Raw genomic sequence first — 40,929 nt, 5'->3', positions numbered from 1 at the left:
CGCGCGCGGGTTGCGTCGCGAAAAGTCGTGCTCGCGGCCCCGCGAAAGCGACTTTTCGCGACGCAACGGGGGGTGGGTTAGGGGCGGGTGCGGCGGATGCGGATGGGGCCCTTGGCCGTGGAGGGGTCTACCACCGAGCCGCCCTGGGTGATCTGCACGTCGCCCGCGTCGACGAGGCGTCGGGCCGCCCGGCGGGCGGGCTCCATCAGGTCGCGCCACTCCTCGCCGCCGATCGCCCGCGCCGCGTCGGACGGGCAGATGGTGGAGGTGGCAGCGCGCTTCGCGAGCAGCTCGAGGATGGTGTGCTCGAGCTGCCGGTCGACCGCCGTGACACCGCGGGAGCGGCACGCGTCGGAGCAGTAGCGCACCTCGTTCCAGTCGCGGGCCCACTTCGCGCGCCACTCGATGCGGCGCCCGCACGAGGCGCACGTCTTGGAGTCGCCGGGGCCTCCGCTCGGTGCCGCGCCCGCGCCCGAACCCGCGGCCGGGTCGCTGCCCGACGACCGGGCGTCGCCCGCGCGCTGCCTGTGTGCCATGCGTCGAGTCTGCCCCCGACGCGCCCGCTCCGCATCGGGCCGCGGGCCTCGGGCGCCGGGCCGCGGGACTCGGGTCAGGCCGCGACCGCCGCCTGCAGCTCCCGGCCGGTGGCCGCCACGATCTCGGCGAGCGGGCGCGGGTCGCCGTCGAGCCAGCGGTCGAGCGAGGCGTCGAACACGGCCACCGCGACCGGTGCCAGCAACGCGGCCGTCGCATCCGGAACACCCCGGCCCCGCAACCCCTGCTCCACCGCTGCCGACAGCACCTGCCCCTTGAGCAGCTCGCGCTCCCGCAGCCCGTCGTCGGAACGGATGACGGCCCGCCGGGCCACGAGCTGCTCCCGCCACGGGTCGAACCGGGTGGCGGTGGCCGAGGCGAGGCCGTGCATCACGAGCTGCATCGGCGTGAGGCCGTCGGGCGCCGCCGCCGTCACCGACGCCACGTAGGCCGGCAGCTCGCGCTCGGCCACGAAGAGCACCTCGCGCTTGTCGACGAAGTGGCGGAAGAAAGTGCGGGTGGTCAACCCGGCCCGGGCCGTGATCTGCGGAACAGTGGTGGCCGCGAACCCCTGCTCGGCGAACAGCTCCAGGGCGGCTCGCTCGAGCCGGGCGGCGGCGTCAGGCTCCCAGCGACTCATCGGGCAACCCTATCCGATGACACGCAATGTCGTCGATCGGTGTACAGTGATGGCATTGCGTGTCATGACCGACGGATGCGCGCTCCACCAGAGAAGAGACCCCGTGCCCGAGAACTCCGCCGCCTGGCTCACCGAGAAGCGCGCCGACCTCGTGGTCGGCCCCGCCCCCTACCCGGTGGCCGGTGAGGGCCAGCTCGTCGTGCGCAACCGAGCCGTGGCCATGAACCCGCTCGACACCGTCAAACAGACCACCGGCGACCTGATGTACTCGTGGCTGCCCTACCCGGCGGTGCTGGGCGAGGACGTCGCGGGCGAGGTGGTGGAGGTCGGCGCCGGGGTCACCGGGTTCGCTGTCGGCGACCGCGTGCTCGGGTATGCCGTAGGCATGGAGAAGTCGCGCAACTCCGCGGCCGAGGGCGGATTCCAGCGGTACACCGTGGTGCTGGCGCGGCTCGCCGCCCTGATTCCGGATGAGCTGGCCTTCGAGCAGGCGGCCGTGCTGCCGCTCGCCCTGTCGACGGCGTCGTCGGCGCTGTTCCAGCGTGATCAGCTGGGGCTCGCGCATCCGTCGGCCGCGCCCGAACCCACGGGCACGACCGTGCTCGTCTGGGGCGGCTCCACCAGCGTGGGGTGCAATGCCATCCAGCTCGCCGTGGCGGCGGGGTACGACGTGATCACCACCGCGTCGCCGCGGAACCACGACCTCGTGCGCGGGCTCGGCGCGCGACTGGCCTTCGACTACTCCAGCCCCACCGTGGTCGCCGACATCCTCGCCGCTCTCGAGGGGCGAGAACTCGCGGGTTCGCTCGCCGTGGGAACGGGGTCGGCCGAGCCCGTGGTGGCGGTGGCCTCGCGGGCGACCGGCAGTCGGCGCGTGGTGATGGCCAGCCCCTCGGTGTCGCTCGACACGCTGCCACGGCGCGGCGGCCTCAGCTGGGATTTCGTGCGCACCATGTCGCGCCTGGTGTGGGCCAACGTGACCCTGCAGGCGCGCAGCCGGTTGCACGGAGTCAAGGCGGGGTACGTGTGGGGCAGCTCACTGATGGACAACGAGGTGGCGCCGGCGGTCTACCGCGACTTCCTGCCGCAGGCGCTGGCCGAGGGGCGGTACGTGGCGGCTCCCCGCGCCGAGGTGGTGGGCCACGGTCTCGAGGCGGTGCAGCCGGCCCTCGACGCGCTCCGCGCCGGGGTCTCGGCCCGGAAGCTCGTCGTCACCCTCTGAACACATCTCCGGTTCACAGGGCCAGCACCAGACGCATCCCCCGCTCCACATCGTCGAGCAGGTAGCCAGGGAGCTCCCCGGCGCGATGATCACACAGGTGGCCAGACCACTCCGATTGAAGGCGTCTGCCTGAACGACCAGTACCGGCCGGCGACGAGCGGGCGCGCTGCCGACCGCACGACCGAGCTCGGCCCACCAGATGGATCCACGAGCGATCACCATGACTCGTCGCCCCGCAGCGCCTCCGCGTCAGCCTGAGACCCGGCCGCGAAGTCGAGCGCCTCGCGCCGCCCCTCCGCCCCTGAGTACTGCAGCGCGGCGTCGATCCGCGCCGTGAGGTCACTCTCCTCCAGGGCCAGTGGGCATGTGACGTCCGATCTATGCGGTTAGGCAACAAAGTTACTAAGATGGTTAGCGAATTCGAGTCGCATCCGTTCGGGGCTGCGACGCGCGACGCAGAGGAGCCATCATGACCGACACCGCCACACGAGCCGATCGGGTGCGTCAGGCGGTGGTCGCGGTGAGCGCCGTGATCGCCGTGGTCGGGTCGTTCATCGGCTCGGGCGCGGTGGTCGGCACGCCCATCCAAGAGGCCGCGGGCGGCACCCTGAGCGCCGACTCCACCCTCATCGCCCCGGCGGGGCCCGCGTTCTCCATCTGGTCGGTGATCTACATCGGCCTCATCGCCTACGCCATCTGGCAGCTGCTGCCGAAACAGGCCGCGCGCGACCGCAACCGCCACCTCGGCTACCCCGTCGCGGTCACCCTGGTGCTCAACGCCGCCTGGATCCTCAGCGTGCAGGCCGGCCTGCTCTGGCTCAGCTGCATCGTGATCGTGGCGCTGCTCGTTGCGCTCCTGGTCGCCTTCGTGCTCGTGCTCCGCACCCGCGCGACCGACCAGGGCATCGTGGAGTCGATCGTGCTCGACGGCACCGTCGGCCTCTACCTCGGCTGGGTGTCGATAGCCACCGCCGCCAACCTCACCGCCGGCCTGCAGACCGCGGGCTTCACCGGCTTCGGCTGGGCCCCGGATGCGTGGGGCACCGTGATCGTGATCGTCGCCGGGCTCGCGGGGCTGGCCCTGGCCGTCTACGGCCGTGGCCGTCTCGCCCCCACGGCTTCTCTGGCCTGGGGCCTGGCCTGGGTGGCCGTGTCTCGCACCACGGGCGAGCTGATCTCGGCTCCCGTCGCGACCGCCGCCACGATCGTGGCCGCCGCCCTCGTGGTGGCGACCGTGATCCTCCGCCTCGCCACCGGCCGCCGCGCCGCCGACCGGCGCTGAACGGCACGACCGTGACCTCTACCACCACCACCGCACCCTCCTCCCGCGCCCGCTGGGCCGGCCTCGTGTTCATCAGCGTCGCCGTGGCGCTGATCATCGTCGATTCCACCATCGTGAACGTGGCCATCCCGTCGGTCATCGACGATCTGGGGATAACCTCCACCCAGGTGCAATGGGTGCAGGAGTCGTACACCCTCGTGTTCGCGGCCCTGCTGCTGGTGTTCGGCACCCTCGCCGACCGCTTCGGCCGCCGCCGACTGCTCGTGATCGGCGTGCTGGTGTTCGCCGCCGCCAGCGTCTTCGCGGCGACGGCCCAGAGCGGCGACCTCCTCATCCTCGCCCGCGTGGTGCAGGGCGTCGGCGGGGCGATGGTGCTGCCCACCACCCTGTCGCTCATCAACGCCACCTTCCGCGGCAAGGAGCGGGCCATCGCATTCGCCGTCTGGGGCTCCACCATCGGCGGCATGACCGCGGTGGGCCCGCTCCTCGGCGGCTGGCTCACCACCTATTTCTCCTGGCGCTGGGCCTTCGGCATCAACATCCCGCTGGGCGTCGTGATCATCGTGGGCGTTCTCGTGTTCGTGCGCGAGTCGAAGCAGCCGGTGAGCGCATCCGGAGCACCCGCCCGAGTCGACGTGGTGGGCGCGCTGCTGTCGGTGGTGGCGAGCGCCAGCCTGGTGTTCGGTCTGATCGAGGGCCGCACCTACGGCTGGTGGCTCACCGACGAGGCCCTTCAGATCGGTGACTGGACCTGGCCGTTCGCCCTCTCGCCCGTGCCCCTCGCCTTCGCCCTGGCCGTGCTCGCCGGCGTGGGCTTCGTGCTGTGGGGGCGCGCCCGGGAGCGAGCCGGCAGGAGCGCCATGCTCGCGTTCGACCTGTTCCGCATCCCGAGCTTTCGCAACGGCAACCTCGCCGCCATGATCGTGTCGCTCGGCGAGTTCGGCATCGTGCTGTCGCTGCCGCTGTGGCTGCAGAACGTGCTCGGCTTCGACGCACTGCAGACCGGCCTGGTGCTCGTGGCCCTGGCGGTGGGCTCGTTCGTGGCCTCCGGCTTCGCCGGCGCCTTCGGCAACCGCATCAGCGCCATCGTGATCGTGCGGGTGGGCCTCGCCGCCGAGATCGTGGGCGTGGCGGGGCTCGGTCTCGTGATCGGCCCCGACACCGCGTGGGCTCTGCTCATCCCGTTCCTGTTCGTCTACGGCTTCGGCGTGGGCCTCGCCACCGCGCAGCTCACCGGGGTGGTGCTGAAGGATGTGCCGGTCGAGCAGAGCGGCCAGGGCTCGGGCACGCAGAGCACCGCGCGTCAGATCGGCTCCGCGCTCGGCATCGCCGTGCTCGGAACGGTGCTCTTCACCACCGCCTCCCTGCAGCTCGACGCGAGCCTCGCCGCGAGCGGCGTGCCCGACTCCGAGCGTTCGCAGCTCGTGTCTCAGGTGGTCGACAGCTCCGGTGCGGCGATCGCGGGCCTCGCCGAGAACCCTGCGATGGCCGCCGTGGTGACGGATGCGAAGGCCGCCTTCTCCGACGGCACCCGCTACTCCGCGTTCGCCGCGGCGGGCTTTCTCAGCATCGGCTTCCTCGCCACACTGCGCCTCGGCTCCCGCGACGACCGCGCCGGCACGCGCACGCCCGATCGAACGCGCGCCCGGCGCTAACCCGAACGCGTCAGAGCCCGGGCAGTTTGGCGATGGCCTCGTCGGCCTTCTCCGGGCTGACGCCCAGATCGTCGACGAGCAGGATGCGCGCCGGGGCCGTGTCGCCGTTCGTGAGAGCGGCGTACGCGGCATCCGCCCTGCCGGCCACGGCCGGGGTGGGCTTCTTCGTGACGCCCAGCTGGTCGGCCAGCTGCTGGGCGGTGTCGACGCCGTAGGCGGTGGTGAGCAGGGCCGGCAGGCGGTAGCCGCCGAGGGGTCCGAGATCCATGGGTGATCCTTTCGTCGCAGGGTGCGGTGCGCTCGCGACCGCGTGCTGACCGACCGTACGCTCGCCGATCAGATGTGCCAGGGGGTTGCCGGAGACGGCGAAAGGGCCGGAGATCGCTCTCCGGCCCTTCCTGTACTGCTGCGGCGGGTTACGCCTTGACCGAGCGGCGGCTGCGCAGGGCGACGCCACCGACGACGGCGGCGGCACCGGCGACGAGTGCACCGAGGCCCAGGGCCACGGCAGCGCTGTTGTCAGCGGCACCGGTGTTGGCCAGCGTGGCGGCCGGACGCTGCACCGGGTTGTTCACCGGAGCGGCGATTCCGCCGTCGAGGGTGACCCAGAGGTTGATGCGGCCGAACTCGTCGAACGCGGCGATCTCGTGGGGGGCGTCGGTGTAGGCGACCGGAACCGTGAAGTCGACGGCTCCGCCGACGATCGAGGTCGACGAGAGGAACGTGGCGGCGCTGTAGCCGTAGAAGTCCACGGGGTGCGGCTCCTGCTCACCGACGCGCGTGCCGTCGATGCCCGAGACGATGTCGCGGAACTTCAGGGTGAACGACTTGCCCTTCTCGTAGCTGTCGGGCGTGAAGGTGTAGTCGGCGTAGGGGATCAGCCAGTCGAGCTCTTCGGAGTCGGGCGCCGGGCTGGAGGGCACGTCGCCGGGGGTGAACTCGCCGGTGGCCTCGTCGAGCGTGTACTCGATGGCCGCGTGACGGTAGATGGCGGCGTTGGCGTCGTAGCCGGGAGCAACCTCGACGGCCTCGGCGGCGACCTTGGAGCCGGCCTCGGAGCCGTTGACGACGCCGATGTACACCGGGCCGGCGAAGTTGTCGAGCTCGGCGAAGTAGCCGTCGGTGTCGGCCTCGGGCTGAACGGCGGCGCTGGTGACGCGCGGCTCGTCGCTGCCGGGCAGCGGTGCGGCCACGAAGACGGTGGCGTTGGCGTAGTCGTCGGGCAGGCGCACGATGACGGTTCCGCTGTTGGCCGCGACGACCTTCTCCAGCTCGGGATCGCTCGCCGCAGTGGCGGCCCCCGCGCCGATCAGGCTGGCCGAAGCCAAGGCAACGGCCACGCCGGTGCCGATGAGCGCTCGTCCGAGCGCGGTCGAGATGGTCGACTTCACGTGTTTCCCCCTAGTTCGAAGGACGGCGCGCGAGATAGCACTTCGTCGTCCTGGATTGCTGTAAGGATGCCCGACAGTTGTCGAGAGGTCAACCCCTTGTCTGAGTGTTACGGAAGAGTGCACACAGAAACCGGCTCCGCCGACGGCGCGGTTGCGGCTGCGGGCGACCCGGGAGCTGCCTCGGACGGCGTCGCCGGCTCGAAGACCGGAGCCGGAGCCGGAGCCTCGGCCTCGGCCCCCGCCCCAGCGTCGCCCTCCCCCTCGCCCCCCGCGAGCGCCTCCTCCACCGCCGAGCGAACCACCCCGAGATCGGGCTGCAGCGGCTCGACCAGCGGATGCGTGAGATCGACCCGCGCCACCGACTGCGTGCGGGCTCGCTCGGCCAGAGACGCCAGCACCCCGAGCGACTCCACCGGGATGTCGGTGCGGAGGCCCTCGGTGGTTCCCGCGAGCGACAGGAAGGCGCCCAGCGCGTCCGCGGGATCGAGCTGGGCCAGCAGGGCGTCTTCGATGCAGCCCTGCCGCTGCATCCGTTCGGAGTTCGAGCTGGCGAAGCGCGACCGGGCGAACCAGAGCGCGGTGTCGCCGTCCATGTGCTGCACGCCGGTGGCGATGGGCGGCCCGACGACGGTGAGCTGATCGCTGCCCACGTCGGGCACGCCGGTGCGCGGCACCTCGACGCCCACGTCGACCGTCACCCCGCCCACCGCGTCGATCAGCCGCACGAAGGCGTCGAGCTCCACGTACACGTAGCCGCTCACGGCGAGACCGGTGTAGCCCTCGACCGCCTCGGTCAGGGAGCTCATGCCCGGGTCGTCCGACTCCGGCCAGAGCTCGGGATGCTCGTTGCCGTAGGGGTAGGTGTGGTTGAGCTCGCACCCGGTGAGGCACCGGTTGCCGTCGGGGAACTGCGCGGCCAGCGCCGATCCGGCCGGGAAGTCGAAGTTCTGGCTGGTGCGGTCGACCCCCACGACGGCGGTGCGACCCGAGGCCACGTCGACGCTCACCACCGAGATGCTGTCGGGCATCACCACCGAGCGCCCGGGGGCGCGGTCGGCGCCCACCACGAGGATGTTGTAGCGGCCGTCGTGCGCCGTGAGCGCCGAGCCGCCCGAGAACACCGAGTCGACGATGCCGCGCCCGGTGAAGGCCGAGGCGGCCACGAGCGAGCACACCACGGCGGGCACGAGCAGCACCGCGACCGCCGCCGTCCGCCCGCGACGCGGCACCGGATGCACGCGCCGCACCAGGTCGCCCGTTGACGCCGCCACGAACACGATCCACCCGGCGGCCAGCACCCCCACCGCCCCGAGCACGTCGACCGCCCCGGCGAGCGCGACGGCGTCGAGCGGATGCAGGGCCAGGCGCAGGGTGACGGCCACGACGCTCAGCAGGGTGATCGTCGAGAGGGCGAGCAGGGGCATCCCCACCCGTCGCAGACCCAGCAGCAGATGGCCCGCGCCGGGCAGCACGGCCCCGAGCACGAGGGCGGCGGCGAAGCGCCGCGGAGCAGGATCGACCGACACGCCGCCCTCCCCTCTCACCGACGCACATCCTCGCACCGATGCGGCCCGGGGCGAAACGCCCCTCCCGGCGCGGCGACCGCAGGGCGGAGCGTCAGGGGCGGAGCGTCAGGAGCGGCGGGGCGTCAGCGGCGGAGCGCCCGGCGCAGCACCGCCCACACCGCTCCCCCGGCCAGCAGCCACGGGCCGGCCACGATGATCGGGTCGAGCCACTGGTGCCGCAGGTCGACGCGGCCACGACGCGAGGTGATGGGATGCAGGTGCGGCTCGGCCAGGATGCCCGTCTCGGTGACGGGGTTGTCGGGCCTGAGGGTGAACAGCGAGCGCAGGTGGGCACCGGTCGACTCCACCCGGTCGCCCGCGATGAGCAAGAGCCAGTGCGCCGTGCGCGCCTCGCTGAACCTGTCGTACGCCACGCGACGGATGACGCCGGAGAGCCCGTGGAGCGGCTGCGCCGTGCCGAACACCGGGGTCAGCTGTCCGTGCTCGATGCTCTTCTCGCGCCCCTCGCGGGGCTGCTGCTCGTCGGGATAGACCCAGTGCGCCCCGCTCGCCCCCGGGTCGAACCGCTCCTTGGGCCACGCCGGACGGTCGGCCGGGTCGAGGTCGACTCCCCACCCGGGGATCCGGGCGCGCAACTCGTCGGGTGACGGCGGCTGGATGGGCTTGTCTGCGGTGTACGGCATGGTCGCTCCTCCTCAGCCGGCGTTCGCGACGACGACGGTCTTGATGCAGCCGTCGAGCTTCGACGAGAACATGTGGTACCCCTCGGCGATGTGCTCGAGCGGGATGCGGTGCGTGATCATGCCGCTCGGCGAGATCAGCCCGTTCTGGATGTGTTCCAGGAGCCGTGGCCACTGTCGCTTCACGGGGGCCTGGTTGGTGCGGATGGTGAGGCCCTTGTTCATCGCGTCGCCGAACTTCACGGCGCTGAACAAGGGGCCGTAGGCCCCCATCACCGAGATGGTGCCGCCCTTGCGCACGCCGTCGATGGCCCAGTTCAGGGCCACGGGCGAGCCGCCCTGCAGCTTGAGCTTCGCCGAGGTGACGTGCTGCACGAGACTGCCGTCGGCTTCGGCGCCGACGGCGTCGATGACGACATCCGCCCCGAGCCACCCCGTGGTCTTCTTCAGCTCCAGAACCACGTCGTCGACCTCGCGGTAGTCGAGGGTCTCGGCGAAGGCGAACTCGCGCGCCTTCGCCAGGCGGTAGTCGAGCTGGTCGACCACGATCACCCGCCCGGCGCCCATCAACCACGACGATCGTGCGGCGGCGAGGCCCACCGGTCCGGCACCGAGCACCACCACGGTGTCACCCTCGACGATGTCCCCGAGCTGGGCGCCGAAGTAGCCGGTGGAGAAGGCGTCGGTGAGCATCAGGGCGTCCTCGTCGGCGAGCCACTCGGGGATGACCATCGGGCCCACGTCGGCGAACGGTACGCGCACGTACTCGGCCTGGCCCCCGTCGTAGCCGCCCGTGGAGTGCGAGTAGCCGTAGATGCCGCCGATGGCGGTGGCGTTCGGGTTCACGTTGTGGCAGTTGGAGTAGAGGCCACGGGTGCAGAAGAAGCACGAGCCGCAATAGATGTTGAAGGGCACCATGACCCGGTCGCCCACGCGGAGGTTCTGCACCGACGACCCCACCTCGTCGACCACGCCGATGAACTCGTGCCCGAACGTGTGCCCGATGCGGGTGTCGGGCATGAGGCCGTGGTACAGGTGCAGATCGGAGCCGCAGATCGAGGCGAGCGTCACCTTGATGATCGCATCGTTGGGATGCTCGATCCTCGGATGCGCCTTCTCCTCGACCCTGATCTTGTACGGACCGCGGTACACCATCGCCTGCATCTGCTGCCTCTCGCTCGGATGCCCACACTCACCCCGGCCCGTGGCCCCCGCGAGGGGCTTGACACCCGCCCTGCCACCGACCCGAAGCCCCGGCCCGACCGGCCTGTCAGGGCACGAAGACGACACGCTCGGGGGCGCCAGGGGCCGGCGCCCAGGCCTCGGCCACCTCGGCGAGCGGCACGGCGCGGGCGCTCACCCGCACGGCCCCCGAGGCCACGAACTCCGCGAGCGCCGGCAGCTCGGCGACGATGTCGCGGGTGCTCACCGATCCCTGCCCGCTGCCCACGATCGACAGGGCCGACGAGCGCAGTGCGGCCGAGGGGATCGGTGCGTCGGCTCCGGCGATCGAGCCGATCTGCACCCAGGTGAGCGGCCTGCCCCGGTCGGCCCGCTGCTGCACGATCGCCCCCATGGCCGTGGCCGCCGGCTCGCCCCAGACGTAGTCGAGCACCAGGTCGGCGTCGGATGCACGCCCCGCGTCGGCGAAGGTCAGCACCTCGTCGGCACCCAGGGCCCGCAACTCCGCGAAGCGCGAGGTGTCGCGGGCCACGGCCGTCACCCGGCCGGCCCCGAGGTGCCGGGCGATCTCGAGGGCCAGGCGGCCGGCGCTCCCGGCCGCTCCGAGCACGGCGACGTGGGCACCCGCCGGCAGCTCGGTGCGGCGGCGCAGCGCGATCCACGACGACATGGCCGGGTTCATGGCCGCCGCCACCACCACCGGGTCGAGCCCCTCGGGCAGCACCACACTGGCGCGGCGGTCGATCAGCACGCGTTCGGCCATGGCGCCCTCCTCCACCACGAAGTAGCGCAGGTGGCCGTCGGAGTCGCGGCCGACGCCGTCGACCCCCGGAACCATCGGCAGCGTGCCGGTGGCGGTGTAGTGGCCGCCGTCGGCCTGAGACCGCACGCGGGGATGGAGGGCCGAGGCCAGCACCTCCACGATGAGCTCGTCGGGCCCGGTGGCGACCGGGTCGGTGAAAGGGGCGAAGCGGGGTGCGTGGGCGAAGTCGGTGACGACGGCAGCGTGCATGAGGGGGTCTCCGGTCGATATAGTTGGTGTTACGAACGAATGTAGTTCGTGATACGAACCAAGTCAAGGAGTGCGGATGGGCGACCCCGAGATCTCAGCGAGCACCGAGCCCGACGGCACCAGCGAGCAACCGCTCCTCGTCGACGCCCTCGCCCAGACCGCGTTCGTGATCACGAGCGTCCTCAACCGCATCGCGGCCGAGAACGACTTCTCGCTCACGCAGCTGCGGCTGCTCGGCGTGCTGCGCGGTCGGCGACCCCAGATGAGCCGGTTGGCGGCCTACCTCGGGTTGGAGAAGTCGACCCTGTCGGGCCTGGTGGAGCGCGCCGAGCGGCGGGGACTCGTGGCCCGCGGGCGCAGCAGCACCGACGGGCGCGCGGTGGAGGTGTATCTCACCCCCGCGGGCGAGGCCGCCGCCCGACGGGTGCAGGACGACGTGCGCGCCGCGGTGCTGCCGGAGACCGCCGCCCTCTCCCCCGAGGAACGTCGAACCCTGCGCCTGCTGCTCGAGCGCATGCTCGGCCCGGCGCCCCTCTAGCGCCTCGCCGACCCGTCGGCCGGCCCTAGGTGGCGACGGGCGACAGGTGCACCGTGAAGGTGGTTCCGGCCGGCGAGGAGTCGACGTCGATCGACCCCTCGTGCGCCTCCACGATCGACGAGACGATCGCGAGTCCCAGCCCCGTGCTGCCCGAACGTCGCGAGCGGGAGGAGTCGCCGCGCGCGAACCGCTCGAACAGCTCCGGCACCAGCTCGGGCGCGATGCCCGGCCCGTCGTCGGCCACCGCCAGGGCGATCGACGGACGCCCGTCCGCGCCCTCGAGAACGGTGACGCTCGAGGCCACCGTCGTGCCCGCCGGTGTGTGCACGGCCGCGTTCGAGAGCAGGTTGAGCACCAGCTGGTGCAGCCGCTCCCGGTCGCCCGTCACGGTGACGGGCTCATCCGGAACCGCCACCTGCCAGCGCTGACCGGGCCACGACGCCCGCGCATCACTGACCGCGTTCACCACCACCTCGCCGAGGTCGATGCTGTCGAGGTGAAGGTCCTGCCCCTCGTCGAGCCGGGCGAGCAGCAGCAGGTCGCTCACCAGGGAGTTCATGCGCTTCGCCTCCGACTCGATGCGCGCGAGCGAGTACTCGGTCATCTCGGGCAGGGCGGCGCTGTCCTGCCGGGTGAGCTCGGCGTAGCCCTGGATGGCGGCCAGCGGCGTGCGCAGTTCGTGACTGGCGTCGGTGACGAAGCGGCGCATCCGTTTGTCGGTCGCGGCCCGTACGGCGAGCGCGTCGTCGACGTGCGCGAGCAGGCGGTTGAGCGCCTCGCCCACCTTGCCCACCTCGGTGCGCGCATCCGTGTCGGCCTCGGCCACGCGCGGGGTGATGGCCACGTCGCCGCGGTCCAGCGGCATGGTGGTGACCTCGGTGGCGGTGGCCACCACGCGCCCGAGCGGCCGCAGCGCCAGGCGCACCACGATCACCACACCGATCAGGACGACGGCGAGCGCGAGCAGCGAGAGCACCCCCACCGTGATCGCCTCCTGCAGAACGGCCGCCTGCACGGTGGCGAGGGAGACCCCCGCCACGAGCAGGTCGCCGTGGCTGTCGAGCTGGGTGGCCACGCGGTACGAACCGAGACCGTCGAGGTCGATGTTCTGGTGCGTGCCGACCGCGAAATCGGTGTCTTCGAGCTGCTGCACCACAGCGCCGGGCAGCGGCGCGGCATCCGAGTCGGAGAAGAGGGCGGAGTCATCCACCCGGCCGTCGGAGATCAGGGCGATCACACCGCCGGGGCCGTGGCCCACGTAGTCGACCAGGGGCTTCACCGGCTTCGGATGCGCGGAGTCGCTCTGCGCCTGGTTGGGGTAGCGCACGTACTCGACCGTGTGGCTGAGCGCCGACATCGATCCGCTCAGCTGGGTGTCGATCACCGTGGTCACCGACGCGGAGAGCGTGACCACCGTGATCACCCCGACCGCGGCGAGCACGGCGGCGACCAGCGCCACGGTGCCGACGACGAGCCGGCGACTGATGCTCCAGGGGCGCCGGGCCGCGCTCACTCGACGGGCCTCAGCACGTAACCGACGCCGCGCACCGTGTGGATCATCGACGGCCGGTCGGAGTCGATCTTCTTGCGCAGGTACGACACGTACAGGTCGACGATGGAGGCCTTGCCCGCGAAGTCGTAGTTCCACACCCGGTCGAGGATCTGCGCACGCGAGAGCACCCGCCGGGGGTTGCGCATGAAGTACCGCAGCAGTTCGAACTCGGTGGTGGTGAGGGCGATCTGGTCGCCGGCCCGGGTGACCTCGTAGCTGACCTCGTCGAGCACGAGGTCGCCCACCACGATGCGCGACTCCTCCTCGGAGGTGGTGGTCATCGAGCGGCGCAGCAGGCCGCGGAGTCTGGCGACGAGCTCTTCGAGGCTGAACGGCTTGGTCATGTAGTCGTCGCCGCCGGCGGTGAGGCCGATGATGCGGTCGTCGACCGAGTCGCGCGCGGTGAGGAACAGGGTGGGCGCCGACCCCTCGAGCTCGCGCAGCTGGCGCAGCAGCGAGATGCCGTCGGTGTCGGGGAGCATGATGTCGAGCACCACCACATCGGGGCGCGACTCGCGGTACGCCTGCAGGGCCGTGGCGCCGTCGTGGGCCACGTCGACCGTCCACCCCTCGTAGCCGAGGGCGAGACTCACGAGGCTCGTGAGCACGGCTTCGTCGTCGACCAGCAGCACACGGATGGGCGAACCGTCGGCCCGGTAGATGCGCGGCAGCTTCGCCAGCACCGCGCGCCGTCGCCCCGTGGCCAGCAGGTCGTCGGGGGAGGAGGAGTTCGCCACCTCCCTATTGTTCGGGCAGAGGGGCTCCGGCTCCAGCCGGCATCCGTCATTCATAGCGACCTCAAATGTTCTCAGGCCGCGCGCATCGGTGTCGTGGCTACGGTCTCCGCATGACGCAGACCCGACCTGCCGCCCCGCCCGTCCCACTGCCCGAGTTCGGGATCGAGGTGCCGGAACGCGTGTTCCGGCCGCGCGAGCGCACGGTCGAAGCGCCCTCGCGCGCCCGGCGCCTCCGCGACGGCCTGGCCTCGGCGGGGCTGCGCCGGCCGCGCGTGCTCCGGGGAGCGCGCACCGAGCAGCCGTTCGACGCCCCCGTGCTGCACACCCCCCGCCTGACGCTGAGACCTCACCGCCTCACCGCCCAGGATGCCGCGGACTGGTTCGACCTGCAGTCCGATCCCGCGGTGCGCGAGTTCCTGCCGTGGCCCAAGCGATCGCGGCAGGAGTCGCGACGGCACCTTCGCGACCGCACCCGGCACACCCGGTTGTGGCAGGCCGACGACTTCCTCGCACTCGCGGTGGAGTTCGAGGGGCGGCTCGTGGGCGACGTGTCGCTGCACCTGCGCACGGTGGCGGCCACGAAGCGCTCGGTCGAGGTGGGCTGGGTCGTGCATCCGCAGCTCGTCGGCCGCGGGCTCGCCACCGAGGCGGCCGAGGCGCTGCTGTCGTTCGCGTTCGGCACGGTGCGCGCCCGCCGCGCGCTGGCGGTGACGGATGCGCAGAACCGGCGCTCGATCGCCCTGGCCGAGCGACTCGGCTTCGTCGAGACGGCCGACCCCCGGCCCGCCGGCGCCGAGGCGGCGTTCGAACTCGCAGCACCCCGCGAATAGCACGATGCACGCATTCGGCCAAGGCCGTCGCGTGGCCTGAACCGCCCTCCTAACGTCGGGTTACGAAGCGATGCGTCGAGCGCCCCGGGTCTCCCGGCAGGTCGAGCTCGACCGCTTCAGAGGTGGAAACCGTCCGCCCGCCCCGTGAATGAAGGAGACTCAGCCATGACAACCGCCCCCCAGCGCACCACCGCCCAGAACGACGGATTCGCCCGCCGCGTCGTCACCGAGACCAAGGCGGCCTTCAAGACCACCGAGTTCTACGTGTGGCTGCTCGTGTCGGTCGGGATCCTGATCGCCGCCGCCGTCACCGACAACGGCGACGACGGCCAGGGCTTCGGCGCCGACCACGCCTGGCAGTACGTCGCGGTGGTCACCGCGGCGTACATCATCAGCCGCGGCATCGCGAAGGCCGGAACCCGCGGCCCCGCGAACAGCGACGACTGACCCTCGCTCGCGCCGGGAAGCCGCCCACCCCTATGGGGCCGGGCGGCTTCCGTGTTCCCGGCGCACCCCGCCCCTTCGATGACCCGTCGGCGGGGCCTTGACACACCCGGGGGCCGGACGCAACGGTCTTGGGCAGCCGGTCGGCGCGGCATGGGCTGGAGATGTCAGATCATCCGTCGCTCGGAGGCCCGCGAATGTCCCCAGTCACTCCCCGTTCCACCGCTCCTCGCCCCACCAAGACCCGCGCGCGAGCTGCCGAGCGGGCGCCCAGCAGCTACACCGAACTCGCCGAGAAGGTGCGGGCGGCCGGGCTGCTGCGGCGACGGTACGGCTACTACTGGATCAAGCTGATCGGCCTGCCGCTGCTGGTGGTCGCCACGCTCGGCGTGTTCGTCGTGGTGGGCGACACCTGGTGGCAGCTGGTCACAGCCGTGGGGCTGGGGATCCTGTTCGCCCAGGTGGCGTTCCTCGGCCACGACGCCGCCCACCGGCAGATCTTCGTCTCGGGCCGGGCGAACGACTGGGCGAGCCTGCTGCTGGCCGACCTGATGGTGGGCATGAGCTACGGCTGGTGGCGTCACAAGCACTCGCGCCACCACGCCAACCCCAACAAGCGGGGCGCCGACCCCGACATCGAGATGCCCGTGATCCAGGTCACGCCCGAGCGGGCCGCCCGAGGCCGCACCGCGGTGACCCGCTGGGCGATGGCGCACCAGGGCGCGTTCTTCTTTCCGATCCTCCCGCTGGAGGGCCTGTCGCTGCACGTCTCGGGCATCCGCCGGGTGTTCTCCCGCGAGCCGGTGCAGCGGCGTTGGGTGGAGATCGTGCTGCTCACCGTGCGCCTGGTGGGTTTCGTGGCGCTGGTGTTCGTGGTGCTCTCACCGGGCGTGGCCGCGGCGTTCCTCGCGGTGCAGCTCGGGGTGTTCGGGTTCTACCTGGGCGCCACGTTCGCGCCCAACCACAAGGGCATGGCCCTGGTGGGGCACGATGAGAAGCTCGACTTCCTCAGCCGGCAGGCCATGACCAGCCGCAACATCCGGGGCGGCCGCTTCGTCGACGTCGCGATGGGCGGGCTCAACTACCAGATCGAGCACCACCTCTTTCCGTCGATGCCGCGACCGCACCTGCGGAAGGCCTCGGTGATCATCGCCGAGCACTGCCGCACCCACGGTGTTCCGTACACCGAGACCAGCCTGCTCACGTCATACCGCATCATCGTGGCGTACATCAACCACGTGGGGCTCGGCGAGCGCGACCCGTTCGAGTGCCCGATGCTGGCGCAGCGGCAGAGCCTCTGACGGGCGGTCGGGGCGCAGGGTGGTCGGGGCGCGGCCCGGTCAGCGCACCGGCTGCGGCCGGCGGCGATCGGCGCGGAGCGAGAAGACCGCCGGCGCCCGCACGCCCTCCGTGAGGTCGGCCAGCAGGCCGCCCACCACGGGCACGAACTTGAAGCCGTGGCCCGAGAAGCCCGCCCCCACCGCCACCGGGCCCACCCGGTCGATCACGAACGCGGAGTCGCGGGTTGAGGTGTAGGTGCAGCTGATCTCGGCGTACTCCGTGGGGTCGACGCCCGGCAACCACTCCCGCGCGTAGTGCTGCAGGGCCGCGAACCGGCGCCGGTCGGTGCGGGCGGTGGGCGCATCCGGATCGGTGACCGCGCCGGCGCCGTGCCAGCCCACCTTGACGCCCTCCCCCGGGGTGAGCAGGCCGTAGACCGGCGCCGGCCAGTAGCCGTAGCGCGGGTCGGGCGCCGGCAGATGGTTGAAGCCGGGCCAGGCCGCCGTGTCGTCCAGCGGCCGGAAGTGCGCGGGTTCCTCCCGCGTGACGGTGAGCTTGGGCAGCACGAGCACCGAGCCGAGCAGTCTCGAGGTCCAGGCTCCGAGGGTCACCACCAGGCGGCGGCACTCGAACAGCTCGGGGTCGCCCGAGGGCTCGTCCGCGGCATCCGTCGGTGTCACCTCCACCGCGGCCCGGTCGTCGCCGAGAACCCGGATGCGCGTGACCCGCGCACGGTGCCGCACGCGGGCGCCTCGCGCCACAGCGGCCTGCTGCAGAGCCGCCACCGCGCCGTCGGCGTCGATGCGGCCGCCCTGGGGCGCCACCAGCACCTGCCCGTCGAAACGGATGCCCGGCCAGCGCCTCTCGGCCTCGGCCGGCGCGATCAGCTCGGCATCGAAGCCCCTGTTCGGCAGCATCCGTGCCATGTCGGTGTAGGCCGGGTTGTGCCCGTGGCTGACGATGCCCGTGCGGGTCAGGAGCGACCGGTCGGTCTCGGCCTCGAGCTCCTGCCAGAGCCGATCGGCGTCGGCGAGCATACGCAGGTGAACCGGATCGGCATAGGCCACGTTGAAGTTGCGGGAACGGCCGTGCGAGGCGCCGTGGGTGTGCCCCGGCTCGAATCTCTCGAACAGGGCCACCTCGGCGCCTCGCCCGGCCAGCTGCCACGCGGCCGCCGATCCCATCGCCCCTCCCCCGAGAACGATGGTGTCGATGAAAGCGGGCATGGGGTGACAGTAGGCAGGCCTCGTCGACGGCCGCATCCCGGCTGAAACAGTGTGTCGGCAGGTTCCGCCGTGTTACGCCCCGGCTTCGCGGGCCCGGGCCGCGACTTTAGTGTCGCTCCCCTTACCACGAGAGGAAACACCCATGTCGATCACCAAGAAGTTCATCGCGGCAGCCGCAGCCCTGCCCCTCATCGCCGTTCTCGCCGGCTGCGCGGGCAGCTCCGACGCCGCCGGTTCGGGCGACGGCGACACCGCCCCCGTGCGCATCGGTGTGGTGGGCGCGAGCGACCCGTACTGGGAGACCTACACGCAGGCGGCGGCCGACGAGGGCATCCCCGTCGAGATCGTCGACTTCTCCGACTACGCGCAGCCGAACCCCGCGCTCAGCGAGGGCGAGCTCGACCTCAACCAGTTCCAGCACATCGTCTACCTCGCGCAGTACAACGTGTCGGCGGATGAGGACCTGGTGCCCATCGGCTCCACCGCGATCTACCCGCTCGGGCTCTACTCCACGAAGTACGACTCGGTCGACGCCATCCAGCAGGGCGACACCGTGGCCGTGCCGAACGACGAGAGCAACCTCGCCCGGGGCCTGCTCGTGCTGCAGTCGGCGGGCCTGGTGGAGCTGAAAGACGGCGGCAGCATCTTCTCCACCATCGACGACGTCGACGAATCGGCCTCGAAGGTGAAGGTCACCACGCTCGACGCCGCCCTCACCGCCACCTCGCTCCCCGACGTGGCAGCCGCCATCGTCAACAACGACTTCATCGAAGACGCCGGGCTCACGGCCGACGACGCCATCGCGCAGGACGACCCGAGCGACCCGAACGCCCTGCCGTACGTGAACATCTTCGCGGCCCGCGCCGAAGACAAGGACAACGAGACCTACAAGAAGCTCGTCGAGCTCTACCAGAACACCGCGTCGGTGACGGATGGCGTGGTCGAGGCCTCGGGCGGCACCGCGGTGCTGCTGAAGACCCCGGTCGCCGACCTCGAGAAGTCGCTGGCCGACGTCGAGGCCGACACGAAGGCGCACGAGGGCTGATCGCGTCGATGACGTCGAAATCCGCACCGCTCGTCAGCCTGCGCGACGTGCGCAAGACCTATCCCTCCGCCACCCGGGGTGCACCCCGGGTGACCGCGGTCGACGGGGTGAGTCTCGACATCGTGGCCGGCGAGGTCTACGGCATCGTCGGTTACTCCGGCGCCGGCAAGAGCACGCTCGTGCGCCTGGTGAACGGGCTCGAGTCGGTCACGTCCGGCAGCATCACCGTCGGCGGCGTGGAGCTCAACGGCCTGCCGGAGCGGGAGCTGCGGCGGCTGCGGGTGGGCATCGGCATGATCTTCCAGCAGTTCAACCTCTTCACCTCCAAGACGGTGCTCGGCAACGTGGCCTACCCACTTCGGGTGGCCGGCACCCCGAAGGCCGAGATCGGCCGCCGGGTCGACGAGCTGCTCGGGTTCGTGGGGCTCGCCGACAAGGCGGGCAGCTACCCCGAGCAGCTCTCGGGCGGCCAGAAGCAGCGGGTGGGTATCGCCCGGGCGCTCGCCACGAGCCCGCGACTGCTGCTGGCCGACGAGGCCACCAGCGCGCTCGATCCCGAGACCACGCACGAGGTGCTGGGGCTGCTGAAACGCGTGAACGACGAACTCGGAGTGACCATGATCGTGATCACCCACGAGATGGACGTGGTGCAGACCCTCGCCGACAAGGTGGCCGTGATGGACGGCGGCCGCGTGGTGGAGCAGGGCGACGTGTTCGACGTGTTCTCGAACCCGCAGCAGCCGTCGTCGCGACGGTTCGTCTCCACCGTGGTGCGCGGCGTGCCCTCCGACGAAGAACTCGCCGTGCTGCGCGAACGACACCCGGGTGAGTTGGTGACGCTGTCGTTCCGCGACGGCGGAGCGTCGCCCGCCTCGCAGGGCGACGTGTTCTCGACCCTGGCCCGAGCCGGGCTCGGCTTCGAACTGGTCTATGGCGGGGTCAACGACATCCGGGGCCGCGTGTTCGGGCACCTGACGCTGGCGCTCACGGGAGCGTCGGCCGACGTGGAGCGGGCTCTGGCGGCGCTGCCGGACGGGGTCGGGGTCACCCGGCTCGCGGGCGGGGGGTCTGGCCGTGGATGAGCTGATCCCGCTGCTGCCGAAGCTGGCGACCGCCACCTACGAGACCCTCTACATCGTCGCCCTGAGCCTGTTGTTCGGCGGGGCGGGCGGATTGCTGCTGGGGCTCGGGCTCTACACCACCCGGTCGGGCAGCCTGTACCCGAACCGGCCGGTGTTCGCGATGCTGAACGTGCTGGTGAACGTGTTCCGGCCGATTCCGTTCATCATCTTCCTCGCCGCGGCACAACCGCTGGCGCGGCTGGTGGTGGGCGTGGGCATCGGCAACTCGGCCATCGTCTTCACGCTCTCGCTCGCGGCGGCCTTCGGCATCAGCCGCATCGTAGAGCAGAACCTCATGACGGTGCAGCCCGGCGTGATCGAGGCCGCGCGCTCGGTGGGCGCGAGCCGGCTGCGCATCATCGGCACGATCGTGCTGCCGGAGGCGCTGGGGCCGCTCATCCTCGGCTACACCTTCATCCTGGTGGCCCTCACCGACATGTCGGCGGTGGCCGGCCTCGTGGGCGGCGGCGGGCTCGGCACCTTCGCCATCCAGTACGGCTACCGGCAGTTCGAGCCGGTGGTGACGTGGGCGGCGGTGATCGTGATCATCGTGTTCGTGCAGGCGGTGCAGTTCTTGGGCAACTGGCTGGCGCGGAAGGCGTTCCGGCGCTGAGCCGGCGGCGGCGCTCCGGTCGAGGCGGCGAGGCGGCGCGTCAGGGCTCCGGGGCGTAGGCGGTGGCCGTGCCGGTGACGGTGATGCCCCCGGTGGGCGGCACGTCGACGAGCAGCAGGCTGGGGCGGCCGACGTGACGGCCCTGGTGGATGACGACCCGCGCGGGGGGCTCGACGACCCCGAGCGCGCGGAGGTAGCCGCCGAGGGATGCCGCGGCCGACCCCGTCGCCGGGTCTTCGGTGATCGTTCCGACCGGGAAGAGGTTCCGCGCCTCGACGGTCAGCGGCTCCGCTGGCGCCGTCTGCTGCCGGCAGACCACAGTCACCGTTCCGGCCCAGCCCTGCCGGTCCATCAGCGTCCGCACGTCATCCGGGTCGAAGCGGAACTCGTCGAACAGGCGCTGATCGCGGATCGCGACGACGGGATGCCAGTTGCCGGCGAAGGCCTCGCGCAACGGCCACCGGCCGTCGAGGTCGGCGCGCTCGATACCCAGGAGTGACAGCAGCTGGTCGGCGACGACGGGGTCGAGCTCACGGATGTCGGGCTCGACGCTCGTGAACGAGGCCGAGACCCCGCGCCCGTTGTCGGCGGTGGTGATCACGATCGGGCCCACCGGGGTGACGATCGTGAAGGCCCCCACCCCGCGGCGCTCGGCGAGCGCGACCGCGGTGGCGACCGTCGCGTGGCCGCAGAAGGGCACCTCGGCTCCCGGGGAGAAGTACCGCACGTGCACCGTTCGACCATCGGTGTCGGGGCCGGGGTCGACCACGAAGGCCGTCTCGGCGAAGCCGACCTCGGCGGCGATCGCCTGCAGGTCGTCGTCGTCGAGCCGGGAGGCGTCGAGCACGACACCCGCGGGATTGCCCCCGCCCGGCCCGTCGGCGAACGCCGTGAGCCGGAGCACCTCGGCGCCGCGCATCGATTCGAGGGCCGGCGCCGGTGGTCGTTCTACGGTCATCCCCTCAGGCTGCCGCACCCACCGCCGGGGCCACAAGAACCACCTCGTGGCCGGTGGCCCGACGCCCCGCCCCGCTCAGCTCGGCATGAACCGCGCCGGCGGATATGTGCGGGCGACGAGCGCGGTCGCCTCGACGGGCCCTGCGAGCACGGGCAGCCCGCTCCGGTCGGCGGTCAGCTGGCAGAGCAGCGTGTTCTGCGAGCGCCCTCCCACGATGTGCACCACTGACGGACGTCAGCCGCGATGTCTCACGATGTCGCCGCAGGCGGATAGAACAAGGGTCTTGTGATTAATGAAGCGCTTCAATATGGTCGAAGCTCGCGCCCCTCGTCGGACGCACGGCGCTGCACGGCACCGCCGACTCGCTCATTCAAAGGAGAATCAGTGTCACGCAGGAAACATCTCACAGCAGCCGCGTTCACGGCCACGACAGCGGCGCTCGCCCTGGTCGCAGGGTCGATAGGGGCCGGCTCAGCGGCTGCCGAACCCGCACCGAGCGGCCCGGTCGTGTCCACGACCTACAGCTCGTCCGACGAGACCCTCACCCTCGACGCGGGCGACCCGCTCGCCTTCCAGCCGATCGACAGCCGCGGGATCACGACGATCGGCGTCAACACCTCGGAGACCGGCCAGACCCTCGACGGCCTCGGAGGGTCGCTCGAGTCATCGAGCGTCTACAACATCGCTCAGCTCTCGCCCGAGAACCGGGACGCCGTGATGAACGCGCTCTTCGACACCGAGACCGGCAACGGCTACGACCTGATGCGCCTGGCGTTCGGATGCCCCGACTTCTGCTCCGAGGCCTTCTACACCTACGACGACATGCCGGCCGGCGAGACCGACCCGACGCTGTCGAACTTCTCCATTCAGAAGGACATCGACTCGCAGATCATCTCGGTCGCGAAGCAGGCACTCGAGATCAACCCCGATGTCGAGTTCTTCGCCTCCGCCTGGTCGCCGCCGGCCTGGATGAAGGACAACCAGAGTCTGAACAACGGCGGCGCAGTGCTCCCCGAGTACTACCCGGTGCTGGCGCAGTACTACCGCCTCGCCATCGCCGCCTACGCCGAGCAGGGCATCCCGATCAAGGCGCTCACCGTCGCGAACGAGCCCCAGGTCGTTCCCGACTACCCCTCGTCGAGCTGGTCGTGGGAGCAGGAGCGCGACTTCATCCCCTTCCTCCGCGCCGAGCTCGACGCCCACGGCCTCGACACGGAGATCTGGATCCAGGACGACAACTGGTGGACCACCGCCCAGTTCGCCAACATCCTGGCCGACCCCGTGGTCGGACCGATGGTCGACGGCGTCGCGGTGCACGACTACGACGACGGAGACGTCACCCAGGCAGCCCGCCTGGTGGACCAGTATCCCGACGTCACCGTGCGGCTCACCGAGCGCTCGTACTACGACGTGAAGGGCGTCGACCGCATGATCCAGCTCTTCCGCAACGACGTCTCGAGCTGGACGTACTGGCTGACGTTCCTCGACGAGGACGGCCTGCCGAACGAGGGGCCGCTCGACGGAGACTCCTTCCCCCAACAGATCGGGGCACCGAACGGCGACCTGAACTCGTGGTACCTGGATCGCGACTACTACCTCTACGGCCAGTTCTCTCGCTTCCTCGAGCGCGGGGCCGTGCGGGTCTCGAGCGACTACGGGTCGACCGACAGCGTCACGAACGTGGTGTTCCGCAACCCCGACGGAACCCTCGTCGCAGTGGTCGACAACCAGAGCGACTACAGCCAGCAGTTCCGCCTCGTCACGCCCGATGGCCAGGTCGTCGACACCCTGCCGGCCGCCACCGTCGGCACCTACACCTGGACCCCCGAGCGCGAACCGCTCGACCGCTCGGCCTGGACGGCATCGGCGAGCACCCAGGACTGGGGTTCGTCGCAGATGCTCGACAATGACGAGAGCACCGCCTGGCGCAACTTCAGCGCCCAGCAGGCCGGCCAGAGCATCACGATCGACACCGGCGCCGTGCAGCCGATCGCGCAGATCACCCTCGACAGCGGCGACATCGAGAACGGCGCGAGCGCGAACGACTGGCCGCGTGGGTACACCGTCAGCGGTTCCGTCGACGGTGAGACGTGGAGCGACCCGATCGCCCAGGGACGGGGGACGAAGCGGTTCACGAACATCACCTTCCCCACCACCGACATCCGCTACCTGCGGATCGCGCTCACCACGGTGGCCCCGACCAGCTACTGGTCGGTCGCCGAGGTCTTCGCCTACGCCGGCCCGCCCGCGCCTCCCTCGGTCGACCGCATCGGAGGTGTCGACCGGTACGAGGCCGCAGTGAACATCGCCGAAGCCGGCTACCCCGACGGTGCGGGAACCGTCTACGTGGTGTCGGGTGAGGTGTTCGCCGACGCCCTGTCGGCCGCTCCGGCCGCGACGCGGGAGGACGCCCCCATCCTCCTCACCACCGGCACTGCCCTCCCGCAGAGCGTCGTGGGCGAACTCCACCGGCTCGCACCGGAGAAGATCGTCGTCGTGGGTGGCCCCGACTCGGTGAGTGCGTCTGTCGAGAAGTCGCTCGACGAGATCGCCGACACCACCCGCATCGGCGGAGCGGATCGCTACGAGACCTCCCGCAACGTGGCCGACTACGCCTTCCCCGAAGGCGCAGACACGGCAGTCCTCACCACCGGGGCATCCTTCCCCGACGCGCTCTCCGCGGGCGCGGCGATCGACGGTGACGGTCCGGTCATCCTGGTGGACGGCACCCAGCCGACATTGGATGCGGCGACGAAGAACCTGCTCGGTTCAGCCGGCGTCGCCACGACGGTGATCACCGGCGGCCCGGACTCGGTCTCCACCGGCATCGAGGCGGATGCGGCGTCGATCTCCACGGTCACCCGGCTGGGCGGCGCCGATCGCTATGCGGCCTCGCGCACGATCAACGCGGACTTCTTCACCACCGCCGACCGGGTCGTGCTCGCGACCGGGGAGAAGTTCCCGGATGCACTGGCCGGAGCGGCGCTGGCCGCGAAGCGGGACGCCCCGCTGTTCACCGTGCCCGGCACCTGCATTCCGGGCGAGACTCTGGCGCAGATCCAGGCCCTCGGCGCGAAGACCGTGACGCTCCTGGGAGGTGAGAACACGCTCTCCCCCGCGATCGCCGACCTGCAGCCCTGCAGTTGACCCCGCTCCCTGTGCCGGGGCCCGCCTCCGTGGGCCCCGGCACAGGGCGGCTCCCGTGGGGGGCCGCGTGTGCCAACCGGTAGTCCTCCGCCATTCTCTAAGCTGGCGTGACCGATCAGCACAGCCGCGGGAGAACGATGCCGACCAGCAAGAGCACCCCGAGCATGACCGACGTCGCCGCGCGCGCCGGCGTGGCGCTCGGCACCGTATCGAACGTGCTGAACCACCCCGACAAGGTCGCCTCGGCCACACGCAAGCGGGTGCACGCCGCGATCGACGAGCTCGGGTTCGTGCCGAACATCCAGGCCCGCTCTCTCGCGATGGGCCGAAGCACCACCCTCGGGCTGGTGGTGACCGACATCGGCAACTCGTTCTTCGTCGACATCGCCCGGGGCGCCGAGGCGGGTGCGGCCGACACGGGGATGACCCTGCTCCTCGCCAACAGCGACAACGACTTCGCCAAGCAGGAGACCTATCTCGACCTCTTCGACCAGGCCCGCTTCGCCGGAATCCTGCTCGCTCCGTTCGAGGCCGCCCCCGAGAGCGTGCACCGCCTGCGCCGCCGGGGCCGGCCGGTGCTGCTGCTGAACGTCGCGATCCCGGTGACCGAGGGATGCTCGATCACCGTCGACAACGAACAGGGCGGCTATCTGGCCGCCCGGCACCTCATCGACGGGGGGCGGCGGCGGCTCGCCTTCGTGGGCGGCCCCGACCGCCTCGAGCCTCTGCTCGAGCGTCGGCTCGGCGCGGAGCGCGCGGTCGCTGAGACGAACGGCGCCGTCACCCTGGAGGAGATCATCGCGGGAGCGGTGAACGCGCCCGAAGGGCGGGCGGCCGGCTCGGTCATCCTCGACCGTCCCGCCGACGAACGGCCGGACGGTATCTTCGCCGCGTCCGACCTGCTCGCCCTCGGACTCGTCCAGACGCTGTCGACGGCGGTGAGCATCCCCGACGACATCGCGGTCATCGGATACGACAACAACACGGCCGTGCGGGAGAGCTCCATCCCGATCTCGACGATCGCGCAGCCCGGGCGGGAGCTCGGCGAGATCGGAGCCCGCCTGCTCTGGAACGAGGTCACCGACGACGGAACCCACCAGCACGAACACGTGGTGCTCGAGCCCACGCTCATCGCGCGCGGGAGCTCCGTGCGTCACTAGGACTGCAACAGAACCGGCACCTGCTCCCCGCTCGCCGCGCAATCGAAGTCGTGCACGCCCGGTCCGACCTCGGCCACCGACCCATCGATGAGCTCCACCGATGCCGTGACCCCGGTCGGAATCTGCACCCGCAGCGCGAAGCGGCCGCCGTCGACCGTCCAGTCGGTCGCGATCGGCCCGTAGGCCGACTCGAACCGGGTGGAGGCGCTCGTCAACGGACCGGGTCTGGGCGCCACGAGAACCCGCCGGTAGCCGGGTTCGAGGGGCGCGATGCCCCCGATCACGCGGTGCATCCAGTCGGCGACCGCGCCCAGCGCGTAGTGGTTGAACGACGTCATGCTGCCCGGGTTCACCGTGAGGTCGTCGAGCAGGCTGTCCCAGCGCTCCCAGATCGTGGTGGCGCCCTTGTCGACCATCGACAACCACGAGGGGCTGCGATGCTCGAGCAGCAGGGCGAACGCCGTCTCGAGGTGGCCGGTGACGGTGAGGGCGTCGCTGATGAGGTTCACGCCGGCGAAGCCCGCCCCCACTCGATGTCCGCCGTCGCGCACGAGGTCGGCCAGCGCATCCCCGGCCCGTTGCCGGTCGGCCGGGTCGCGCAGCAGCTCGAAACAGAGGGCGAGGGCGAGGGCGGTCTGGGTCTGCTGCTTCAACGGCCGACCCGCGCCGCCCCACTCGGCGGTGAACGCCTCGACGATCTCCTCATTCAGCCGCCGGTACCGCTCGGCGTCATCCGTCAGGCCGAGGGACGCGGCGGTCTCTGCGAGCTTCGAGGCCGACCAGGCGAAGTAGGCCGTCGCCACCAGATGCGGATCGGTCACGGTCGCCGCCGGGTCGTCCGGCGGCGCGTTGGGGTCGAGCCAGTCGCCGAGCTGCAGACCGGTGTTCCAGAGCCTCGAGGGCCCGGCCAGCCGGGTGACCTGCTCGACCCAGGCCTTCGCGCTCGGGTACTGCCTGGCGAGCAGATCGCGGTCGGCGAAGCGCTGCCAGAGCACCCAGGGCGTGAGCACGGCGGCGTCTCCCCAGACCGCGGCCGGCTGGATCGGGGTCCACATCGGAGCACCCGGGATGACGGGCACGTACCAGGGAACGGTACCGAACCGGGTCTGCTCCACCGCGAGGTCGCGCAGCCAGCTGCTGAGCAACCCCGAGCAGTCGTAGAGAAAGCTCGCCGTGGGGGCGAATACCTGGATGTCGCCGGTCCAGCCGAGCCGCTCGTCGCGCTGCGGGCAGTCCATCGGGATGTCGACGAAGTTGCTCTTCATGCTCCAGCGGATGTTCTCGTGCAGCCGGTTCAGGCCCTGATGCGAGGTGGTCAGCCAGCCGGTACGCCGCATGTCGGAGTGGTAGACCCGGCCCACCACGTCCAGCTCATCCAGCGGGCCGGTGTGACCCTCGATCTCTGCGTATCGGAACCCGTGCATGGTGAACCGCGGCTCCCAGTCGATCGAGCCGTCCGAGCCGAGGTAGCGATCGACCGAGATGGCATCGCGGAGGGTGCGCGTGTAGAGCTCGCCATCTTGCAGCACCTCGGCATGCCGGATGGTCAGGGTCTCCCCCACCCCCGAGGCGGCGCGCACCCGCAGGCGGCCCGAGAAGTTCTGCCCGAAGTCGACGAACACCGAGCCGCTCGCGGTGCGGCGCAGCTCCACCGGCGCGAGCTCCTCGACGCACCGCACCGGCGGGCCCTCCGGGGCCACGAACGTTCCAGGAGCGAATTCCGCGATCTTCGCGGCCTGCCAGTCGGCGTCATCGAAGCCGGGCTCCGACCATCCCGCCGCCACCTCGGAGACGTCGAAGGTCTCCCCCGTGTAGAGGCTCGACCTGAGGATGGGCGAGGGGTGGGCGCGCCAACTCGTGTCGGTGCCGATCACCGTCACCGAGCCGTCGGCCTGCTCGATCTCGAGCTGAGCGAGAAGAGCGATGTCGGTGCCGTAGATGTTGAGCGTGCCGCCGTCGAAGCCGTAGCGGCCCCGCCACCAGCCGTCGGCCATCCAGGCGCCGATCGCGTTCTCTCCCGCGGTGAGGTGCTCGGTCACGTCATAGGTCAGGGTGCGGAGCCGGTCGTGGTAGACGGTCCACCCGGGGGTGAGCGCGTCGTCCCCGACCTGCCTGCCGTTGATCTCGAGCTGGGTGAGTCCGTGCGCGGTCACGTAGAGGCGGGCCTTGCGCGGCGCCGCTTTCAGGGCGAAGCCCTGCCGGAACAGCGGCGGTCGGCGGTCGTCGTCGGAGTGGTCTTCGAGCCAGGGCGGCTGGATGCCGGCGACCGTCCAGTCGAGCGGGTCGAGCAGACCCGCTTCGATCGTGAGCGGAGCCGACCACGGCGAGGATTCGCCGTCGGACGCCGAGACACGCACCCGAACGGTCGCGATCTCGCGCGAGCGCAGGGGCTCGGCCGGCCAGGGCACGAGCACCTGCTCGGCCGAGTCGACGAGGTGCCGGGTCTCGCCGGTCGCCCGCTCGATCCCGATCTCGTAGCGGGCCTGGCTCCAACCAGGCCCTGCGGCGGTCTTCCAGGAGAGGCGGGGCGTGGCGGTTCCCAGCCCGAGGGCGGTGCCGAGGTGTTCGGCGGTGAGTTCGGTGATCACGTCAGCCCTTCACCGACCCCGCGGTCAGTCCGCGCATGACCCGCTGGTTGAGGAAGAGGTAGAGCACGAGGATGCCGACGACGTTGATGCAGATGGCGGCGAACGTGGGGCCGTACTGCACCTGGCCGAACTGCCCGGTGAAGTTGAGCAGCCCCACCTGGATCGTCTGGAAATCGCCCACGCTGGTGAAGGTGAGCGCGATCAGCAGGTCGTTCCAGATGAAGAAGAACTGCACGAGCGCGACCGTGAAGACGGCGTTCCGCACCATCGGGAAGGCGATGGAGAAGAACGAGCGGTAGATGCTCGCCCCGTCGATCGCCGCGGCCTCGAAGATCTCGCGCGGCACGGCCCTGAAATAGGTGGCCATCATGAAAACCGTCAAGGGCAGACCGGTGGCGGTGTAGGTCAGGATGAGCGGCCAGATCGTTCCCGTGAGATGGGTCTGGAAGTAGGCCGAGAACAGCGGCAGCAGGATCATCTGGCCGGGCACCATGATCCCGGCCAGGAACAGGAGCAGCACTCCTCCGCGGCCCTTCCACACCAACACCTCGAGCGCGAAGCCGGCCGCGACCCCGAGCACCACGATCAGGGCGAGCGAGGGAAAGGTGGCCAGGGCGCTGTTCAGGATGTAGCGGCCGATCCCACCGTCGACCCAGGCGATCGAGTAGTTCTCGAAGTTGAACATGTTCTCGGGCAAAGCCCAGGAGGGGTTGTTCAGCCACTCGCTCTGGGTCTTCAGTGAGCCCAGCAGCAACCAGATCAGGGGCAGCACCGTGATGGCGAGCAGGAGGCCGATGACGAGGGTCTTCAGGGCGACGGAGCCGGCGCGGCGGGGCGTCATCCGACGGCGCGGGCGGCGGACACGGCGGGTTCTGGTCGGAGTGATGGGGCTGGATGCGGTGGTGGTCATGGAGCTCAGCCCTTGGTCAGGTCACGTCGTGACGAGCGGAAGATGAAGACCGTGACGAGCAGGCAGATCATGGTGAGCAGCAGCGCGATCGTGCTCCCGTAGCCGTAGTCGCCGTAGTTGAACGAGGTGCGGAACATCAACAGGGTCAGCGGGGTCGTCGAGGATCCCGGCCCGCCATTGGTCAGAGCCAGCACCGAATCGAAGACCTTGAGTGTTCCGTTGATGCTGAAGATGATCGACGAGAGCAGCACCGGGAGCGACATCGGGATGACGATGCGGCGCACCAGCGTCCAGCCTCCCGCTCCGTCGAGCCGGGCTGACTCCATCACCTCCTCGGGGATGTCGAGGATGCCTGCGTAGAGCAGCACCGCGTAGAACCCCATCGAGCGCCAGACATCCATGATCACAAGCACCAAGAACGCGGTGTCGGCCGAACCGAACCAGTCCACCGAGGGAAAACCGAGCAGGTTGATGAAGGCGTTCACGATGCCGTTCTGCGGCGCGACCTCGAACATCTTCTGGAACAGCAGTGAAACGGCCACGGTGGGGAGCACGATCGGGAAGAAGACGAGCGTGCGCACCAGGCTCGAGGCCTTGCGGAGCCAGAACACATAGAGAAGGGAGAGTCCGTACCCGACGAGCACCTGACCGACGGTCAGAATGACGGCGTACTTCAGCGTGAACAGCAGTGCCTCGCCGACTTTGGGGTCGGTGAAGAGCTTGGTGAAGTTGTCGAGGCCGGTGAACTCGAAGCCCGTGATCACGCTGCCCGTGAAGAGCGTGTAGCCGAGCGACCAGAGCACGGGCACGAGCATGATCACCGTATAGATCAGCAGAGCCGGCCCGACGAAGACGAGCACGGCACGCTTGTTGCCGAAGACGTTGTTCATGGTGGGACTTTCGGGTTCGTGACGAGAGAGGGGCGGCGGGGCGGATGGGGCCCGCCGCCTGAAGCGACTCGGTCGGCTACTTGCCGAGGTCGGCCTGGACCAGCTCCATGAACTTCTCGGGGGTGATCGCCCCGGTCACGAGCTGGGCGGCGTTGGTCTGGCTCGTCGTGGTCGCCTGGGCGTCGAAGAGCGCCTCGAACCACAGCACGCTGTCGCTACTGGAGTCGATGGTGGTCTGCAGATCGGCCGTAAGCGGCGGCACCGTGACGGAGTCGTCGTTCACCGTGAACCCGCTGAGCACGCCCTGGTCGCCGAGCGACACGGCACCGTAGTTCTTGGCGATGCAGCTGAGCCAGGCGCCGACCTGGTCGTTGTAGGCCTTCTTCGACACCGCGATCGGCACACCCACGTTGGCCGCGAGCTGGTCGCTCGATCCGGCTCCACCTGCGACGTCGGGGAACGGGACGAAGCCGATGTTGTCAGCCCCGATCTCGTTCGTGTCGGCGTTGAAAGCGCTGAGGGCCCAGCTGCCCATGTACAGGAAGGCGGCCTTGCCGGTGGTGAAGGTGTTGAGCGAGGTGTCGTAGTCGATCGATCCGACACCGTCACCGAAGTAACCGTCGGCACCCAGCTTCGCGACAGCCGCGGCGGCCTCGACGTACTCCGGGTCGGTGAGCTTGGCGTCACCGTCGGCGACTTTCTGGAGGGCATCCGCACCGATGGTGCGGAACAGGTAGTTTCCGACCAGGCGGGTGAGGGGCCAGCCCTGCTCGCCCGAGGCGGAGAACGGCTGCACTCCGGCGGCCTTGAGCGTCGCTGCGTCATCGGTCAGCTCGTCCCACGTCGTCGGCGGGGTGATGTTGTTCTGCTCGAGGATCTGCTTGTTGTACCAGATGCCCTCGACGTTGAATTCGGTCGGCAGCGCGATGTCGGCGCCGTACAGGCTCGAGATCGTCGACGAGGCGGCGGGCAGCACGTCGTCGGAGACACCGAGCTCGTCGAAGGTGGCCGAGATGTCGAGCAGCTGACCGGCGTCGTTGAGGTCCTTGGCCAGCTGAGGCGTGTTGCCGGCGGCGAAGATGGTGGGGAGCGCGTCCTGCCCGGCGAGCAGCTGGAGCTGCTGGTCGATGCTCGCCTGCGGCTGGTTCGTCACCTTCAGCGGCATCGCGTCGTTCTCGGCCTTGCACGCCCCGGTGCTGAGAGCGGTGAGGGTGTCGGCTACGGCGGTGTTCTCGGTCAGGGACAGGTAGGTGAACTCAGACGCGCCCGCGGTGGAGCCCGCAGAACCGCCTGACGAGCACCCGGTCAGAACCAGGGCGCCGGCGCCCGCTAGCGCTACGAGCGGCACGATTGTTCGTCGAAGACGGGTGGTGGGTGCTGTGGTCACAATTCCTCCTTGAATGCGAGCCTTCCCTATTGAAGCGCTTCAATGGATCACAATACGAAGCGTGCGGGCCGATGTCAAGCAGGGATTCGGGCGCCGAAAGACGGGGCCGGCGCCCGATCCAGCTCGGTCAGCGCCCGAGGAACTCGACCGCTCTCGGCGCGAAGTCGGCGTGGTACTGGAAGACGCCGCCGTGCCCGGAATCGGGATAGATGATCAGCTCCGACCCCCCGATCCGTTCGTGCAGGTCGGTCGAGAGCACCGAGGGCACCATGCGGTCGTTGTCGCCGTTCGCGATCAGCGTGGGCATCGTGAACGCCGAGAGATCCGACGGGGCCGAGCGGCCGAAGCGCTGGATGGCGCGCAACTGCGTGTGGAACGCCTTCAGCCCGATGGGGGCGTCACGGTCGGTCGACCGCTCCTTCAAACGTTCGATGAACGCCTTGCCGGCGCGCTTGCCGACGGTGTCGCGGTTGAAGAAGAGGAACTCCTTCGGGTCGGAGCGGGTGAGGGTCGCGCGCAGCACGTCGTAGTAGGTGGTGCGCAGCACCCTGTCCATGTCCTTGCCGCCGCGCGGCCCGGTACCGGTGAGCACCAGCCGGCGCACGAGACCCGGGTGGGCCACGATGAGGTCCTGGGCGATCATCCCGCCCATCGAGAACGAGAACACGTCGATGGTGTCGAAACCGAGCGCCGCGATGAAGCGGTAGGCGGCCTCGGCGGCCTCCTCGATGGTGGGCGGAACGGTTCCCGACGACCCGCCGACGCCCACATTGTCGAAGGCGATGACATGGCGGTTCTCCGCGATCGGGTCGACGATGCGCGGGTCCCAGTTGTCGAGGGTCGCGGCGAGGTGCACGAAGAACACCACGGGCACCCCGCCCTTCGGGCCGAGCTCGCGATAGGCGAAGGTGGTGCCGCCGGCGGTGAGGGTGCGGTTGGGCGCTTTCGCGTACGACGCGATGACGGGTTCGGTGCTCATGACGGTCAGGCCTTCAGCTCGGGGTAGAGGGCGTCGACGGGCGCGCTCAGGCCCGCCTTGATCGAGGCGGTGAACTCGTCGGCGACGACCTCGTAGCCACCGGCCTCGACGGCGTCGAACACCTGGCCGACGAGGTCGGCCGGGAGCAGCTTCGGCCCCTCGGCGTGCGCGGCCATGGCCGTGTCGACGTAGCCGACATGCACGCCCACGACGTGGGTGCCCTTCGGGGCGAGCTCGAGGCGCAGCGAGTTCGTGGCCGACCAGAGGGCCGCCTTCGAGGCGCTGTAGACGCCGCCGAACGCGTACCAGCTCGCCACCGAGTGCATGTCGATGAGCACCGACTCCGGATGCGCGGTCAGCACGGGTGCGAACGCGGTCGCGAGCAGCACGGGCGCCACGAAGTTGGTCTCCATGGTGGCCCTCAGGTCGTCGGCCGAGAGCTCGAGGAAGCTCGCCGTCGGAGGCAGCACGCCGGCGTTGTTCACCAGCACGGTGACGTCGGGGGCGGCCTCGACCGCGGCGGCCACCGAGGCGGGGTCGGTGATGTCGAGGGCGAGCGGCACGATGCGCTCGTCGTCCCAGCTGCGCGGGGTGCGGGCCGTGGCGTAGACCTTGGCGGCGCCGCGGGCGAGGGCTTCGGCAACGAACGCCGAGCCGATTCCGCCGTTGGCTCCGGTGACGAGCACGACGGCTCCGGTGAGTGAGGGCATGACTTCTCCTGGTTCGGATGAGGGTTGGAGGCATTGAGGGGGTGGGTGGGTGTCGGGTTCTCGGCCGTGAGGGGCGGCTCGCGTCATCCGGTGACGGAGACCACGACCTTGCCGCGCAGGCCGCCTCGTTCGAGCGCGGCCAGTGCCGCGGGCGTCTCGGCGAACGGGAACACCCGGCCGACCACCGGATGCACGGCCCCGGCGTCGACGAGAGTCGCGATCTCTGCGAGCCGGCCGCCATCCGCGCGCATCCAGAGGAAGGAGTAGTCGATGCCGAGGCGGCGGGCCTGCCGGCGCACCTTCGCGCTGAGGCCGCCGATGACCAGTCGGAGGGCCGGGTTCAGACCGATCGAGCGGGCGAACGCCGGGTCGGGCGGCCCGGCGATACCGATGGCGAGCCCGCCCGGGCGCAGGATGCGGAGCGACTTCTCGAGGTTCTCGCCGCCCACGCCGTCGATCACCAGGTCGTACCCCGAGAGCACGGTCTCGAACCGCTGCGAGCGGTAGTCGATCACCTCGTCGGCGCCGAGCTCGCGCAACCACTCGACGTTCGAGCCGCTCGCGGTGGTGGCCACGTGGGCACCGAGATGCTTCGCGAGCTGCACGGCGACCGAGCCGAACCCGCCAGCCCCGCCGTGGATGAGTACCCGGCTGCCCGGCCCGGCACCGCCGCGCTCCACGAGCGCCTGCCAGGCCGTGAGGGCCACGAGCGGCAGCGACGCCGCCTCGACCATGCTCAGCGAAGACGGCTTCAGAGCGACGTCGCCCTCGGCGATCGCGATGCGCTCGGCGAAGGTGCCGATGCGGAAGTCGGCGGGGCGGGCGAAGACCTCGTCTCCCACCGAGAAGCGCGTGACGGCCGGGCCGACCGCCTCGACCACCCCCGCCACGTCGTGCCCGAGGGTGAGCGGCAGGTCGTACTTCAGCATCGCCTTGAACTCGCCGCGGGCGAGCTTCAGGTCGAGGTGGTTGACGCCGGCGGCGTGCACCCGCACCAGCACGTCGTTCTCGCCGAGCACCGGCTCCGGCGCATCCGCCTCGCTGAGCTCGCCCCGGTACCGATCGATTCGGAAGGCCTTCATCGTTTCTCGTCTCCTCGTTTTTTATGAGCGTACTCAGTTCTGAGTATGATCGCAAATGACTGTGGATCGACGAGCGCTACACTGAGGGCCTGATGGCAACCCCCGACACCTCCTCCCCCGGCGCTTCTCCCGGCCGGCGCGAGCGGAACAAGCAGCAGAAGCTCGACCGCATCACCGCGGCGGCCGACGAGCTGTTCAGCCGGCACGGCGTCGACGAGGTGACCACGCAGCAGATCGCCGACGCAGCCGACATCGGCACCGGCACCCTCTTCCTCTACGCCCGCAGCAAGGCCGAGCTGCTGCTGCTGGTGCAGAACACGCACTACGCCGAGGCGATCGAGTCCGGCCTGCGCGCGGCATCCGCGGCGACATCCCAGCTCGACGCGATCATGGCGCTCGTGGGCCCGGTGGTCGAGTGCAACCGGCGGCAGATCGAGAACGGCCGCACCTACCTGCGCGAGCTCGTCTTCGGCGACCCCGACGAGCCGCACCACCGCGTGGGGCTCGAGCTGATCCAGCAGGTGGATGACGCCTACGTCGACATCCTGCAGCGCGACGGGCGGCTCACGGCCGGCGACGCGGTGCTGCTCGCGCGCACGATCTCGGCGGTCATGTTCGTGAGCCTGGCGTCGCCGGTGCACCTGCGCTCAAGCGACCAGGAGGTCTGCGACGACATCCGGGAGCAGGTGCGGGTGCTGCTGCGGGCGTAGGACTCGGCCGCGATGCTCGGCGAGCGAGCGAGCGACGACGGCGACCACCGCGATGTCGCACGCCACCGCGCCTCGGCCGGTCGGCACACTGGCGCACTCGAGGGCCGCTATGTCTGCCCACTACCCTCGAATGGTGCGGATCTTCCTAGCTGGCGCCTCCGGGGTCATCGGTCAGCGACTCATCCCATTGCTCGCCGATCTCGGTCACACGGTGGGCGGCATGACCCGATCGATCGAACGGGCGCCTCTGCTGAGAGGTCTCGGCGCCGAGCCCGTGGTCTGCGATGTGTACGACGCAGAAGCGTTGGGTGCAGCTGTCACGGCGTTCAGGCCGGATCTCGTTCTGCACCAGCTCACCGATCTCCCGGATGACTCCCGCGATCTGAAGACGCACGCTGTCTTCAATGCCCGCATGCGCCGGAAGGGCACCCGCAATCTCCTCCTCGCGAGCCGCCAGGCCGGGGGCGTTCGGGTCATCGCTCAGAGCGTCGCCTGGACGATGCCGCCCGGGCAGGGTGCCGAGGCGGTCGAGTTTCTCGAGGAAGCCGTACTCGCTGCGCAGGGTACGGTGCTCCGCTATGGCCAGTTCTACGGCCCCGGCACGTATTACGAGCAGGACCAACCCGCAGAACCGCGCGTGCACATCGAGGTGGCCGCGCAGCGCACGATCGATGCGCTCACAGCGCCATCGGGAGTTCTCACCATCGTCGATTGACGAAACTACTGAGCTCCGTCGTTGACGCTGAGACCGGCTGGTTCTTGCCCACACTGATCGAACACATCATCACCGCGTTCGATATCGCTGACCAACACGCTTCCGGCGCTTTAGATCACAACGAAGAAAGCCCCGTCGAGATAACGGGGCTTTCACATTTCGTATGTCCGCGGGGGGAGGCCGAAGCCCGCAAGTCCCGCGACTCGTACCGCTATTGTACATTCTGAAGATGCCCGCTGCCACCCCACCCAACGATGCCGAGATCCGCGCGACACTCAGCGCGCCACGCTCTGGAACGTACATCGGAGCGACCGGTGGTGACTCATACAAAGCAATGGAACTTTACGGCTGGAACGCTCGGGTGTCCGCGGCGTTCATGCTCCCCGCGCATTTCGCCGAGATCTCAACCCGTAACGCTGCGGCGGATGTACTTGAGCGTGTGTACGGCGCCCAATGGCCCTGGAACCCAACGTTTGAGGCCAGCTTGCCGAACACGGGCCTCTACAACCCACGCCGCGATCTTCAGAAGACCCGCCAATGGAATCACACGCCGGGCAAGGTCATCGCCGAACTGAAGTTCGTGTTCTGGCAGAAGCTCTTCACGGGACGCAACGACACGCGTCTCTGGCAACCACACATTGCGTGGGCGTTTCCCTACGCACCGAGCATGTCGTCGGCCAGTCTGCGCAACCGCATCTACCAGGATCTCGATGTCCTTCGTCACCTACGCAACCGGCTCGCTCACCATGAGCCCGTGTTCACAAGGAACCTTCTCGATGACCTCACGCGCACTGTCGACCTGATCGAGTTGCGTAACCGGAGCACCTCACAATGGGTTCAGGCCATGGAGGACGTGACGACAATCATTGCCGAACGACCGTAGCCGAGCGGGTGCACCACGCAGGGGCGCAGGGCTACGGAAGCTGGGAGAACAGAGGCTAGAGCGCTTCGGAATTCGAAGCCATCTCCAACCGCGTTGGCAACGCGTCGTTACCGATTCGCTCATCCTCTGCGGCCCAGTTCTCGCCGAGGGCGATTCGATCCATCCGATCGGTCCACGCACGCTCCTCACGCTCAAGCAGCGTCGACCCGATCCCGCCTGCCTTGAACGATGTAAGTGCGATGTTCAAAGCGGCTCCTGAGGTGTCCTCTACCTATCGGCGAGGGGTCGAGTTGACCGGTAGTCCTGAGGGGCGAGATTTCCGGTAGAACGTCGTTCGCGACATCCCTCTTACGGGCTCGCAATGGATGCCGGCCTCCTACGCTTGCAGTCGTGGGCACTCACGACGACGGCGATGGAGATGGAGATGAGCAGAACGTACTGCGGCTGTGGCCTGAATGGGGTCCGCGAGATCTGATCCCCGATTTCATCCCGATCTCCGATCCGCTTCGCTTGCGCCTTCGGAACTGGAATCGCACGTGGCAAACGGTGCTCGATCCGATCCGGGACATTCGGTGGCCGAACGCAGAGATCGGCAGGCGATGGATTGCCGAGGGCGAGAGCTTGGTGCGTGACCTGCAGGTCGAACTGGGGCCGCAGGTGCGCGTCGTGGAGGGGTTCAGGGCCTATGACCCAGACGGAGAACAGGCGCCCGGGCCGTGAACCCTGCATCGCCTGAGAGCGCGCATCCGGTCGCTCCCGAGTCGCTACGCTCTCCGTGTGAGCCGACCCACCGTTCTCTTCGCCCCCGGAGCCGGAGGCGACCCCGCCCGTTACTCCGCCATCACCGACGCGATCCGCGACGCGGGCTTCCACGTCATCGCACCCCGGAGTGAGCGCTTCGACCCGCGCACGGTCACCACCCAGCAGCTGCAGGCGCGGGTGGAAGACCTGCACCGAGCCCTCGACGAACACGAAGACCCCGATTCCGAGGTGACCGTCGTCGGCCACTCCGTCGGCGCCTGGGCGGCCCTCTGCCTCGCCGGCGCCCAGCCGTGGGGCATGGACGGGAAGCCCATCGAGGTGCGCGCGAACCCGCGCGTGACCAGGCTCGTCCTCCTCGCCCCCACCGTCGGATGGTTCGCCGCCCCGGGAGCCCTCGACGACGTCGTGGCGCCGATGCACGTGCACGTCGGAGCTGTGGACACGGTGACCCCACCGCGCACAGCCGAAATTCTCCGCGCAGCACCGGCCCCCGTCGACATCCACGAGCACGCGAACGTGGGCCACTTCGACGTCATGAGCACCCTGCCGCCGACCGTCGCGCCGACGCCCGGTCTCGACCACGGCGCCTTCCTGCGCGAACTGGCCCACACGATCACCACCCAGCTCCGCTGACCTGAGCCCAGCACGCACCTGACCCCCGACCGAGGGGCGCGCTGTTCACCTGCCGGTCTCCCCCACGTCACCGGGGTGGCGTTGAATCACCAGGTCCCGTGCGCCGGCACGGGCCTGAAGAGCCGTGGAGCCCACCCGATGAACCCATCCCCCGCCGCGCGTCGAACCCGCCGCGCCCGCCGAATCCGAGTCGTCACCGCGACCGCCATCGCAGCGACCTTCGCCGTCGGCCTCGCCGCACCCGCCCACGCGGCGACCGACGATGCCATCGCCCCGCATCCGGATGCCTGGGGCCGGTTCTACGTCGACTCCTACACCACCAACACCACGGCCAACACGAGCCCCGAGACGAACGCCGCCATCGGCCTGCTCTCGCCGATGCTCGACTACTGGACCCCCGAGGTTCCGGCTACGCCCGCCTTCGACGCGAACGGGAAGTTCATTCCCGAGAGCGTGGGCACGGTGAAGAACGCCACGGTGCTCGACGCGAACATCGCCGAGGCCGCGCGCATCACCCAGACCCGCACGCCCGAGCAGGCCACCCAGGCGTACCTGATCGACCGTCGCAACCAGAACTACTCGGCCATCAACGGTCTCGGAGACTACGCCGAGGCCTTCCGCACCGGCACGAACGCCGGAACCACCATCCCCGACCAGATCCCGGCCGACGCCACCACCGTGAAGTACGACGACGCGGGCAACTCAAACGGCGCCTGGGCCGACTCGGGCACCACCTACGGCCCGATGGTCGACCTGGTGAACCAGTTCCGCAACAGCTCCGCCTCCACCAACCCCTCGAAGGCGTACTACAACTACGCGCGCCCGTTCCGGTGGAGCGACGACGTCTCCGTACTCCCCACCCTCGTGCCCGCGAAGAAGGCGGATGCCGACGCCCTCTCCGACGGCGGCTACCCGAGCGGTCACACGAACGCGGGGTGGCTGGCCAGCTATGCCCTCGCCTACGCCGCCCCGGAGCAGTACCAGGACCTGCTGCTGAACGCCTCGGAGATCGGCAACAGCCGCATCGTGGCCGGCATGCACTCCCCCGCCGACGTGATCGGCGGCCGCATGCAGTCGACCGCCGTCTCCGCCGCCGCGCTGAACGACCCCGCGAACGCCGCGCTCAAGCAGGCGGCGCGTGAGAACGCCGAGACGCTGTTCGCGAGCTCGGTGGGCCACGACACCGGCGCGACCGCCGTCGACCCCGCCGCCCACGCGTCCGACGAGGCCCTCTACGTGCAGCGCCTCACCTACGGCCTGCCCGTGGTGGGCGACACCACCCTGCCGGCCGTCGTGCCCAAGGGTGCCGAGGCCCTGCTCGAGAGCCGTCAGCCCTACCTCGACGCCGACCAGCGCCGCTGGGTGCTGCAGACCACCGCGCTGCCCTCGGGCTACGCCCTGCTCGATGACTCCGAGGGCTGGGGCCGGCTGAACCTGTTCGCCGCGGCCGACGGCTACAGCGCCTTCAGCACCGACGTGACCGTCGACATGGATGCCGCCGCCGGCGGGTTCAGCGCGGCCGACGCCTGGCGCAACGACATCGACGGCGTGGGCTCGCTCACGAAGGAGGGCACGGGCATCCTGAGCCTCACCGGAGCCAACTCCTACACCGGCGGCACCGTCGTCGACGGCGGATCGCTCGTGGCCACCTCGACCACGGCCTTCGGCACCGGCTCGGTGACCGTGGCCGGCGGCACCCTCGCCGAGACCGCGTCGGCGCCGCTCGTGGTGGGCGGCGACCTCGCGCTGGCGGCGGGCGGCTCACTCGGCCTCACCGTGGAGTCGGCCGCCCCGGCCCTGCAGGTCTCCGGTACCGCCGACCTGCGCGGTGGGCTCACCGTCACGATCGCCCCGGGCGTCGTTCCCGCCGACGACCAGGTCATCGCCACCTTCGCCGGATCGGCCGCCGACGTCGACCTCGCCTCGGTGAAGGTCGACGGCCTGCCCGCGGGGTACACCCCCGCCGTGGTGCTGCGTGACGGCGCCCTGCACCTGCTGAACACGTCGTCGGTCGCGGGTGCGCCCAAGCCCGGCGACACCCCGGCCCCCGGTGACAAGCCGGTCGCCGGAACGCCCGGCTCCGGTTCGCTGGCGGCCACCGGCCTCGAGGCCTCGCCGTTCGCGCCGCTGGCCGCGCTCGGCCTGCTCGGGCTCGGCGCCGTGCTGGTGCTCACCCGCCGCCGCGTGACGGCTTCGCGCCGCTCGTAACACCCGGTATCGGCAGCCCCACTCGCCGATCCGTCACGAAAGCCCGCTCGGATGCACTCCGGGCGGGCTTTTGTGACGGGCCGGCGTCCTCCCCCGTTCGGGGCACGAGCTCTCCACGCCCGGTTCACGTTCCGGATGCGCGCGGTTCACCGCGCGTTCGCCCACCCCGACTGGGCTGGGTCATCGACACTCGTCCGAGTGCCACCGGAACATCCATGGATGGGGAATCCCTTGGTCTTCACCTCACGCCCGCGCCGCGGCCGGCAGCGAACGCTGCTCGTCGCCTCCGCGGCCCTGCTCGCCGCCGCGAGCATCAGCATCCCGGCCACCGCCTTCGCCGCCGACCCCGACCTCTCGGTGAACGGCGGCGCCCAGCGCAACGACGGCGACAAGACGCAGTACCTCCGCGACTCCATCGTCGACGGGCCGGCGAAGAACGTCATCCTGCTGATCGGCGACGGCATGGGCGACTCCGAGATCACCATCGCCCGCAACTACCAGTACGGTGCGGCCGGCGAACTGCCCGGCATCGATGCACTGCCGCTCACCGGCCAGTACACCACCTACTCCCTCTACCGCGACGGCGCGAACAAGGGCAAGCCCGACTACGTGCCCGACTCGGCCGCCACCGGCTCGGCCTGGGCCACCGGCACGAAGACCTTCGACAACGCCATCTCGGTCGACATCGACAGCAAC

The 40,929-nt window shown here is 70.2% G+C and carries 38 protein-coding genes and 2 pseudogenes (1 of these 40 running past the window's edge); 19 read left to right on the top strand and 21 right to left on the bottom strand.

The genetic code is table 11. The features are described from left to right. Nucleotides 1-77: 77 nt before the first annotated feature. Together ACEXOR_RS02280 and ACEXOR_RS02275 are read right to left on the bottom strand one after the other, a co-directional pair. The gene (locus ACEXOR_RS02280; RefSeq protein WP_374847777.1) at nucleotides 78-536 is read right to left on the bottom strand and encodes a DUF3253 domain-containing protein; all 459 of its coding nucleotides are present in this window, start codon (nucleotides 534-536) and stop codon (nucleotides 78-80) included. 74 nt (nucleotides 537-610) lie between these two features. Beyond that, nucleotides 611-1,174 (bottom strand): TetR/AcrR family transcriptional regulator, encoded by a 564-nt coding sequence (locus tag ACEXOR_RS02275; RefSeq protein WP_374847776.1) that lies wholly within the window; start codon nucleotides 1,172-1,174, stop codon nucleotides 611-613. A gap of 103 nt (nucleotides 1,175-1,277) precedes the next feature. Between ACEXOR_RS02275 and ACEXOR_RS02270 the strand changes: the two genes are divergently transcribed. Beyond that, nucleotides 1,278-2,396, top strand: a complete 1,119-nt coding sequence (locus tag ACEXOR_RS02270; RefSeq protein ID WP_374847775.1) for a zinc-binding alcohol dehydrogenase family protein — start codon at nucleotides 1,278-1,280, stop codon at nucleotides 2,394-2,396. 81 nt (nucleotides 2,397-2,477) lie between these two features. On the opposite strand, the pseudogene ACEXOR_RS02265 reads toward ACEXOR_RS02270, so the two are convergent. Then, nucleotides 2,478-2,618: pseudogene (locus ACEXOR_RS02265) on the bottom strand (type II toxin-antitoxin system PemK/MazF family toxin); the annotation flags it as partial. 247 nt (nucleotides 2,619-2,865) lie between these two features. Here ACEXOR_RS02265 and ACEXOR_RS02260 point away from each other — a divergent pair. After that, nucleotides 2,866-3,678: a TspO-related membrane protein gene (locus tag ACEXOR_RS02260; RefSeq protein ID WP_374847774.1), complete on the top strand. Its 813-nt coding sequence runs from the start codon at nucleotides 2,866-2,868 to the stop codon at nucleotides 3,676-3,678. Nucleotides 3,679-3,689: 11 nt separating this feature from the next. After that, a complete protein-coding gene (locus tag ACEXOR_RS02255; RefSeq protein ID WP_374847773.1) occupies nucleotides 3,690-5,333 on the top strand; it encodes a DHA2 family efflux MFS transporter permease subunit in 1,644 nt (547 codons plus the stop codon). 10 nt (nucleotides 5,334-5,343) lie between these two features. Here the strand turns inward: ACEXOR_RS02255 and ACEXOR_RS02250 are convergent, their stop codons facing one another. The 6 genes from ACEXOR_RS02250 to ACEXOR_RS02225 form a co-directional block, all read right to left on the bottom strand. Next, nucleotides 5,344-5,601: a hypothetical protein gene (locus tag ACEXOR_RS02250; protein ID WP_374847772.1), complete on the bottom strand. Its 258-nt coding sequence runs from the start codon at nucleotides 5,599-5,601 to the stop codon at nucleotides 5,344-5,346. Nucleotides 5,602-5,749: 148 nt separating this feature from the next. Next, nucleotides 5,750-6,724: an LPXTG cell wall anchor domain-containing protein gene (locus ACEXOR_RS02245; protein ID WP_374847771.1), complete on the bottom strand. Its 975-nt coding sequence runs from the start codon at nucleotides 6,722-6,724 to the stop codon at nucleotides 5,750-5,752. Between the two features lie 107 nt (nucleotides 6,725-6,831). Then, complete coding sequence (locus ACEXOR_RS02240) at nucleotides 6,832-8,268, bottom strand: LCP family protein (protein WP_374847770.1); 1,437 nt, start codon at nucleotides 8,266-8,268, stop codon at nucleotides 6,832-6,834. Nucleotides 8,269-8,372: 104 nt separating this feature from the next. Continuing rightward, nucleotides 8,373-8,933: a hypothetical protein gene (locus tag ACEXOR_RS02235; RefSeq protein WP_374847769.1), complete on the bottom strand. Its 561-nt coding sequence runs from the start codon at nucleotides 8,931-8,933 to the stop codon at nucleotides 8,373-8,375. Between the two features lie 12 nt (nucleotides 8,934-8,945). After that, nucleotides 8,946-10,094, bottom strand: coding sequence for a zinc-dependent alcohol dehydrogenase (locus tag ACEXOR_RS02230; protein WP_374847768.1), 1,149 nt, complete (start codon nucleotides 10,092-10,094; stop codon nucleotides 8,946-8,948). Nucleotides 10,095-10,200: 106 nt separating this feature from the next. Further along, on the bottom strand, nucleotides 10,201-11,124 hold the full coding sequence (locus ACEXOR_RS02225) for a quinone oxidoreductase family protein (RefSeq protein WP_374847767.1): 924 nt from the start codon (nucleotides 11,122-11,124) through the stop codon (nucleotides 10,201-10,203). 76 nt (nucleotides 11,125-11,200) lie between these two features. Between ACEXOR_RS02225 and ACEXOR_RS02220 the strand changes: the two genes are divergently transcribed. Then, on the top strand, nucleotides 11,201-11,662 hold the full coding sequence (locus tag ACEXOR_RS02220; protein ID WP_374847766.1) for a MarR family winged helix-turn-helix transcriptional regulator: 462 nt from the start codon (nucleotides 11,201-11,203) through the stop codon (nucleotides 11,660-11,662). A gap of 25 nt (nucleotides 11,663-11,687) precedes the next feature. Here ACEXOR_RS02220 and ACEXOR_RS02215 read toward each other — a convergent pair whose 3' ends face one another. Then, complete coding sequence (locus ACEXOR_RS02215; RefSeq protein ID WP_374847765.1) at nucleotides 11,688-13,175, bottom strand: sensor histidine kinase; 1,488 nt, start codon at nucleotides 13,173-13,175, stop codon at nucleotides 11,688-11,690. Then, nucleotides 13,172-13,897: a response regulator transcription factor gene (locus tag ACEXOR_RS02210; RefSeq protein WP_374847778.1), complete on the bottom strand. Its 726-nt coding sequence runs from the start codon at nucleotides 13,895-13,897 to the stop codon at nucleotides 13,172-13,174. Before ACEXOR_RS02210 ends, ACEXOR_RS02215 begins: the two co-directional genes overlap by 4 nt. A gap of 164 nt (nucleotides 13,898-14,061) precedes the next feature. On the opposite strand from ACEXOR_RS02210, the gene ACEXOR_RS02205 reads away from it, so the two are divergent. From ACEXOR_RS02205 to ACEXOR_RS02195, 3 genes are all read left to right on the top strand, one after another. Continuing rightward, nucleotides 14,062-14,781 carry a GNAT family N-acetyltransferase gene (locus ACEXOR_RS02205; RefSeq protein ID WP_374847764.1) on the top strand — a complete coding sequence of 240 codons (720 nt, stop codon included), beginning with the start codon at nucleotides 14,062-14,064 and terminating at the stop codon, nucleotides 14,779-14,781. Between the two features lie 165 nt (nucleotides 14,782-14,946). Beyond that, the gene (locus tag ACEXOR_RS02200; RefSeq protein ID WP_374847763.1) at nucleotides 14,947-15,228 is read left to right on the top strand and encodes a hypothetical protein; all 282 of its coding nucleotides are present in this window, start codon (nucleotides 14,947-14,949) and stop codon (nucleotides 15,226-15,228) included. Nucleotides 15,229-15,422: 194 nt separating this feature from the next. Then, nucleotides 15,423-16,526, top strand: a complete 1,104-nt coding sequence (locus ACEXOR_RS02195) for a fatty acid desaturase family protein (RefSeq protein WP_374847762.1) — start codon at nucleotides 15,423-15,425, stop codon at nucleotides 16,524-16,526. Between the two features lie 39 nt (nucleotides 16,527-16,565). Here ACEXOR_RS02195 and ACEXOR_RS02190 read toward each other — a convergent pair whose 3' ends face one another. Beyond that, nucleotides 16,566-17,732: an FAD-dependent oxidoreductase gene (locus ACEXOR_RS02190; RefSeq protein WP_374847761.1), complete on the bottom strand. Its 1,167-nt coding sequence runs from the start codon at nucleotides 17,730-17,732 to the stop codon at nucleotides 16,566-16,568. 142 nt (nucleotides 17,733-17,874) lie between these two features. On the opposite strand from ACEXOR_RS02190, the gene ACEXOR_RS02185 reads away from it, so the two are divergent. Genes ACEXOR_RS02185 through ACEXOR_RS02175 form a run of 3 tightly spaced genes read left to right on the top strand, consistent with a single transcriptional unit; the run spans nucleotide 17,875 to nucleotide 20,511 of the window. Further along, nucleotides 17,875-18,777 carry a MetQ/NlpA family ABC transporter substrate-binding protein gene (locus tag ACEXOR_RS02185; protein ID WP_374847760.1) on the top strand — a complete coding sequence of 301 codons (903 nt, stop codon included), beginning with the start codon at nucleotides 17,875-17,877 and terminating at the stop codon, nucleotides 18,775-18,777. Nucleotides 18,778-18,785: 8 nt separating this feature from the next. Next, the gene (locus ACEXOR_RS02180) at nucleotides 18,786-19,859 is read left to right on the top strand and encodes a methionine ABC transporter ATP-binding protein (RefSeq protein WP_374847759.1); all 1,074 of its coding nucleotides are present in this window, start codon (nucleotides 18,786-18,788) and stop codon (nucleotides 19,857-19,859) included. Beyond that, the gene (locus tag ACEXOR_RS02175; RefSeq protein ID WP_374847758.1) at nucleotides 19,852-20,511 is read left to right on the top strand and encodes a methionine ABC transporter permease; all 660 of its coding nucleotides are present in this window, start codon (nucleotides 19,852-19,854) and stop codon (nucleotides 20,509-20,511) included. Before ACEXOR_RS02180 ends, ACEXOR_RS02175 begins: the two co-directional genes overlap by 8 nt. A 40-nt stretch (nucleotides 20,512-20,551) precedes the next feature. Here the strand turns inward: ACEXOR_RS02175 and ACEXOR_RS02170 are convergent, their stop codons facing one another. Together ACEXOR_RS02170 and ACEXOR_RS02165 are read right to left on the bottom strand one after the other, a co-directional pair. Then, nucleotides 20,552-21,469, bottom strand: coding sequence for a PhzF family protein (locus ACEXOR_RS02170; protein ID WP_374847757.1), 918 nt, complete (start codon nucleotides 21,467-21,469; stop codon nucleotides 20,552-20,554). A gap of 75 nt (nucleotides 21,470-21,544) precedes the next feature. After that, nucleotides 21,545-21,694 (bottom strand): annotated as a pseudogene (locus ACEXOR_RS02165) (FGGY-family carbohydrate kinase); the annotation flags it as partial. Nucleotides 21,695-21,976: 282 nt separating this feature from the next. On the opposite strand from ACEXOR_RS02165, the gene ACEXOR_RS02160 reads away from it, so the two are divergent. Both ACEXOR_RS02160 and ACEXOR_RS02155 read left to right on the top strand, forming a co-directional pair. After that, on the top strand, nucleotides 21,977-24,616 hold the full coding sequence (locus ACEXOR_RS02160; protein WP_374847756.1) for a cell wall-binding repeat-containing protein: 2,640 nt from the start codon (nucleotides 21,977-21,979) through the stop codon (nucleotides 24,614-24,616). 164 nt (nucleotides 24,617-24,780) lie between these two features. Next, a complete protein-coding gene (locus ACEXOR_RS02155) occupies nucleotides 24,781-25,776 on the top strand; it encodes a LacI family DNA-binding transcriptional regulator (protein ID WP_374847755.1) in 996 nt (331 codons plus the stop codon). Here the strand turns inward: ACEXOR_RS02155 and ACEXOR_RS02150 are convergent. The 7 genes from ACEXOR_RS02150 to ACEXOR_RS02120 form a co-directional block, all read right to left on the bottom strand. Beyond that, nucleotides 25,773-28,364, bottom strand: a complete 2,592-nt coding sequence (locus ACEXOR_RS02150) for an alpha-L-rhamnosidase (protein ID WP_374847754.1) — start codon at nucleotides 28,362-28,364, stop codon at nucleotides 25,773-25,775. The genes ACEXOR_RS02155 and ACEXOR_RS02150 overlap by 4 nt on opposite strands. Nucleotide 28,365: 1 nt before the next feature. Continuing rightward, complete coding sequence (locus ACEXOR_RS02145) at nucleotides 28,366-29,274, bottom strand: carbohydrate ABC transporter permease (RefSeq protein ID WP_374847753.1); 909 nt, start codon at nucleotides 29,272-29,274, stop codon at nucleotides 28,366-28,368. 5 nt (nucleotides 29,275-29,279) lie between these two features. After that, nucleotides 29,280-30,164: a carbohydrate ABC transporter permease gene (locus ACEXOR_RS02140; protein WP_374847752.1), complete on the bottom strand. Its 885-nt coding sequence runs from the start codon at nucleotides 30,162-30,164 to the stop codon at nucleotides 29,280-29,282. Between the two features lie 76 nt (nucleotides 30,165-30,240). Beyond that, nucleotides 30,241-31,551, bottom strand: coding sequence for an ABC transporter substrate-binding protein (locus ACEXOR_RS02135; protein ID WP_374847751.1), 1,311 nt, complete (start codon nucleotides 31,549-31,551; stop codon nucleotides 30,241-30,243). A gap of 127 nt (nucleotides 31,552-31,678) precedes the next feature. Further along, nucleotides 31,679-32,530, bottom strand: coding sequence for an alpha/beta fold hydrolase (locus ACEXOR_RS02130; protein WP_374847750.1), 852 nt, complete (start codon nucleotides 32,528-32,530; stop codon nucleotides 31,679-31,681). A 5-nt stretch (nucleotides 32,531-32,535) separates the two neighbouring features. Further along, complete coding sequence (locus ACEXOR_RS02125) at nucleotides 32,536-33,240, bottom strand: SDR family oxidoreductase (protein WP_374847749.1); 705 nt, start codon at nucleotides 33,238-33,240, stop codon at nucleotides 32,536-32,538. An 83-nt stretch (nucleotides 33,241-33,323) separates the two neighbouring features. Continuing rightward, nucleotides 33,324-34,322, bottom strand: coding sequence for an NADP-dependent oxidoreductase (locus tag ACEXOR_RS02120; protein WP_374847748.1), 999 nt, complete (start codon nucleotides 34,320-34,322; stop codon nucleotides 33,324-33,326). A gap of 92 nt (nucleotides 34,323-34,414) precedes the next feature. Here ACEXOR_RS02120 and ACEXOR_RS02115 point away from each other — a divergent pair, with 92 nt between their 5' ends. From ACEXOR_RS02115 to phoA, 7 genes are all read left to right on the top strand, one after another. After that, nucleotides 34,415-35,032: a TetR/AcrR family transcriptional regulator gene (locus tag ACEXOR_RS02115; protein WP_374847747.1), complete on the top strand. Its 618-nt coding sequence runs from the start codon at nucleotides 34,415-34,417 to the stop codon at nucleotides 35,030-35,032. A gap of 130 nt (nucleotides 35,033-35,162) precedes the next feature. Then, the gene (locus tag ACEXOR_RS02110) at nucleotides 35,163-35,747 is read left to right on the top strand and encodes an NAD-dependent epimerase/dehydratase family protein (RefSeq protein ID WP_374847746.1); all 585 of its coding nucleotides are present in this window, start codon (nucleotides 35,163-35,165) and stop codon (nucleotides 35,745-35,747) included. A gap of 229 nt (nucleotides 35,748-35,976) precedes the next feature. Next, nucleotides 35,977-36,630 carry a hypothetical protein gene (locus ACEXOR_RS02105; RefSeq protein ID WP_374847745.1) on the top strand — a complete coding sequence of 218 codons (654 nt, stop codon included), beginning with the start codon at nucleotides 35,977-35,979 and terminating at the stop codon, nucleotides 36,628-36,630. A gap of 390 nt (nucleotides 36,631-37,020) precedes the next feature. Beyond that, entirely contained in the window at nucleotides 37,021-37,350 is a 330-nt protein-coding gene (locus ACEXOR_RS02100; RefSeq protein WP_374847744.1) for an immunity protein CdiI family protein, read from the top strand. 57 nt (nucleotides 37,351-37,407) lie between these two features. Then, on the top strand, nucleotides 37,408-38,025 hold the full coding sequence (locus ACEXOR_RS02095; RefSeq protein ID WP_374847743.1) for an alpha/beta fold hydrolase: 618 nt from the start codon (nucleotides 37,408-37,410) through the stop codon (nucleotides 38,023-38,025). Between the two features lie 138 nt (nucleotides 38,026-38,163). Beyond that, nucleotides 38,164-40,233, top strand: a complete 2,070-nt coding sequence (locus tag ACEXOR_RS02090) for a phosphatase PAP2 family protein (RefSeq protein WP_374847742.1) — start codon at nucleotides 38,164-38,166, stop codon at nucleotides 40,231-40,233. Between the two features lie 219 nt (nucleotides 40,234-40,452). After that, a protein-coding gene (phoA, locus tag ACEXOR_RS02085) for an alkaline phosphatase (protein WP_374847741.1) crosses the window boundary here: on the top strand, nucleotides 40,453-40,929 show its 5' portion. It continues 1,452 nt past the right edge of the window; 477 of the gene's 1,929 nt are visible here — the first part of the coding sequence; it begins with the start codon at nucleotides 40,453-40,455; its stop codon lies beyond the right edge, outside the window.

Origin of the sequence: Herbiconiux liangxiaofengii (assembly GCF_041927335.1) — a bacterium.
In the GTDB taxonomy this organism is placed as follows: Bacteria; Actinomycetota; Actinomycetes; order Actinomycetales; family Microbacteriaceae; genus Herbiconiux; species Herbiconiux liangxiaofengii.
This window is presented reverse-complemented; position numbering and strand designations above follow the sequence as displayed.

Bases quoted from the DNA above. Each gene is read 5' to 3' on its own strand.
- ACEXOR_RS02280 (WP_374847777.1), bottom strand. From the start codon at position 536: ATGGCACACAGGCAGCGCGCGGGCGACGCCCGGTCGTCGGGCAGCGAC.
- ACEXOR_RS02275 (WP_374847776.1), bottom strand. From the start codon at position 1,174: ATGAGTCGCTGGGAGCCTGACGCCGCCGCCCGGCTCGAGCGAGCCGCC.
- ACEXOR_RS02260 (WP_374847774.1), top strand. From the start codon at position 2,866: ATGACCGACACCGCCACACGAGCCGATCGGGTGCGTCAGGCGGTGGTC.
- ACEXOR_RS02250 (WP_374847772.1), bottom strand. From the start codon at position 5,601: ATGGATCTCGGACCCCTCGGCGGCTACCGCCTGCCGGCCCTGCTCACC.
- ACEXOR_RS02235 (WP_374847769.1), bottom strand. From the start codon at position 8,933: ATGCCGTACACCGCAGACAAGCCCATCCAGCCGCCGTCACCCGACGAG.
- ACEXOR_RS02230 (WP_374847768.1), bottom strand. From the start codon at position 10,094: ATGCAGGCGATGGTGTACCGCGGTCCGTACAAGATCAGGGTCGAGGAG.
- ACEXOR_RS02225 (WP_374847767.1), bottom strand. From the start codon at position 11,124: ATGCACGCTGCCGTCGTCACCGACTTCGCCCACGCACCCCGCTTCGCC.
- ACEXOR_RS02220 (WP_374847766.1), top strand. From the start codon at position 11,201: ATGGGCGACCCCGAGATCTCAGCGAGCACCGAGCCCGACGGCACCAGC.
- ACEXOR_RS02205 (WP_374847764.1), top strand. From the start codon at position 14,062: ATGACGCAGACCCGACCTGCCGCCCCGCCCGTCCCACTGCCCGAGTTC.
- ACEXOR_RS02200 (WP_374847763.1), top strand. From the start codon at position 14,947: ATGACAACCGCCCCCCAGCGCACCACCGCCCAGAACGACGGATTCGCC.
- ACEXOR_RS02195 (WP_374847762.1), top strand. From the start codon at position 15,423: ATGTCCCCAGTCACTCCCCGTTCCACCGCTCCTCGCCCCACCAAGACC.
- ACEXOR_RS02190 (WP_374847761.1), bottom strand. From the start codon at position 17,732: ATGCCCGCTTTCATCGACACCATCGTTCTCGGGGGAGGGGCGATGGGA.
- ACEXOR_RS02185 (WP_374847760.1), top strand. From the start codon at position 17,875: ATGTCGATCACCAAGAAGTTCATCGCGGCAGCCGCAGCCCTGCCCCTC.
- ACEXOR_RS02180 (WP_374847759.1), top strand. From the start codon at position 18,786: ATGACGTCGAAATCCGCACCGCTCGTCAGCCTGCGCGACGTGCGCAAG.
- ACEXOR_RS02170 (WP_374847757.1), bottom strand. From the start codon at position 21,469: ATGACCGTAGAACGACCACCGGCGCCGGCCCTCGAATCGATGCGCGGC.
- ACEXOR_RS02155 (WP_374847755.1), top strand. From the start codon at position 24,781: ATGACCGACGTCGCCGCGCGCGCCGGCGTGGCGCTCGGCACCGTATCG.
- ACEXOR_RS02145 (WP_374847753.1), bottom strand. From the start codon at position 29,274: ATGACCACCACCGCATCCAGCCCCATCACTCCGACCAGAACCCGCCGT.
- ACEXOR_RS02140 (WP_374847752.1), bottom strand. From the start codon at position 30,164: ATGAACAACGTCTTCGGCAACAAGCGTGCCGTGCTCGTCTTCGTCGGG.
- ACEXOR_RS02130 (WP_374847750.1), bottom strand. From the start codon at position 32,530: ATGAGCACCGAACCCGTCATCGCGTCGTACGCGAAAGCGCCCAACCGC.
- ACEXOR_RS02125 (WP_374847749.1), bottom strand. From the start codon at position 33,240: ATGCCCTCACTCACCGGAGCCGTCGTGCTCGTCACCGGAGCCAACGGC.
- ACEXOR_RS02120 (WP_374847748.1), bottom strand. From the start codon at position 34,322: ATGAAGGCCTTCCGAATCGATCGGTACCGGGGCGAGCTCAGCGAGGCG.
- ACEXOR_RS02115 (WP_374847747.1), top strand. From the start codon at position 34,415: ATGGCAACCCCCGACACCTCCTCCCCCGGCGCTTCTCCCGGCCGGCGC.
- ACEXOR_RS02110 (WP_374847746.1), top strand. From the start codon at position 35,163: ATGGTGCGGATCTTCCTAGCTGGCGCCTCCGGGGTCATCGGTCAGCGA.
- ACEXOR_RS02105 (WP_374847745.1), top strand. From the start codon at position 35,977: ATGCCCGCTGCCACCCCACCCAACGATGCCGAGATCCGCGCGACACTC.
- ACEXOR_RS02090 (WP_374847742.1), top strand. From the start codon at position 38,164: ATGAACCCATCCCCCGCCGCGCGTCGAACCCGCCGCGCCCGCCGAATC.